Origin of the sequence: Veillonella parvula, assembly GCF_048309325.1 — a bacterium.
Classification (GTDB): domain Bacteria; phylum Bacillota; class Negativicutes; order Veillonellales; family Veillonellaceae; genus Veillonella; species Veillonella parvula_T.
Window position 1 is genome coordinate 406,201 of record NZ_DBFBTX010000005.1, and the last position, 57,671, is coordinate 463,871.

The window sequence follows — 57,671 nt, forward strand, 5'->3', positions numbered from 1 at the left end:
TAATGCCTGATATCGCTGAAGAGGTAGCTCGTATTTATAACTATGATAATATTGCTCCTACAATTCCTGTAGCCGTATTGTCCTCTGGTGGTATGACGCCTAAGAAAGCTCTTACGAAAGAGGTAACACATACGTTAGCTAAATTGGGTATGACTCAAATCATTACATTTAGCTTTATGCATAAAGATGGCCTTTCCAATATGATGCTTCCTGAAGGGGATAGCCGTTATACAGCCATTCCAATTTTGAATCCTATTTCCGAAGAATTCCCTTATATGCGTACTACATTGGTGCCAGCTGTTATCGAAGCTGCGAAACGCAATATTGCGCAACAAAATAAGGATCTTTGGTTGTTTGAAACAGCGAATGTATATGAACCAAAAGCATTGCCTTTGACAGAGGTACCTCATGAACGCCCTATGGCTTGTGGTATCTTGATGGGCAAAGCAAACCAAGCTGGCTGGAATCAAGCAGAACGCACTACAGATTTCTATGATGTAAAAGGTATCGTAGATGCGTTGTTGGCTGAACTAGGTGTTAAAGGCTATGAAATTAATCGTGGCACTGAACCTTACTTCCACCCTGGTGTAAGTGCTCAATACGTAGTTGATGGTAAAATGATTGCTCAATATGGTGAATTACATCCACAAGTGAGCAAAAACTTTGATTTACCAGGAAAAGTATACATGTTTGAAATCGATTTGGAAGCAGTATTATCCTTAACGATTCCAGCATTCCGCTATACATCTTTCAGTAAATTCCCAGGTACTAGCCGTGACCTTGCTATTGTGGCACCTGTGTCCGTATCTAGTGGTGAAATTTTATCTATCATTAAAGAGCATGGTGGCGAATATTTAGAAAGTGCATCTATCTTCGACGTTTACGAAGGTGAACATATCGAAGCTGGTTACCGCAGTCTTGCATACAACTTGCAATTCCGCTCTATGGAAGGCACGTTGAATGATGAAGATATTGATGGTAACATTCAAGCTATTATCGATGCATTAGCAGAAATTAACTGCAGATTACGTTAATCTCAAGCAGTATATTGAAAGGGTTTACCATATGGTAAACCCTTTTAGTACTATAGTTATACCTTTAGTTAGGTAGAAAGGATTATCCATGGAATTATTGGCTCCTGCCGGTACGATGGAAAACTTTATAGCCGCTTTAGAATCTGGGGCTGATGCTATTTATCTTGGTGGCAAAGGCTTTAATGCTCGTGCTCATGCAGCAAACTTTGGCATTGAAGAACTGGCTGAGGCTATTCGTTTGGCTCATATTTTGGATGTGTCCGTATATGTAACCGTAAATATCCTCATAGGTGATTCCGAATTAAAGGATCTCGAGGCGTATTTGAAGGACTTAGAGCGCATCGGTGTGGATGCTATTATCGTTCAAGATTTAGCAGTTGCTAAATTGGCACAACGAGTGGCTCCTAAACTTCACTTACATGGCAGTACGCAGATGACGGCGGCTACATTAGATGCTGTTCGTTTTTATGAAAGCCTCGGTTTTACCCGTGTTGTATTGGCTCGTGAATTGAGCCTTCCTGAAATTGAACATATTTGTAAAAACTGTACAGCTGAAATCGAAGTCTTTGTACATGGTGCCTTATGTGTGTGCTATTCTGGTCAATGCTTGATGAGTTCCTTTATCGGTGGTCGTAGTGGTAACCGTGGTGCCTGCGCACAACCTTGCCGTTTGCCTTATGAACTATTGAATTCTTCTGGTACTAGTTTGCTACCTAAACACGAAGCCTATTTATTAAGTCCAAAGGATCTTAACTATAGTGAGCATATGAATGAGCTCGTAGCTGCTGGTGTTACGTCCTTTAAGGTAGAAGGGCGTATGAAAAAGGTTTCCTATGTGCGTCAAGTCATTGGGACCTATCGTCATATTTTAGATACGGCTCATATGGATGCTGCTGATGCCGATGCATTGGCGTCTGGGTTTAATCGTGGCTTCTCTACAGATTACTTAACAGACCATGTAGGGAAATCTATGATGACTGTTGTAGCTCCAAATAATCAAGGCAAATTAATTGGTAAAGCAGAGGTCAAAAAGGGACAAGTTCATTTATTCCTAACAGAACCGATTGAAAAAGGATCACTTTTAAAGGTAATGCAAGATTCTGGTAGTATTACGTATTATCAAATTGATCAGAATTGGTCCTTAATGGATGAAAAGCATTTTGTAGGCAAACCTGATGAAGGGTTTGCAGCGGGACAAGTATTTTTAGCATCTACGCCAAAATCTCAAAAGCAACGAGGCTTACAAGATTTCAGTGCTAAATTAGAGGTACATGGTTATCTATCTATTAATACAGACCGAGAACAACCTTGCACAGACCTTACCTTTGTATTAAATGATGGTCGTACTGTGACAGTATCTAATGAGTTTGATCCTGTTTATGCTAATAACAAACCGACTACATTAGAGAAGATTACAGACCAAGTAGGTAGATTAGGCAATACATTGTTTATGCTTGGCTCTATGTCTATCCCTGAAGGTCCGTATATGTGGCCAGCTAGTGTGTTAAATGCATTGCGTCGCGATGCTGTTGAGGCATTAGAAAACTTGTTAATTACAGACCATGAAACAGCTTGGGCTGAGCTGGCTGTAGAGCCTCAAGATATGTCATCTATGGTTGCGAAGGCTAAGGTTCAATATTCTGAGCCTATGGTGAGTGCTCGCGTTGATGAACTAGAGGCTGTGAAAGCAGCTATTGAAGGGGGCGCTAAGAAGATTATCTTCGGTGGTGACCGTTTACAACGTAAGCCTTATGAACTTAGCATCTACGAGCAGGTAGCTAAGCTTTGCAAAGATCATAATGTACTTTGTGTATTTGCTACCCCTCGTGTCGTGAAAGATGATGAAGTAAAGGCGTATATGAATACGCTTAAGACTATGGTAGAGGCTAAACCGGATAGCATTTCTATTCACGTCCCACAAGCATTATTGTGGCTCCGTGATTTAGGGTATACCGGTGCTGTTGAAGCCGATACAGGTCTTAATATATTTAATGGCTCTGCACTACAAGTATGGCAAGACTTTAATATGAGTAGCATAGCGCCATCCTTAGAGTTAACCTTGACGCAACTCGTAAGCTTACAAAAATCTACTAATTTGCCATTAGAGGTTATGGTTCATGGCTATACGGAAATGATGATTTCTGAATACTGTGCCATCGCTAGCTTTGTAGGGACTGGTAAAAAGGAAAATTGCCCTATGCCGTGTGTAAAGGAAGATTACGCATTAAAGGACCGTAAAGGGGAAGTGTTCCCACTTCGTACGGATCCGTATTGCCGTATGCACATCATGAACAGTCATGAAATGGATATGCGCGCGTATGTGCCAGAGTTACATCGAAAAGGGCTACATATTTTGCGCATCGATGGACGTCATATGAATCCAAAGAGATTGCGTATTATCGTAGCAGATTATGTATCCATTCAAAATGGAACAAAAGAGGCTCCTCCTAAAAGTGTAGGCAAGGATGATACGCCTATTACAAGGGGCCACTATTTTAGAGGTATTTTATAAAAGAGGTAGTACATTGTTTAACGAAGATGTATTAGACTTTCACCATATAAAAGAACAATTACAACAATATTGTAGTTCTACCATTGCTAAAGAATTAGCCATGCACATCGAACCTATGACAGATGCAAAAGCCATTCAAGAGAACCTTGATGAAACGGCAGAAGCCATGCGTTCTTTGCAAACTGAGGTAGAACAACCGTTAGGCGGTACGCGAGATATTCGTGAGTCCTGTAAGAAGAGTCGTAAAGACTTTGTCCTTACTCGTGAAGCATTGTGGGATATTTATTTAACCATTGGTGCTTATAAACGCATGACAAAGTTCTTTAGAACGAAATATATGGAATATCCATTGCTATCCTTATGGGTACAGGATATGCCAAATACAGATCGCATTGAAAATCGCTTTAAACGCGTCTTTGATGAAAAAGGGGAATTGCTTGATACAGCATCTCCTAAGTTGGCGAGCCTAAGAAATACGATTATCAAAACTCGGGAAAAGATCAAAAATGATATTCAAGCTATCTTACACGACAAGGATAATCAGAAGTATTTCCAAGAAACGATCATTACACAGCGTAATAATCGCTATGTAATCCCTGTAAAACAGGAATATCGCCAATATTTTGATGGTCTTATTCACGACCGTTCTGCAACGGGTCAAACACTCTATATTGAACCGATGCGCTTGGTGAATCTAAATAATGAATTACAAGAGGCTTTGATTGGTGAAGAGCAAGAGGTATTGCGTATTTACCGTGAATTATCAGCCCTTGTAAAACAACATAGTAATGATTTGATGGATGCTTGTGAAAAGGTATCCCATATCGAATTTGTATATGGTAAGGCGAGCCTTGCTATTTCTTATAAGGGTGTACCGGCCATCTTGAGTACTGATAGAAATGTCAATCTCATGAGAGCTCGTCATCCATTAATCCCACCGAATGTGGTAGTGCCTACAAATATTCAATTAGGTACATCGTATCGTATTTTATTGATTACTGGTTCTAATACAGGTGGTAAAACAGTATCCCTTAAAACATTAGGGCTATTGAGTTTAATGAACCAATGTGGTTTATTTATTCCTGCTGATCACGGATCCATGTTGCCAATATTCCATAATGTCTTTGCCGATATTGGGGACGAGCAAAGTATTGAAGCTAGCTTAAGTACGTTCTCCGCTCATATGACACAAGTTATTTCTATCATTAAACATTGTGGTCCAAATGATTTGGTATTACTCGATGAGCTTGGATCTGGTACTGATCCAGAAGAAGGTAGTGCGCTTGCAGTATCTATCCTTGAGTTCTTCCGTAAAAAAGGCGCTCTCATGATGGTAAGTACCCATTATAATGAGCTTAAAAATTATGCATACCACACGGAAGGTATTGAAAATGGCCATGTAGAGTTTGATGAGCGTACATTAAAACCAACGTATCGACTCCATATCGGCGTAGCCGGTAGTAGCCATGCATTGAGTATTGCGGCTCGTTTAGGCTTACCAAAAGACATCGTAACACGTGCTGCAGAGTATAAATCTCAATTTGGTAGTCATGAAATGGAAGAGGTTCTTTCAGATTTGAATGAACAGCTTCGTAAAGCATCTGAACGGGAAAGAGCCTTAAAGAAAGAGCTAGATGAAACACGTCGTATGCGTGGTCAATTAGAGAAGGAAAAGAAACAGTTTAATGAAAAACGTAAACAAATCTTAGCCAAAGCTCAAGCTGATGCAGAATCTATGAAACGTAGTTTACGCGTTGAAGGAGAAGCGATTATCAAGCAATTGAAAGCGCAATTCTCTGAAACAAATAAAGATAAGCGTCAATCTGCCATCAATGCAGCTCGTAAGGGCATCTCTAATGTGCATGTGCCAGAAGCTCCAGTAGATGATGATCGTAAGTCCTTGACAGCAGATGCTATTAAGGTGGGCCAAGCTGTATATGTTACGTCATTGCGCTCATTAGGTACTGTATTGTCTATCAATGGTAATCGAGTGAATGTAGATATTAATGGATTAACAGCTACTGTAAAGGTTAGCGAATTACAATCTACTACACGTGAAGAAGGCAATAAGCTGGCTCGTGAACAAAAGGCATCCATGCCTAAGACACGAAAACGTATGGGGGGCTCTGCCGTACAACGCCAAAAAGAGGTTCGTACTGAAATCAATATTCTTGGACAAACGGTAGATGAAGCGACAGTTTCTGTTGGTAGATTTATTGACCAAGCTTTACTTGGTGGTGTTAATCAAGTGCGCATTATTCACGGTAAGGGGACTGGCGCATTACGAGAAGGTGTACATCAATATTTGCGTACCTTACCGCATGTAGCTCATTTTGAAACGGCAGGCTATGATGAAGGTGGTGCAGGAGCTACCAATGTAGTTCTGAAATAAAGCTACACAATAGTGATATAGTTATAGATAATACAGTAAATTATTATCGTATATCAAATTGGTTATGGGGTATAGCCATATACATATATAGAAATAGAAGAGGTAGTAAGTTCTTAGAACTTACTACCTTTTTACGTAAAAGAAAGGAGCGGAACACATGTTCCGCTCCTTTAGAGTATTAGATTAACGATCTTTTTTACTAGACTTTTTACTTTTCGATGAATTAGATTTCTGTTCAGTTGCATCATCTTTTGAGCCACTGTCATCTTTTACAGCTTCATCTTTTGACTTGTCTTTATCGTCTTTTTTGTCTGCTTTTTCGTCCTTAGCAGCGTCTTTTTTAGGCTGTGCTTTTACAGGATTATAATAACCTTCAGAAACAGCTGATTGAGCGCTAGCAGGAACGGAGAAGTCAGAAGCAGGGGTATTGGCAAGCGCATTTGCCATGAATTGGCCCCACATAATAGCAGGTGTGTCACCACCGGTCATGCCTCGTAATGTTTCCGAGCCATAGTCATCACCAATCCAAACGGCAGCTACTAAATCAGGCGTGTAACCAACGAACCAAGCATCCTTGGAATCATCTGTTGTACCAGTTTTGCCTGCTGCAGGACGACCGATTGCGGCATTACCGCCAGTACCGCCATTTATAACAGATTCTAGCATATTAGTCATGATGGCCGCATCTTTTTCATCAATAACACGTTTTTCTTGGATGGAGTTTTCTTCCACAACTTGACCATTGCGGTCTACAATTTTAACGATTGCCGTAGGTTGAACTTTGATACCACCATTAGCGAGTACACCATAAGCTTGAACCATTTCAAGAGGTGTTACACCATGAGTTAAACCACCAAGTGCAGTAGACAAGTTATTATCTTGATCAGTTAGAGTAGAGATACCCATTTCTTTAGCAAGTTTAATAATCTTAGACATGCCTACTTCATCAGCAATTTTTACGGCAGCTACGTTACGAGAATGTTGTAATGCATAGCGGTATGTAATGCTACCTACGAAGTCATTTTCATAGTTTTTAGGGCTCCAGTTACCAAATGTAACAGGGCTATCATCTACGATAGAACCAGGAGTTTTACCAGATTGAATAGCTGCCAAATATACAAATGGTTTCATAGCGGAACCTGGTTGACGTTCTGCTTGTGTAGCACGGTTAAATGCATCATCACCACGGCCACCAACCATAGCCATAATGTAACCATTATGAGGGTTCATAGCTACGATAGCACCTTGTGGTTGATGTAAACCATTGCTATCTGTGTAGTAGTTAGGCAAGTTTTGCATTGCTGCTACAGCTGCATTTTGTGCATCCATATCGAGAGTAGTATAAATTTTTAAACCATCTTTATAGATTGCATCGTCACCATATTTTTCAGAAACTTGTGCAATAACATAGTTAATGAAGTAAGACGCATTAGATTTTTCATGCGTTTGTTCTTGTTTTGCCACTAAGCCTAAATCTGCTTGACGCGCTTCATCAGCTTGCTCTTGTGTAATGTATCCGTATTTAACCATTTGGCCTAATACAACGGCTTGACGTTTTTTACTAGCTTCCAAATCATTGAATGGAGAGTAGTAGTTAGGACTTTGTGGTAAGCCCGCAATGAGCGCTGCTTGAGCAAGCGTTAATTGGCTAGCATCCTTACCAAAGTACACATGAGCTGCAGATTGTACACCGTATGCACCTTGACCAAAGTAAATTTGGTTCATGTACATTTCTAGGATTTCATCCTTAGTGTAGTGTTGTTCAATTTTTAGTGCTAGTAATGCTTCAGAAATTTTACGTTTAAATGTTCTGTCTTGAGACAAGAATGCATTACGCGCTAACTGTTGAGTGATAGTAGAACCACCTTCAGATACGCCACTATGAACAAGGTTAACCCATACAGCACGTAAGATACCAACTGGGTCGATACCGTGATGGGAGTAGAAGCGAGAGTCCTCAGTAGCAACAAAGGCATTTTGTAAATCCTTTGGTACATCTTTTAAAGGTACTGGTAATCGATTCTCTGTGGAATGAACCGTTGTGATGAGATTACCGTGCACATCGTAAATTTGAGACGATGCGGAAGGACGTACATTGGATACATCTGGTAGGTTAGACAGTGTGGCACTGATAAAACCACAGCCACCTCCGGCTACGATGAGTATAAGGAGAAGGGCACAAATCCAAAATAGACGCTTTGGACTTGTTTTCTTCGGTGTAGAGCCGCTACCGTTAGAACGGCGGCTGCTTCTCGCATTTGAGTTATTACTCATAGAGTCACCTCTTTTTTCTTTTGTTAGTAAATATAACGTAAATTCTATTACGCAGTTATAGATATTATATCATAAATGGCTTAAAACCAATACTATATATATAATTGTGAAAGTTTTTAGATAATGGTATACTAAAACAATAGTATTTCGAGGAGGATTATCATGGTTAGTGCTCAAGAACAAGTACGCCAAATTAAACACGGCGTAGCAGATTTAATTAATGAACAAGATCTTGTAAAGAAAATAGAAAAATCCATTAAGGAAAATAAACCGTTAGTTGTAAAACTAGGTTTGGACCCAACAGCGCCAGATATTCATTTGGGTCATACTGTACCACTTCGTAAATTACGTTTGTTCCAAGAATTTGGTCATCAAGTAGTGATTGTTATCGGTGGTTTCACTGCACGTATTGGTGATCCTACTGGTAAAAGCGCAACTCGTCCACCACTTACAAAAGAAGAAGTATTGAAAAATGCTGAAACTTATAAAACACAAATCTTCAAAGTGTTGGATCCTGAAAAAACTATCGTTCGCGACAACAGTGAATGGCTTGAATCCATGAATTTTGCTGATGTTCTACGTTTGGCAAGTTCTTACACTGTAGCGCGTATGATGGAACGTGATGATTTCAATAAACGCTTTAAAGAAGGTCGTGCTATTGGTGTTCATGAGTTTATGTATCCATTGATGCAAGGTCAAGATTCTGTAGCATTACATGCTGATGTTGAATTTGGTGGTACAGACCAAACTTTTAACTTGTTAATGGGCCGTCATTTACAAGAATTAGAAGGTCAAGAACCTCAAGTTGTTATCACAATGCCATTGCTTGAAGGCCTTGACGGTGTTCAAAAAATGAGTAAATCTTTAGGCAATTACATCGGTATCGACGAAGAACCTAAAGAAATGTACGGTAAAGCAATGTCTATTCCTGATGAATTGATGATGCGCTACTTCATGCTCGTTACAGATATGCCAATTGAAGAACAAGAGGACATGAAAAAACGTCTTGAAAGTGGTGAATTACATCCACGTGACGCTAAAATGCAATTAGCTCGTACCATTGTTCGTTTGTACCATGGTGAAGAGGCTGCTCTTGAGGCAGAAGAAGAATTCAAACGTGTATTCCAACAACGCGCATTACCTACAGATATTCCTGAATACGCTATGGATGCGCCAACAGAACCAATCTTTGTACCACAATTCTGTACAGATGCTGGTTTGACTGCCTCTAATGGTGAAGCACGTCGCTCCATTAAAGCTGGTGCTTTTAAAGTAAATGGAGAAAAATATACAGAAGAAAACCTTACCCTTGAAGAGGGCATGATCGTTCAAGTAGGTAAGCGTAAATTTATAAAAATTAAATTTAACTAATATAAAACTGTGATGGGGTAGAAACCTCATCACAGTTTTTTTGTCCATTTTCTTTATAAGATTTTCCTCTATTGTATCTATTAATAGTAACTCCAAAATTTAGGTACAAGTTAATGTATAATGAATATAAAAGATGAATATAAAAGATAAATATAAAAGATAAATATAAAATACTAATTTGATACATAAAAGATTTATATGGATATTGTATAAATTTTACTATAAAGTAAGAGGACTATATATGGACAAGAAACTATCTAATTTCCTAGAAAAACGAGAACATACTGTTCTTACCGACATTGATGTTATAACTGCGGCCGTAGCAGTACCATTACTAGAAATCGATGGGGAAGATCACGTAGTATTTACTGTACGCAGTAATAAGCTACGCCGTCAGCCTGGTGAAATTAGCTTTCCTGGTGGCCACTGTGAACCTAATGATAAAAGCAGTGCCCATGCTGCCATGCGTGAGTGCTCTGAAGAATTGGGCATAGATTTAGATCAAATTGAATTACTTGGTAATTTAGACTGTCTCGTATCTGCGATAGGTGTCAAATTATATGCTGTAGCCGTACGTTTACATACAAGTGATTTAAAACCAAATCCTGATGAAGTAGGAGAGGTATTCACCGTTCCATTACAATATCTATTAGACATGGAGCCAACTGTAGGTCATCTAGATATAGCTACAAGACCGTTAAAGGACTTTCCATTCCATTTATTAGAAGGCTACAACATTGACTGGAAAATTAGACAAAACTACTCCGTCTATTTCTATCCCTATGAACAATACACCATATGGGGACTAACGGGGCGAGTGCTGAAAAACTTTTTAGATATATATAGGGAGATTTATTTGCATAATAACCCTCATATAAATTGACAGATTTTAAATTAAGGTATACTATTTATGTGTAAAAGGTTTAATGTGTTGCACTAATTGACTAGGAGGTTCTCACATGAATCGCGAAACAGCATACGTACTTTGGTTTGATGAATTACAACGTGAAGATGTTAATTTAGTTGGTGGTAAATCTTCTTCCTTAGGGGAATTGACATCCTCCACTAATGTACCTGTACCTTACGGTTTTGCTACAACTGCTCATGGTTATCGTGAGTTTATGAAAGCAACAGGTTTGGAAGATAAAATCCGCGCTGAACTTGATGCGTTAGATGATGTAGAAAATTCTGCATTATTGCGTGAAGTATGTGCTAAAATTCGCCGCATGATTTGCGAAGAAGAAATGCCAAAAGAATTGGCAGATGCTATCCGTCATGCTTATGAAGAACTTGGTAAAAAAGTAAACGAAGAAAATCCATTCGTAGCAGTTCGTTCTAGTGCAACAGCAGAAGACTTGCCAGATGCAAGCTTTGCAGGCCAACAAGATACATATTTAAATGTACGTGGTGCTGACGTTATCATCGAGAAAGTAAAAGAATGCTATGCATCTACTTTCACAGATCGTGCAACATACTACCGTGTAAAACAAGGTTTCGATCATATGACAGTAGCATTGAGTGCTGCCGTTCAAATGATGGTATTCTCTAAAGCCGCTGGCGTAATGTTCACTGTTGACCTTGTAACAGGCAATGATAACAATATTCTTATTGAAGGCTCTTGGGGTCTTGGTGAATATGTTGTACAAGGTACGGTTACACCAGATAATTTCCGTGTGGATAAAGAAAAGATGGAAATTACGGACCGTATGATTAACGATAAACATGTTCGCCTTGTTCGTAAAGCCGATGGTGACTGTGTTGAAGAAGTGGTGCCAGCTGACGAAGCAAAACAACAAGTTATTACAGATGCTCAAGTTTTGGAACTTGCAGAATATGCAAAAGCAATTGAAAAGCATTATGGTTGCTACATGGATATGGAATGGGGCGTAGATGAACGCAATGACAAGATTTGGATCTTGCAAGCTCGTCCAGAAACAGTTTGGTCCCGCAAAGAAAAATCAGAAACGTCCGAAAAAGCTAGCACATTAGATGCAGGTAATCGTGATATTATTGTAAAAGGTTTGCCAGCATCCCCTGGTAATGCAGCAGGTAAAGCTCACGTTATCATCAATCCTGAGGATATCGATGAGTTCAAAGAAGGCGAAATTCTTGTTACAGCTATGACAGCTCCTGACTGGGTGCCAGCCATGAAAAAGGCAAAAGCAATTGTTACTGACGCTGGTGGTATGACTTGTCATGCGTCTATCGTTAGCCGTGAGCTTGGTATTCCTTGTATCGTAGGTACTAAGAGCCGTAGTCATGAAGCGACTACCTCTATTAAAGATGGTCAAATGATTACCGTTGATGCTACAAATGGTATCGTATATGATGGCGTATTAGAAGATATCGTTAAAAAGCCTGAAGCTCAAGTTTCTACAGGGGCAGCAGCTGAATATGTGCCTGTAACAGGCACTAAGATTTATATGAACTTAGGTGATCCTGATTTGGCCCAAAAATATGGTGTACTACCATGTGATGGCATCGGTCTCATGCGTGAAGAGTTCATTTGGACAACCTTTATTCATGAACATCCATTGCACCTTATCGAAACAGGGCGCAGTGACTTTGCTGTAAATACATTGGCGGAAGGTATGCGTAAAGTATGCCAAGCATTAGCCCCTCGCCAAGTAGTAGTTCGTTTGAGCGACTTTAAATCTAGTGAATACCGTGACCTTAAAGGTGGCGATAAATATGAACCGCATGAATCCAGTGCATTACTTGGCTGGCGTGGCGCATCTCGCTACTATGATCCTAAGTACACACCTGCTTTCAAATTAGAATTAGAAGCAATCAAAAAAGTGCGTAACGAATTTGGTTTCAAAAATCTACAAGTTATGATTCCATTCTGCCGTACTGTGGAAGAAGCTGAATTAGTAACTAACTTAATGGCTCAAGAAGGTCTTGCACGCAGCAAAGACTTTAAAGTATGGCTCATGGCTGAGATCCCATCCAATATTATCTTAGCTGATCAATTTAATAAATATGTAGATGGTTATTCTATCGGTTCTAACGATTTGACTATGCTTGTACTCGGTTGTGATCGCGATAACGAAACAGTTCAACATATCTATGATGAACGTAATTTAGCAGTTCGCAGAGCAATTCGTCACCTCATTGAGGTGGCCCATAAAGATGGTAAAACTGTATCTATCTGTGGCCAAGCGCCAAGCGTATATCCTGAACTTTGCGAATTCCTTGTGAAGAGTGGTATCGACTCTATTTCTGTTAACCCAGATGCAGTAGTTAATACTAAGAAAATGGTGGCTCAAATCGAACAACGAATTATGCTCGATGCTATGACTGGTCGTGGTCGTCAAGAATCTGACGAACTAATTTGGTAATAATATAGTTATGGTGAAAGAGGAGGCCTGTGGGTCTCCTCTTTTTCTGAATGGTAACTTAGGATATAATACAAACAGAGATGAAAGGGGGTTACCGTGTGAAACTGTCGAAACGACAAGAACAAATTGCTCAAATCGTTCGCGAAGAAGGTCCTGTAACAGGTAGTGCCATTGCTGAACATTTAGAGGTCACAAGATCTGCGTTGCGCTCAGATTTATCTGTATTGACCATGTTAGGTGTGTTAGATGCACGTCCAAACGTAGGCTATTACTATGTTGGACTTTCAAAGGAAACACAAACGGCTGAGCGATTAAAGTCATTTCTGGTAAGTGATGTATTATCTCAAGCAGTTGTGGTCAATGGGGATACGAGTTTGTATGATACAATTGTCACATTATTTACAGAGGATGTAGGTACTATATTAGTGTGTGATGGTTCATACCTAGTAGGTGTGGTATCTCGAAAAGATTTACTACGCGCCTCTATGGGACAAACAGATTCGCATACCATGCCTATATCTATGATTATGACCCCTGTAAGCAAGGTTATAGCGGTGGAGCCTACTGATACTTTGGTAGAGGCTGCACAGAAAATGATAGATTATGAAGTAGATTGTTTACCTGTCGTCGCTCGTGAGGATGTGGGTAACAAGAAGCGTTTAAAGGTTGTGGGCCGTGTATCAAAAACGACGGTAGCAAAAGTATTTTTAGAATGTAGCATACACTGAGGTTGATAGAATGGCAGAAAAAATTATTTATGCAATATCGGATTCTCTGGGGGAAACTGCTGAGGCTGTAGCGAGAGCTACGGCGAGTCAATATGATAAGGAGCAAATTGAAATTGTCCGTGTTCCCTATATTGATAGTGAAAGCCAAATTGATGAGGTCATAGACGACGCAAAACGTGGGAATCATGTTATTTGCCATACCATTGTGTCTGCGTCTTTACGTAAGTATTTGCATGAGAAGGTGGCTGAATATAATATTCCGGCTGTGGATATCATGGGGCCTGTTCTCGATGCAGTTGGTACTATCGCAACTACTAAACCTCGCATGACAGCAGGTATGGTTCATAAGCTCGACCAAGAGTATTTTAAAAAGGTTGAAGCTATTGAGTTTGCCGTGAAATATGACGATGGTAAAAATCCATCTGGTTTTGAAAAGGCCGACATAGTTATTATTGGTGTATCTAGAACTAGTAAGACACCATTGTCCATGTTCTTGGCGTACAAAAAGATTAAAGCCGCAAATTTGCCACTAGTTCCAGAGGTACCGTTGCCAGAGGAATTGTTCAAGATTCCGGCAAAAAAAATCGTGGGCCTTATTATAGATCCATACAAATTAAATAATATTCGTAGTGAACGTTTACGCGCTATCGGTCTTGAAGACGAAGCAAATTATGCATCTATTGAGCGTATTCAATCTGAATTGGATTATGCAAAGGCTATTATGCGTCGTTTGCACTGCCAAGTGTTAGATGTTTCTAATAAATCCATTGAAGAAACAGCTTCTCTTGTCATGCAATTGATTGATAAAAATCGCGCGTCGGAGGGTAAATGAATATACGTGAACAAATAGAGGAGAGGGAGGTTTTGTTTCTGTCTCCCTATGCTGCTAAAAGCCGCGATGCAATCCGTGATATAGAAGAAAAGCCTGATCCACTTAGAACCGCGTTTCAACGCGATCGGGATCGCATCATTCATAGTAAATGTTTTAGACGGTTAAAGCATAAGACACAGGTATATATTGCGCCAGGTGACCATTATCGGACACGCATGACTCATACCCTTGAGGTAGGTCAAATCGGTCGTACTGTGGCTCGTGCATTACGTTTAAATGAAGACCTTGTGGAAGCTATTGCCATGGGTCATGATGTGGGACATACACCATTTGGTCATGTAGGTGAATATGCATTGCGAGATATGGTGGGGCACTTTAATCATAATGAGCAAAGTTTACGCATGGTTGAGGTATTAGAAAGACATGGTGATCATCAAGGACTCAATTTAACCACCGCTGTTCGAGATGGCATCGTAGGTCACACAGGAGCTACAATTCCTGTGACCTTGGAAGGTCAAATTATTCGTATTGTAGACCGTATTGCGTATTTGTGCCATGATTTTGATGATGCACAGCGAGCAGGTATGTTGACGGCAGAGGCGTTGCCTTTTGAAGTGCGCGAACATTTTGGTATGACTCCATCCAGTATGATTACTGCAATGGTAGAGGATATGGTACGGGAATCCTTGGATAAGCCAGCTATATCTATGTCTGCTGATGTGGAAATGACGATGAATCTATTCCGTCAATTTATGTTTAAACATGTATATTTGGCACCAGCTTTAATTCCGGATCGCAAAAAGGCATCCCATGTGGTGAAAAATCTATTTACTCACTTCATGGAACACCCTGATGATATGGAAGGCTGTGAAACAGGTAAAGCGTTTTACTCTACACGTGATGTAGTTGATTATGTAGCAGGCTTAACAGATCAATATGCTATTAAGTTATTTAAGCAATATTATATTCCAAATATTACATTATAAATAACAAAAAAAGCAGTTAGTTCAAAATGAACTAACTGCTTTTTTGGGGCTCTAGAACCCCAAAGAGTACATGTACTTTTTATTTTACGCGCGTGTAACTTTATTAGAACGAAGGCAGCGAGTGCATACGTTTACTTTTTTTGTAGCACCGTCTACAACCGCCCGTACTCTTTGAATGTTCGGTTTCCAAGTTTTTCTTGTGCGAATGTGAGAATGACTCACGTTCATACCGCTAGATGTGGATTTACCACATACTTCGCAAAGGTTTGCCATAGTTTCCACCTCCAAGCTTAATCTATAACATAACAAAAGTATATTATCATAAAGAATAGCTTAAAGCAAGTATTTTTGTCGTACATATTGCTCTTTTTATGAAATATACTACAATATAAGGTATACTATATATCATATTCTAAGATATAAATGGACTTTTACACAAGGATATACAAAAATTGGATATATCTCATGTGTTTATCGTATATTTAAAGGAGTTCTTATGGATGAACGATTGACGACTATAAAGGGAATTGGTCCTGGTCGTGAGAAACAATTGCATAAATTGGGAATTACCAATGTTACATCCTTATTGACTTACTTTCCCAGAACCTATGAAGACCGGCGTACGATTTATAGAATTGGTGATTTAAAATCAGGTATGACAGGTGGTATCGTAGGTACTGTTATTGCTGTACAAGAGAAACGCCCTCGCCCTCGATTGTCTATTTTAGAGGTGGTCATTGCAGATGGCACAGGTCCTTTGAAGATTGTTTTGTTTAATCAAGGGTATAAAAAAAACTTTTACAAAAAAGGACAACGTATATATGCATATGGTAAGGCTGAGTTTCAATATGGTTCCATGCAAATGAATACACCGCAAATGGAAAACTTAGGAGACGGTGGTGAACCAGATCGAGGTATCGTTCCTATTTACGCGCTTGCTGATGGGGTATCTCAGTTTGTGGTTCGTTCAACTGTACGTAATTGGTTCGCAGCTAACCATGAATTACCAGAGATTTTACCTGTGGAGGTTCGTGATGATCATCATTATATGAGTCGCTATGATGCTTTTAAGATGATGCATTTCCCAGACTCCTCAGAGCTCTATGAAAAGGCTCGTTATCAATTGGCCTATGAAGAGTTGTTCGTCATGCAAGCTGGTTTAGCTTTGTTGCGAAATAAAGAACAATGCCACAGAGGGCCTAAAATGGGACCAAATGGGGAACTAATGGCTCAGTGTATAGAGAATTTACCGTTTTCCTTAACAGGTGATCAACAACGAGCATTAGAGGATATTCGTATCGATATGGAAGACGAACGACCTATGCAAAGGTTGTTGCAAGGTGATGTAGGCTCTGGTAAAACCGTTGTGGCTACCCTGAGTTTATTAAAAGCCATCGAAAATGGGTATCAGGGGGCAATTATGGCTCCTACGGAGATTTTAGCGGCTCAACATTATGAAGGGATACAAACTGTATGTGCTAATTTAGGTATTACTATAGAACTATTAACTGGATCCTCCACGAAAAAGGAAAAAGAACGCATCTATGAAGGCTTAGCTGATGGAACAATTCATATGATTATTGGAACCCATGCTCTTATTCAAGAGGGGGTTAATTTTCATAATCTAGGCCTTGTTATCGTCGATGAGCAACATCGCTTTGGCGTAGATCAACGGGCGAGATTGCAACAGAAGGGAACATATCCTCATGTACTTATCATGACGGCTACACCAATCCCTCGTACCATGACATTATCCGTATATGGAGATTTAGCAGTATCTTTAATTAAAGAAATGCCACCAGGGCGAAAACCTGTTAAAACATATGCTGTAGATAGTTCTTATAAAGAGAGATTACGCACTTTCTTTTGTAAGGAAATGGCAGAGGGGCGTCAGGTCTACGTGGTGTGCCCTCTTGTAGAAGAATCCGAAAAATTAGACTTGCAAGCCGCTGAGGAATTGTATCTAGAATTAAAAGAGTACTTTTATAAGGCCTATGAAGTGGGCCTCGTTCACGGTCGTATGAAGCCGAGTGAAAAAGATGAAGTGATGAATGCCTTCTATAGGGGTGAAATTTCATTACTTGTTTCTACAACAGTTATCGAAGTGGGGGTTAATGTGCCAAATGCGACCATTATGTGCGTTGAAGGGGCAGAGCGATTTGGTCTATCTCAGCTACATCAGCTGCGGGGCCGTGTAGGTCGTGGCGCTCATCAGTCCTATTGCATTCTTGTTAGTGATTCTAAAAATGATGTAAGTCAAGAGCGCTTAAAGTTGATGGAACAAATCCAGGATGGATTTGAGCTTGCAGAGCAAGATTTATTGCTTCGCGGATCTGGTCAATTATTTGGATTAGCTCAATCGGGGCTGCCAGATTTACGCGTTGCTAATATTATCAAAGATATTGAAATTTTAGTAGAGGCTCGCAAAGATGTACTAGATTTTGCAAATCAATTCGGAATAGAAAAATTAGAATCTATCATGAAAGAAGAATTAGAAAAAAGATTTGGTGAAAAATTTCTAAGAATATTGTATAATTAAGAGGTAGGATTAATAAGTATATAAGCATCGATAATATTAGATTTTATCTGGCTTTTTCCTTGTCTATATGTCCTTCATACCGTATAATAGAACAAACAATTTATTTCATTTTTCATCTATGGAGGTTAATATGCCAATTATTCATGTAGAGCTCGTCGAAGGGCGTACAAAAGAACAAAAGAAACAATTAGGTGAAGCAATTACAAAGGCTGCGGTTGATATCGTAAATGTTCCTGCTGATGCAGTAAAAGTTATCTTCGTAGATATGAAAAAAGACGATTATATGGAAGGCGGCATTTTGCGGTCTGAACGCTAAGGCTACGACTGACCGCCTAGTCCATAGGGACTAGGCGGGTCGTAGTTTTGTTTTATTATACGGAAAGGAAAGAAATATGAGAGACGATAAATTCGGTATGCGTGGACTAACTTTTGATGATGTATTATTAATACCAGCAGCTTCTGATATACTGCCTAATCAAGTAGAGTTAAAAACTCAATTAACTCGTGACATTACATTAAATATTCCTATGATTAGTTCTGGGATGGATACGGTTACTGAATCACGGATGGCGATTGCTATGGCTCGTGAAGGAGGTCTTGGCGTTATCCACAAAAATATGTCTATTGAAGAGCAAGCTCATGAAGTTGACAAGGTAAAACGCTCTGAACACGGTGTTATCGTTGATCCTATTTTCTTAAGCCCTCAAAATTTACTATCCGATGCAGCAGAACTTATGGAAAAATATAAAATTTCTGGTGTACCTATCACAGAACATGGTAAACTAGTAGGGATCATTACAAATCGCGATATGCGTTTTGAAACTGATTTAAGCCGACAAATTGGGGAATGTATGACAAAAGATTCCCTAGTTACTGCACCGGAAGGTACATCTCTTGAAGCGGCGAAAGCTATCTTAAGCGAACATCGTATTGAAAAATTACCTCTTGTAGATGGCGACGGTAACTTAAAAGGCTTAATTACGATTAAAGATATTGAAAAAGCGACTAAATATCCAAATGCAGCAAAGGATGGTAGTGGCCGATTATTAGTTGGTGCTGCAGTAGGTGTTTCTCAAGATTTGTATGATAGACTTGATGCGCTTGTATCTGCTAAAGCTGACGTAATTATTGTTGATACTGCCCATGGGCATTCTGCAGGTGTTCTTCGTACGTTGAAGGACATTAAACAAGCGTATCCTCACATTCCTGTAATTGCAGGTAATGTGGCAACTGCAGCAGGCACTGAGGCTCTTATCGAAGCTGGAGCTGATGCAGTTAAGGTTGGTATAGGACCTGGGTCTATTTGTACAACTCGTGTCATTGCTGGCATTGGGGTACCTCAAATCACAGCAGTCTATGAGTCTGCTCAAGTGGGGCGTCGCTATGGAGTTCCTATCATTGCTGATGGGGGGATTAAATATTCTGGAGATATTGCTAAAGCTATTGCGGCTGGTGCTAATGTAGTTATGATGGGTAATATTTTAGCGGGTACTGATGAAAGCCCTGGAGAAACAGTGATTTATCAAGGCCGTTCTTATAAAGTATATCGAGGCATGGGTAGTCTAGGGGCTATGAAACTCGGTAGTAAAGATCGATATTTCCAAACAGAAGCTAAGAAATTAGTTCCTGAAGGTATAGAAGGTCGTGTACCATATAAAGGTATGTTGGCCGATACAATTTTCCAAATGGTTGGTGGTTTGCGTGCAAGTATGGGGTATTGTGGATGTCATAACATCCAAGAAATGATTGAAAACACTCAATTCATTCAAATTACAGCGGCTGGTTTGAAAGAAAGTCATCCGCATGATGTAAGCATTACCGTTGAAGCACCAAATTATAGTGGTTGATAATGGAGTATTACATTGAATAAACGTATTTCTGTTTTATCTGTGCCTATCGATTGCGTCACAATGGATGAGGCAGTCCAACGTATTTTGCAATTAACTGAACAGCCGGGGCTACATTTAGTAGCAACGGCTAATGCAGAAATGGTTATGTTGGCTAATGAAAATCCTACATTGCACTCCATATTGAATAATGCTAGTCTCGTCGTTCCCGATGGGGCTGGCATTTTGTGGGCTGCAGAGCGTCAAGGAGAACATGTGCCTGAACGCGTAACAGGTGTAGACGTAACTATGGAATTGTTTAAAGTTGCGGCGACTCATCAAATTCCTGTATACTGCTTGGGGGCGGCACCTGGTGTTGCTCAACGAGCGATTGATAATGTATCTGCTCAGGTAGGTGTATTAAATATAGCAGGAATTCATGACGGATTCTTTGATAGTGCAGAGGAACAAGAAATCATTAAATCTATAGCTGAATCTAAGGCAAAATTAGTATTTGTTGCCTTAGGTGTGCCAAAGCAAGAACAATGGATTGCAGAAAAGTTGAGTCACCTCAATGGCGTAGTTGCCATCGGAATTGGTGGTTCCTTTGATGTCTTGGCAGGTAATATTCCTCGGGCCCCAGAATGGATGCAACAAAATCGACTTGAATGGTTGTATCGATTATATTTAGAACCTCAACGGATTGGCCGCATGTTGGCTATTCCAAAGTTTATGTGGACCGTTATTAGAAATAAATAGAGGAGTGTTGAATCGTGCCTACAGGACCAATAATTAAGGAAGGGTTTCCTCTGATAGGAGCTATGCTCATTATCACTGTGGTGTTAGGATATTTAGGACATTATGTAATTGCGATTATTTCATTTATTCTGGCATTATTTTTCGTCAATTTCTTTAGAAATCCTAAACGTGTAATCCCTCAAGATCCAGATTTGATTTTATCCCCAGCGGACGGTAAAATCATGGATATTTCTGATGTATACGAAGATATTTACTTACATAAAGAGTGTAAAAAAGTAACTATTTTCTTATCTGTTTTTGACGTACATGCTAATCGTGCGCCTATTGATGGTAAAATTACGTACCGTCACTATACGATGGGTAGTTTCCTACCAGCATTCAAAGATGATGTAGGTTTTGAAAATGAACGTCATACTATTTGTATTGAAAATGATCGTACTTCCGTATTAGTAACGCAAATTGCGGGCCTTTTAGCAAGACGTATCGTATCTTGGACAGACCTAGATAGTGTACTTGAACGTGGTCAGTTGTACGGGATGATTAAGTTCGGTTCCTGTACTGAGCTCTATATGGATAAGGATGTAGAGTTGTTCGTGGAAAAAGGTCAACATATTACAGGTGGTGATACTGTTATCGGGAGGTTACGACATGAATAAATCTATTATTCCAAATTTATTTACTAGTGCAAACTTAGCATTTGGTGTTCTTGGTATTACATTGTCTGCTACTAATAATACATTCTGCGCAGCCATATGTATATTATTGTCTTTAGTAGCAGATGGGTTAGATGGGCGTGTAGCAAGAGCTTTAGGAGTTGCAGGACCAATGGGCCGGGAACTTGATTCTCTGTCTGATGTAGTGGGATTTGGTGTAGCGCCTGCCTATATGCTTTATATGAAAGAATTATATGGTTTAGGATGGATTGCATATGTGCCACTATTAGCTTTTGCAGTGCTTGGTGCATTTCGTTTAGCGCGATTTAATATTAAAACTGACGAAGTTCATGGCTATTTTGAAGGTTTACCAATTCCAGCCGCTGGATGTTTAGCAGCGACCTACGTATTGTGTGGCGTATCGGTACCTCAATTTGTGTTGGTAGTTTGTATGATTGGTATAGGTCTCCTTATGGTTAGTGAAGTTAAATATCCCGATTTTAAAGGTAAAAGTGAGATTTATATCAATAAGCTTTCTATTGTACTCACAGCCATATTTGTTGTAGCTTGTCTCGTGTATGATTGGCATACATGGGCCGTTATGATTTTTGCTGGCTATGTAATGTTTGGGCTTATTAACGGGGCTTTAAATATAGTGCGTAAATAGATGTGTGGAGGAGAATAGTATGAATTACCTACTGGATCTATTACTGATTCCTATGCAGGTAATAATCGTAATTTATACGGTTTATTATTTTATACTCGCTGTCGTAGGTATGTGGCGATCGCGAGTACATAAAAATTATACCCCTAAAAATTCCTTTGCCATCGTTGTATGCGCTCATAATGAGGAAGCTGTTGTTGGTGAGTTAGTTAAAAACTTACGTGGCCTAGATTATCCAGATGATCTGTACGATATTTTTGTAGTTGCCGATAACTGTACAGATAAGACTGCGGAAGTAGCAAGTGCTGCTGGCGCTAATGTACATGTACGTGAAAATAAACAAGAAATAGGTAAAGGTTATGCCATGGGGTGGATGTTTGATCGGGTAGAACAAATGGATCGGAAATATGATGCATTTCTGATTTTTGATGCCGATAATTTAGTACATCCTCAATTTATGTTAGAAATGAATGATCATCTTGAAAAAGGTGAGTCTGTAATTCAAGGTTACTTGAACTCTAAAAATCCAACTGACTCTTGGGTTGCAGGTACGTTCTCCATCGCCTTTTGGATGGTTAACCATATGTGGCATTTAGCAAAATATCGTCTTGGTTTATCTACGGCCTTAGGTGGTACAGGCATGTGTATTCGTACATCTATTATTCGCGAATACGGTTGGGATTGCAATAGCTTAACCGAAGATATGGAATTTTCCATGAAGCTATTAACTCATGGTATCCGTACTTGTTGGGGGCATGATGCTATCGTATACGATGAAAAGGTTACAACTATGATGGCTTCTTGCAGACAACGTTTACGGTGGGCTCAGGGGCAATTTGACTGTGCGGGTCGATATATTCCTAAATTATTTGCTATTGGTATCAAAACAGGGAATATTATGATTTTGGATGGTATCTTCCAAGTGAGTCAACCTTATTTCTTGTTGTTAACAACTATATATTTGGTACTGTCTTACATCAATGCGTATACTCCAATCTATACAAATATTTTGTATCAAATTATGCCTATGTCTGTGTGGACAATTATAGGTGTGGGGCAATACTTATTCCCGTTAATCGTATTATTGAAAATCAAGGTACCACCAAAGATTTGGTTCTATTATTTACTATATCCATTATTCGTATATTCTTGGATTCCAGTAAATATCCTAGGTTGGTTCCGCCGTCATAATAAGGTATGGTCTCATACAGTCCATACGAGAGCCGTGGGATTAGATGATGTTAAATTAACACGTATGGGCAATATGAATAAGAATGAAAAATAGAATCTATAGGAGTGACTATGCATATTTTAATGTGTAATGACGATGGTATTTTAGCAGATGGTTTACGTCATCTTGCATCGTATTTAAGTCAATATTATAGAATTACCGTTGTAGCACCTGCTAATGAGCAAAGTGCTAAATCCCATGCATTGACGACCGAGGTTCCATTGAAACTAGATGCTTACAATGGCGAGGATGAAAATCCTCGCCTTTATGCTCTAACGGGAACGCCGTCCGATTGCATGAAGTTCGGTCTTAGTTATTTATTGACTGATGATATGCCAGATCTTGTAATTTCTGGCATTAATCACGGGTTTAATTTAGGCTCTGATGTATTGTATTCTGGCACTGTTTCGGCAGCTATGGAAAGTTGTTTCTATGGTATTCCTGGTTTAGCATTATCTGTTGAGAGATATTCTGTTGAACGGGGAAATGAAATACATCCATTTATACATGAATTGATTGAGAAAATTTATGTGGCGGGTCAGTTTAGTGGTTTGCTAAATGTGAACTTTCCATTACGTGGTGCATGTGATTGGGACCATTTTAAAATGGTGAGCCAAGGTTTACAAACCTATAGTAATATTATCGAAGCTCGCATCAATTCAAGAGGACAGGATTATTATTGGTTAGCTGGCGAGCTAGACTATGGTGCTGAAAGTGTTCCTACCGATGTAGAATTTGCCCGTAAAGGCTATATTACAGGTGTCGCACTTACATGGAAACAACAATGTGATACAGATATGAAAACGGTTCAAAATATTTTAGATGAAATATAAAAAATATGTTGACATTGCTTAGGGATGTCTGTATAATAACAAATGTTCCGATACGCCGGAGTGGCGGAATGGCAGACGCACTTGACTCAAAATCAAGCGGGTAACACCGTGTGGGTTCAAGTCCCACCTCCGGCACCAACATTAGGCGGTAAGACTTTTGTCTTACCGCCTATTTTTATATTTATGAATTTATATACCATAATATACATTATTAATTTCATGAGGTGACAGTATGGATCAAGGTGTAATTGATTATATTACAAATATCTTTGATATTCCTAAACTTACTCAACAGGTTAGCGCTGTACAGATGCCATTGCCATTATCTCGCTTGGCAGAAATACCATTAGATGGATCTGTAAATCAGTGTCAAGGATTTTGTTATAATTCTAAAAAAGACGTTTTTGTTTTAGCTTGTATTAATTCTGATAATACAAAGCAAATCATTTATGAAATTAACCCTAAAACCTTTACTGTTGTTGCGAAATATGAGTATAGTCATAAAAGTTTATTAGGTCATATGAATACCTTAACTTATAATTCTGTCAATAATCGTTACTATACAACAAATGCTGTTGTAGATGGATATAACCTTACTCCTATTGAAGCGGATAGCATGATTGTTGAAGCGCCTATTAAACTAAAAGAGAAAGTTTTTAATTTTGCATATGATAAAGTACGCGATGAATATGTATCAATTGTGCCTTTAACAAACTCTGAACGGACAATTAATTATTACGACTCTAATTTTAATCGTATTCGTTCTTATAAAATTAATGCTAATCATACAAACTTAAATAATAACGGTGCTTACGCATCTAATGGAAATACTTTATTTACAACTTTGACAACCTTTGTATATGTCGATGAAGAGGGAGTTGTTAAAAATATTAGCCCTTATGCTTCTGGAATGGAAGTAGAAGACATGGATTGTCGAAATGGTCAAATGTATATGGCGGTTAATCGTAAAGGTAAAGTTGAAATTTATAGTTTGTCTAGCTCACCATTTTCGGTAAATGTCTAGATATTACTTATGTTTTTATCACCTTTATGAGTGTATAATAATAGTGTTAGGGTATTTTAGGAGCTATTATGAAATTAGGGAATGATATTATAGAAATTGACCGCATCCGTCAAGCTATAGAGAAATCAAGCTCATTTCAAGAGCGTGTTTATACGATTCATGAGATTGAATATTGTAAAAGCCGGAATAAAGGCTGTTATGAATCTTTTGCTGGAATATATACTGCAAAAGAGGCTTTCATTAAAGCTTTGGGAACAGGGATGCGTTATGGATCATGGCAAGATATAGAAATTTACCATGATGAGTGGGGAGCACCCTTAATTCGCTTACAAGATACTTTCAAAGATATTTACGAAACATCAGGCTATACTGATATTCATGTGTCTATTAGTCATTGCAAGGATTATGCAATGAGTACAGTCATACTTGAAGGAGCATAAGATGAATATTTTAACAACTGAAGATGCTCGATTTATAGATCAAGAGGTTCCTAAGCAATTAGGAGTTTCTTTAGAAATCCTCATGGAAAATGCTGGGCGTGGTATCGTAGATGCCTTATGGGGAGAATACGATTTGTTTTCCCTGAATAATGGTCGTTCCATAAATAGTTTTGTTTTATTCATATGTGGTACGGGTAATAATGGGGCAGATGGCCTTGTAGCGGCTCGTCATTTGATGGAGCAAGGTGTATCAGTACAAATTGCACTAGTAGGAGATACAAACAAGTGTAGTAATCTTTTTGCAGTGCAACTAGAGCGCTGTGAAGCTATGGGTTGTATCATCAATATGTATGATGAATTCAATGATTGGTCCAATGTAGCTATCGCTGTGGAAGGTATCCTGGGAACAGGTTTAACTGGAAAATTAAGAGACTTGACCATCGATATATTGCATGATATTGATACTATGCGTAGTCAGTATAATTTTGATTTGTGGGCTATTGATGTACCTGCGGGTTTGGATGCTACTACTGGTCAAGTAGCGGAAGGCACACTGACCTATGATTATACTGTTACTTTTGGGGCAATCAAACAAGGTTTGTTATTATATCCAGGAAAGGTTATAGGAGGAACCTCAGTGGTTGCTCCATTGGGTGCTCCTTGGCAGCAGGTACTGGGTGAACGTGTTAGAACAATAACCATTGATTTTGATTTAGCAGAAAAAATTATCAACTATCGTACACCAATGGCGCATAAAGGCGTTAATGGAAATACTTTAATTATTGGTGGTTCAAATGATATGATAGGAGCCCCTATTTTAGCTGCTGAAGCTGCAGTTCATAGCGGTGCTGGTAAGGTAACATTGGCCGTGCCTCAAATAATCAAGCAGGTTGTACAAAGTCGTGTCATACCTGAGGTGATGGTTACTTCTACAGAGAATAATAAAGAACTTTTTGATTGTCGCCAAGTTGTTGCTATGGGACCGGGGTTAGGTCGCACCCATGAAAATTGTGATTTAGTAGATCATATTTTAGATGCTTACGAAGGAGCATTAGTACTAGATGCTGATGCTTTGTATACATTGGGACATGTTGGTTGTATTGATAAAGATATTTTGCGAGATGGTGATATTGAGTCTGCATATGCAGTAGAAAGAGAACTTCCATATTGTGTCATGACACCTCATTTAGGTGAATTTAGTAGACTTATTGATTTACCTATTAAATGGATTGAGCGTCATTATATTACGTTGGCTAGAGAATTTGCTAAGGCTCATCAAGTTATTCTTGTACTAAAAGGAATTCCTTCAATTGTGGCATTACCTGATGGCACAGTGTATGTAAATACTATCGGTAATGCGGGCATGGGGACTGGCGGTATGGGCGATGTGCTGACTGGTGTAATTGCTGGTTTTATAAGTCAGGGTTATTCACTACAAGATAGTGCTGTTCTAGGTGTATATGTACATAGTCGTAGTGCAGATATTCTGAATGAAACAAAGAGTTGGGGTTATACTCCGAGTGATGTCAGTGCTTCTTTAGGCTGTGTTATTAGTGAATTATTGGGAGATTATGAATGACAAATATAATACAACGCTTTATAGCTTTCTTGCTAGTATTATGTATTCCTATCTTCGCCATTGCAGGATGCACAAATAATGATGTAGCAAACGCAGCAAATCAAGTAACTACTAATGCTAATGGGGCTTACTCTATCGATACTAAAACGACTGTCCCTGAAGGTAAGCTAGATGTATATATGCTAGATATTGGTCAGGGGGATGCTATATTACTTAAGGTAGGCGATGAGTATAGCATGATCGATACTGGTGACATAGAACATCGTGAAAATATTGTAGCTCAACTTAAAACTATGGGTGTAACAAAGTTAAAAAATATTATTATCACGCATCCTCATGCTGATCATATGGGTGGTTTTTATGCTATTGCAAAGGCTATGCCTATTGAACATGTATATGATGATGGTATTGCTGTTGATAATAATATGTACAAAACCTATGAAAAATGGATTGAGAAAAATAAAATTCAACGAACTACTTTGAGAAGTGGAGATGTAGTTGATTTTGGACATGGTGCTGTCTTTGTAGTATATGCTCCTTGGGTTGAACCTTTGACTGATAAAAAAGGAGAGACAGATCTTAATAATAATTCTATTGTAGGTAAATTAATCTTCGGTAAATTTTCTATGCTCTTTACGGGTGATGCTGAATTACAAGAAGAGAAAAAACTTATAAAAGAGCAGAATTCTAGATTGTTTTCTCGTATTCTTAAGGTAGGTCATCACGGTTCTCGTACAAGTAGCTCTGAAGATTTTTTGAAATCTATTAAGCCTGAAAGTGCATTAATTTCAAATGGCATGTATAATAAGTATGGTCATCCTCACGATGTGACATTACGTCGTTTACAGGAAAATAATATTGCTATTTACCGTACAGATACGATGGGTCGTATTCATATTAGTACGGATGGGAATGAATGGCAAATTACAACTGAACGTTAGTTTTGATTACTTATACAAAAAATAATTTTATGAAACTGTTTTTTGTGTATTCTGAATAAGGTCTTTATATAGTAATATGTGTAATCGGCATACTAATCTTCATGTTTGTATGAAATAATCTATTTATAATCTAACATTAGTTTATGGATAGATTGGAACGATGAGATTTTGATAGATAAAAATATCATCGACTCATCTCTATGGTTTGGACACTATGTATGTCAGTTAGATTGGAGTGAATGTATTGCGTAAACTATTTTTTATGTGCCTTGCAGTCTTGATGGCAATACCTTTATTATTGACGCAAGCAAAGGCAGCTAATTTAGAAGATGCTCGATGGGTGACTAGAACAGATGCACCTGTACCGTATGTTCGTATTGTTATGGACTTATCGGCACCTATAAAGGCGTCTGCATCAATTAGCAAAGATGGGAAAACTACGACTGTTACTTTAAAAAATACAAAGCTAAAGACGGCTAAAGAGAACATTTCTATGGACTCGGCTATTGCTAGCTCTGCCAAACTTTCACAAGATGGCAGAGATGTTAAAGTAACAATCAAGACACCTTCATCTATTGATACTAGTGATGTAAAGGTTTTTTCCTTGAAAAAAGATACGGTTAATAAGAAACCGTATCGTATCGTTGTTGATGTTCAGAAAAAAGGTGTTGCAGCTAAGCCCGCTTACTATGGTAAAAAGCCATCTCAATCTGCGCATCCAGCAAAAAATGTATCTACAGAATCTGGTAAATACTCTACTAGTGGCGGTTTATCTGGTAAAACAATTACTATTGACCCAGGACATGGTGGTAGTGATTCAGGTGCTATTGGACCTCACGGTGTACAAGAGAAAAACATTACACTACCGATTTCTATGTATTTGAAAAAATCTTTAGAAAATCGTGGTGCTAAAGTGCTTATGACTCGTACTACTGATGTAGATGTATATGGCCCTAATGCAAGTGGTGTTGATGAATTGGGGGCTCGTGTTAACGTGGCTAACCGTAGCAATTCTGATGCTCTTGTAAGCGTTCATATCAACGCATTTAATAATCCTAGCGTTGGTGGTATTGCAACATATTACTATAGCAAAACCGGTAACGATGCTCGATTAGCGCAAAAGGTACAATCTCAAATTGCTAACACACCTGGTTTCAATGGTGATCGTGGCATTCAAGAAGGTAACTTATACGTGTTGAGACATTCTAATATGCCTGCAATTCTTGTAGAGCTTGGTTTTATTTCTAACCCTAATGAGGAACGTGTGCTACAATCTCCTCAAACTCAAGAAGACTTTGCTAACCGCATTGCAAATGGTATTGCTAATTACTTTGGAGGTTAATCGATGAAATTACGTAAACAAGTTCTATCGATTCTCTGTGTAGGTATGCTGGCATTTGTAGTGGGTTGTACACATGAACAAGCTCCTACAACAGGTAAAAGTGAACCTGCGCAAGAGACGAAAGTCAATAAGGATGCAGAAACAAGTAAAGTATCTCAAGAAAAAGTTAAGATGGCCTTCTTTGTTCCTACAGAGGATGGTTCTGGGGTAAAACAAACTACCGTTGAGATAGAGGCGAATAAAGTTACGCCTAAAGCAGCTCTTTTAGCGATGTTAAATGCCGATAGAGCACAAAAATATCCAGTGTTCTCTAAGGATATTGAAATTACATCTGTTACTGTAAAAGATGGCATTGCTTCTGTTGAAGTAAATGATGCATTCATAAAGGGTAATGGAGGAGATTTAACTGTTAAGTTACAAATGGCTGCCATTGTAAATACGTTGACATCCTTTGATAATATTAATGGTGTTCTATTCGTCAATAATGGTAAAAAGGTTCCAACTGTAGGCTCCTTTGATACTAAAGAACCTGTTAAGAGAATGACGAATCTAATTAAAAAATAATTCTTTTAGGAACATTTATAGCAGATAGTTGATATATCAACTATCTGCTATTTTTGTTGTCTTTTATATATGTTACAATACAATAAGTAATAATAGGAAACTAGGTGATCAGATGCAATTAAAAGATGTTGGGGAATTTAATTTCATTCGTCAAATTCAAAATAACACGATTTACAACCCTAATACCGTAGTGTACGGTATTGGTGATGATTGCGCTATTTATAAAACTGAACAAAATACAGAGCAATTGATAAGCACTGACACGATGGTAGAAGGTATTCATTTTAGCTTTCACTATATGAAGCCCTATGATGTAGGGTATCGTCTTATGACGGCTAATTTGAGTGATGTTGCGGCTATGGGTGGCATTCCTAGACAAATTGTATTATCTCTTGCTGTACCAGACCATATTGATACAGAAATTCTTGATGAAATTTATAGGGGAATTAAAGATCAATGTATGCGGTATCAACTCAATATATTGGGTGGAGATACGGTACGTACGGAAGGCCCCATGGTTTGGACCGTAACAATTATCGGAGAGGTTCCTAAAGGTACTGCGGTTATGCGAAGTGGTGCGAAAGTAGGAGACGTTGTTGGTCTTACAAACTATGTAGGCTATGCAGCTACAGGTTTAGGTGCGTTATCATATAATTTAGTAGGCTATGATATGACCAAAGTGGGGCATCAACGTCCTGAACCACAGATTGAATTGGGGCAAAAATTGCGACGACTTGGTATCCATAGTATGAATGATATTAGCGATGGACTAGGTAGTGAATTGAATGAAATCGCTGTAGCTAGTAATGTTTCTATTGTATTTGAAGAACAAGCAATCCCTTTACACGAGGAGACTTACGAATTAGCTAAGCATTTACAAACTAATCCAGTAGATTATGCTTTGTATGGTGGAGAAGACTTTCAGTTAGTCTTTACAGCGCCAAAATCACTACTTTCGGAATTGGAAAAACTAGCAGGCATTACGTTGATTGGAGAAGTTTTATCTGGCCCTCCTCGGGTTCAAATGGTAACATCCGATAAAACGATTAAGGCCATAGAAGCGAAAGGATATAATCATTTTCATGAAGGATAAGGTTCAGGTCCAATTAGAGACTCATACAGTAGAAGATACACAACAATTTGGCCAACTATTAGGCGAATGGATTAAACGTAATGGGGATTCTCTTTGTATAGCCTTAATTGGTGACTTGGGGACAGGAAAAACACATTTGTCGCAAGGCATTGCAAAGGGCTTTGGGGTTACTGAAGAAATTACAAGTCCCACCTTTGCTATCATGAATACCTATGATGTGAATAGAACTCATTTATATCATTTTGACGTATATCGCTTGGAAGATGTTAGTGAACTGGAAAATATTGGCTTCTATGAATATACAGAAGAATGCGTATCCATTGTAGAATGGGCCGATAAATTCCCTCATGAATTACCTGATGAAACGTTATGGATTTATTTAACGCGCATTGACGATACAAGCCGTTCCATTACATTAGCTAGTGATTACCTTACAGCGGATGATTTAGTAGAAATAGGAGGCCCATATGTGGTTGGGAATTGAGACGAGCTCACTCGTGTCGAGTGTGGCTTTAATGGATGAAAGTTGCCTAATTGGGGAATTGACCATTCAAGCTGGATTGACTCATTCTGAGCAGTTGGTACCTCATATTGATATGCTATTACGAGCCTCTCAAGTTGAAAAAAGTGAATTAAAAGGTATTATGGTCAGCATTGGGCCTGGTTCTTTTACGGGTTTACGGATCGGTATGGGGACAGCTAAAGCTATGGCTTATGCCTTACAAATTCCTTTATATGGCGTAATGACCATGGACAGTTTAGCTCGTAATGTAGTTTATACGGACCGCACGATTTGTACCGTTATTGATGCTCAAAAAAAACATGTCTATGCAAGTATCTACAAATATGATGGTAATGAATTAGTCTGCAAAGAGGAGCCTTTTGTCATTGCTGCTAATGATTTATTAGATCGACTCCGAGCATCTGAAGAACATGTAGTATTTCTTGGGGATGGCGTCAAGCGAATAGAGAAGCTACTCGATGAAAGTGATACAAATTTAACGATTTTAGATATATCGCAACGTATTCCAAAAGCTAGTTCTCTATTACTGGCTGGCCGTAGATTGGTAGTCTCTGAAGAGAGTTCTGACCCTATGGATATGGTTCCTTATTATATTCGACGCTCAGAAGCAGAAGTGTTATGGGAAGAACGCCATAAAAATAATCCTGAAATGTTGAACCAAAATCCTACAGTTGTAGTTACTGAGGCAGCAGGAGCAGAATAATGGAGATTCGTTTAGCTACCATAGATGATGCTCAAGCTATTTATGCTATTGAGCAGCAGTCTTTTTCTGTTCCTTGGAGTTTAGAATCTGTTTTTGGTGAGTTAGAAGGGGCATCAAATAAATTATATATGGTAATTTGTGAGGAGAACCAAATTGTTGGATACGCAGGTGTTTGGCTCGTATACGATGAAGGTCAAATTACGAATATCGCCATTATTCCTTCCGCACGAGGTAAGGGATACGGATCAAAACTTACAAAACAATTAATAGATGAATGTCTTACGAGAGGTATGAAAGAAATTTTCTTAGAGGTGCGCATATCTAATCTTGCAGCATTGGCTATGTATAGAAATTTAGGATTTTCTGTAAAAGGAATTCGTAAAGATTATTATTCAGAGCCTACGGAAGATGCTTATATTATGTCTCTCGTTTCAGAGGAAATAGAATGAGTATATACACATTAGCCTTGGAAAGTAGCTGTGACGAAACCTCTGCTTCTGTCCTTAAGGACGGGCGTACTGTTTTGTCTAATGTTATTTCAAGCCAAGTGCCAATACATAGAAAATTTGGTGGCGTTGTACCTGAAATTGCATCACGTCATCACATAGAACAAGTAATACCCGTTATAGACCAAGCATTACGTGATGCAAATGTGACTTTACAAGATATCGATCATATTGGTGTAACGTATGGTCCCGGTCTTGTAGGGGCCTTATTAGTTGGTGTAGCTGCTGCAAAAGGTTTATCTTTTGCTACAGGTATTCCCTTGGTGCCAGTCCACCACATGGAAGGTCATATTTTTGCTAATTTTTTAGCAAATCCTGAATTAGAACCACCATTTCTGAGTCTTGTTGTATCTGGCGGACATACCATGTTAGTACATGTAAAAGGCTATGAAGAATTTGATATACTTGGTCAAACCCGAGACGATGCGGCAGGTGAAGCCTTTGATAAAATTGCTCGGGTTATGGGATTCCCTTATCCAGGTGGACCTCATATTGATGCGCTTGCTACCGAAGGGAATCCAGAGGCTATTGAATTTCCAAAGGCTTTAAGTGAACCTGGTAATTTTGAATTTAGCTTTAGTGGATTAAAATCCGCTGTTCTGAACTATTTAAATAGCAAGCAACAAAAGAATGAGTCTATCAATCAAGCTGATGTGGCCGCATCATTCCAAAAGGCCATCGTTGATGTATTAGTAGAAAAGACGAAAGATGCAGCACATACATTAGGTGAAAGTCGAATTACTATTGCTGGCGGTGTATCAGCTAATAAAGGCTTACAAAAAGCGTTAGAAGCTATGTGCGAAAAAGAAGGTTTTACTTATTACAAACCGCATAAAATTTTGTCTACTGACAATGCGGCCATGATCGGTTGTCGAGCTTATTATATGGCACAAGCTGGAAAATTTGCCGATTTAACACTAAATGCTAAGCCCAGTGTTGAAATTGGTTACGTATCTTGGAAAGAGGATTAATTGTGGATATTGGTCAAGATATTTTAAATAGAACACCATTAGGACCATTACAAATCTCATTACTTGAGCATATTAGTAAACTCATATCCTTTGGCGAGTCGTTAACTCGTCAAAGGATACAGATTTTTACACCTCTATTAGAGACAGGAAAAAGTGAGAGTCCACAACAATGTGCGGATATGCTATGCATAGAACGCAGTGATCAAGGGATTATTACACGTCAATTAAAAGGCAGTCATACGTGGCATGCTATGATGAAAGATGGACAGCCACTTATCGGGTTAGATGATAAGCAACGTCAACATGTTTTTCCTATTGTAGACAATGGAGGTCGTATTATTGGGGGGATATCTTTTACATTGTCATCATCTATTAAGATAGAACAATACGAGCAAGAATATGTTCTGTCTGATACGATGCAACGTCTTATGCTGACAGCTACAGATGAACAAATACTGTCTTACGAACCAATGTCCTATTTTGATGGTTTAATTATTTTTGATGACACTTATAAAATACTGTATGCTAACGATGCAGCTATGAAGTTAGTAGATGTATTAGGCTTTGATCGTCGCTTGGTAGGTTCATCAATTCTTAGCAGTACCTTAAAGATGTCCGCTATACAACAAGTATTATCAGATAGAAGTATACTTACAAATGAAGAAATCTATCAAGATATGGTAATTCGTCAACATATGATTCCTATTGCTATGGGGCGTAATGAAACGCGTTGCTTCTTGGTGCTTCATGATTGTACGCGTGAAAGTAAACAGCAACAAGAATTATTAGTAAAAAATTCCATTATTAAAGAGATTCATCACCGTGTAAAAAACAACTTACAAACTGTAGCAGGTTTATTGCGGATGGAAGCGAGACGCTCCAGTTTGCCAGAAGTGAAGCAAGCACTGCAAGAAGGGATTAACCGTATTGAAAGTATGGCTCTTGTTCACGATATAGTGTCCCATTACGATGAGGACTATATTGGTATACGATCGATCTATGATGAATTATGTCGATTGTTGCGTATGAGTATGGTGCGACAAGACCAAGAGGTTACTTTTTCTTACAGTGGCGAAGACATATTAATCTCCTCTCATATGGCAAGTTATGTATCTCTCATAATCAATGAATTGATTAGTAATAGTTTAGAACATGGTTTAGATGGTAGAAATGGTCAAATTCATCTGACTGCAACGGATATAAACGGGAGTATCGAACTAGCTTTTTCGGATAATGGTAAAGGATTGCCTAGCAATTTTTCTTTCACATCTAATAAACGTTTAGGTCTAACTATTATTAATAATTTAGTTACCCACGAATTGAAGGGTAGTTTATCCATAGAAAATACTGGTACAGGTGTATTGGTGACGATACATATGAAGAAGGAGGCATAAATGCGCGTTTTAATCGTGGATGATGAATCTCTAATACGTATGGATTTACGAGATATTATTGAGTCTTGTGGTCATGAAGTCGTTGCAGAAGGTACAAATGGTGTTGAAGCTTTAGAACTTTGTAAAAAACATAAGCCAGATATTATATTGATGGATGTTAAAATGCCAGAATTAGATGGTATTGAGGCGGCACGTCAAATTGGCTTTCACCATGAAGCACCTGTAGTATTATTAACAAGTTATAGCCAGCAAGATTTAATCGATAAGGCTCGAGATTCTGGTGTATATGGCTATTTAATTAAACCAGTACGGGAGGAACAGTTAGTTCCTTCCTTAGAGATGGCTTTAGGTCGCTATAAAAGTGATGCTCAGTTGCGCGAAAAGATGGCTGAGCTAGAACAGTCATTAGAAGATCGTAAAATCATTCAAATGGGAACTGGTATATTAATGGAACTATATTCTATATCTGAAGCGGAAGCGTATAATCGCATTCGCACCTTAAGTATGAATAAACAAATATCTATTATAGAAACATGTAATCTCATCATTAAACAGTCTAATAAGTCAAATAATATCTAAAAAGTCAAAAAATCAAAATTAGTACTTGCAATTATTTTAACTTCGGTTATAATAATACTTGTAATTAGCACTCGATGAGCTAGAGTGCTAATAAATTATGGAGATTAACTAGTAAAAAGGAGTGACATTATATGTTAAAACCATTAGCTGACCGCGTTCTTATCCGTCTAGAAGCAAAAGAAGAAAAAACTAAAAGTGGTATCTTCCTTCCTGATACAGCAAAAGAAAAACCTCAAGAAGGTGTAGTTGTAGCTGTAGGTGCTGGTAAAGTATATGACAATGGTCAACGTGTAGCTCCAGAAGTTAAAGTTGGCGACACTGTTATGTTCGCAAAATATGCTGGTAGCGAATTAGAAATTGATGGTGCTACTCATTTGATTATTAGCGAACGCGATATTTTAGCAGTATTATAATCGCTAATTTATAGTCTACATGACTATAAAAACTGATGATACATTCTATATTGCCTAAGGGTACATATATTTCGTTACATTGGATAGTGTTACTATTTAGGAGGTAATACATATGGCAAAAGAAATCTTGTTTAATGAAGAAGCTCGTCGTGCTTTAGGTCGTGGCGTAGATCAATTAGCAAATGCTGTAAAAGTTACATTAGGTCCAAAAGGTCGTAATGTTGTGTTGGATAAAAAATTCGGTTCCCCAACAATTACAAATGATGGTGTAACTATTGCTCGCGATATCGAACTTCCAGACCCATTTGAAAACATGGGTGCTCAGTTGGTAAAAGAAGTTGCTACTAAAACTAACGACGTAGCAGGTGATGGTACTACTACTGCCACAGTATTGGCACAAGCTATGATTCAAGAAGGCATGCGCAATGTAGCAGCTGGTGCTAACCCAATGATTTTGAAAAAAGGTATTGAAACAGCAGTAAAAACTTTAGTTGAAGAAATCAAAAAACGCTCTATTAAAGTTTCTGGTAAAGCTGAAATTGCTCAAGTTGCAAGTGTATCTGCTGCTGACGAAGAAATCGGTGGTTTGATTGCTGAAGCTATGGAAAAGGTTGGTAATGATGGTGTTATTACTGTTGAAGAATCCAAAGGTTTGCAAACTGCATTAAATGTAGTAGAAGGTATGCAATTTGATCGTGGTTACATTTCCCCTTACATGGTAACTGACCCTGATCGTATGGAAGCTGTTATGGATAACCCATATATCTTGATTACTGATCGTAAAATCAGTGCTATCGCAGATATGTTGCCAACACTTGAAAAAGTAGTAAAAGTAGGCAAAGAACTTCTTATTATCGCTGAAGATGTAGAAGGGGAAGCGTTGGCTACATTAGTAGTAAACCGTTTGCGTGGTACATTCAAAGCTGTAGCTGTTAAAGCTCCTGGCTTCGGTGATCGTCGTAAAGCTATGCTTGAAGATATTGCTATCTTAACTGGCGGTACGGTAATCACTGAAGATATGGGCCGTAAGCTTGATTCTGTAGAACTTGAAGATCTTGGTACAGCTCGTCAAGTTCGCATCACTAAAGATGAAACTACAATCATTGATGGCGCAGGTGATAAAGATGTAATTACTAAACGCGTTAACCAAATCCGTGCACAAGTTGAAGAAACTACTTCTGATTTCGACCGTGAAAAATTACAAGAACGTCTAGCTAAATTGTCCGGTGGTGTTGCAGTTATCGAAGTAGGTGCTGCTACAGAAGTTGAAATGAAAGATAAGAAACTTCGCATTGAAGACGCATTGAACGCAACCCGTGCAGCTGTCGAAGAAGGTATCGTAGCTGGTGGTGGTACTACATTCATCGATATCATCCCTGCATTGAATACATTGAAAGCTACTGGTGATGTTCAAACTGGTATTAACCTTGTAAAACGCGCTGTAGAAGAACCACTTCGTCAAATTGCATACAACGCTGGTCTCGAAGGTTCTGTAGTAGTAGAAAAAGTTAAAAATACTGAAGCTGGTGTAGGTTTCAATGCCTTGACTGAAGAATACATCGATATGGTTAAAGCTGGTATTGTTGACCCTGCAAAAGTTACTCGTTCTGCCCTTCAAAATGCCGCATCTATCGCATCTCTTGTATTAACTACTGAAACAATCGTAGCTGATAAGGTAGATGAAAATGCAGCAGTTCCTGCAATGCCTCCAATGGGTGGTATGGGCGGTATGATGTAATCAGCTGCTTAGAATTAATTTTATAAGAAATATAATAATCCTAATGAATTGTGAATTACATTTTTTCATATTCATTAGGATTATTTTTTACTGATAAATTAATCTATTGTAAGGGTGTAATATTTTAAATTTCAAATTTCAAAAAAACTATGATTGTATTTAAGCTGACTATATTATATTGATTACATCGATAAAATTGATTTTGTATACAATGTATGATATAATTCTATAGAATTTAATAGTGAGTCTTATTGACATAGTTATTCTCTAATAGTATAATTAATGTATCGAATTTATTCGATTTGCTATATTTGAATTGAAAGAAGGATCACTATGTTGAACTTTATTTTTAAAAGTAAACCTAATTATGTAAACTTTGGCTTATTGATTTATCGCCTTGCATTGGGCATTTCCATGTTTTATCATGGTTATTTAAAATGGCTTAGCGGAGCTGAAGGGCTCTACAAAGTAGGGACTATGTTAGCACCTTTAGGTGTATCCGGTGGTTATGAGATGCTAGGCACTATGGCAGCACTTGCAGAAATGATTGGTGGTATTCTCATTGCAGTAGGATTATTTACACGTATTGGTGCTATTCTAGTTGTAGGTACTTTAGCAACTGCGACTATTGTGAGTTTGAATGGTAGTTTCTTTAGCTGGGACTACCCATCTCAATTAGGCTTTGGTGCACTTATGTTATTCTTTGCTGGTGCTGGTCGCTTTAGTTTAGATAAAGCTTTATTTAAATAATTAGGAAATTAGAATAAAAGACTCATCGGCTGATGAGTCTTTTATTTATGTAGAAAGGTTATCATGAACAAAAAAACAGTTCCATTCACGTCAGAACAATTAGAAAATATTATTGCTCAGTATCCAACTCCATTCCATATTTATGATGAAGAAGGAATTATTGAGAATATGAAATCTTTCATCAATGCATTCTCTTGGAATAAAGGGTTTAAACAATATTTTGCTGTAAAAGCGACTCCGAATCCATATATCATACGTTTATTACAAAAACTTGGAGTTGGTGCAGATTGCTCTTCCTTAGCGGAACTCATTTTATGTGAAAAGGTGGGTATTACTGGACATGATATTATGTTCACATCTAATGACACACCATATGTGGAGTATAAAAAAGCACTTGAAATGGGTGCAATCATCAATCTTGATGATATTACGCATATAGAATATTTAGAAAAAAATCACGGCTCTCTGCCAGATACATTCTGCGTGCGTTATAATCCGGGTTCTTTAAAAGAAGGAGGCAATACAATTATTGGCCTTCCTGAAGAAGCTAAATATGGTATGACACGCGAACAAATATTTGAAGCGTACAAACAATTACAAGCTAAAGGTGTAAAACACTTTGGTATTCATACAATGGTTGTTTCTAACGAACTTGATATTGACGGTTTAGTTGGTACAGCAGAGCTTTGCTTCAATCTTGCTGTAGATATTAAAAAAGAACTTGGTATAACTGTTGAATTTATTGATTTAGGTGGAGGTGTAGGTGTAGCTTATAAACCAGAACAAACACCAGTAGACTTCCGCGCATTAAGCAAGGGTGTAGAAGAAGCGTATAATAGGATTTTAGTAGCTAATGGACTTATTGATGTAGCATTGGCTTATGAATGTGGGCGTATGGTAACAGGTCCATTTGGTTACCTTGTTTCTACTGCTATTCATAAAAAAGATATTTATCGTCATTACATCGGTTTAGATGCTTGTATGGCAAATCTTATGCGTCCGGCATTGTATGGCTCTTATCATCATATTACCGTAATGGGGAAAGAAAATGCTCCCAAGGATCATGTATATGATGTAACAGGCTCCTTATGTGAAAATAATGATAAATTTGCTATTCAACGAGAGCTGCCAAAAATTGATATTGGAGATCGTGTCATCATTCACGATGCTGGTGCACATGGACATTCTATGGGTTTCAATTATAATGGTAAATTACGTTCTGCAGAGTTATTGCTACATAAAGATGGCTCTGTTACACAAATTCGTCGTGCTGAAACATACGATGATTTATTTGGAACTCTTGATTTTTCAAACCTATAATTTAATATTGAGAATCGAATAGGATGAGAATTAATATTAATAAAAACCTATCAATATATGTAATACTTGATATTCTTTTAATTCCTGTATATTTTAGTAGGAATATCTTGCTATCATTTAGATAAGAATGTATAATGAGTGTAGATTGTTATGCACATACTTGCTAAGTTGGCGAGAATTACGGCGGTATTCACGTTAGTGCGTACCGCCTTTTTATATGTGTCAGTATATACGTTTTATATATAACGAATGTATGTTTCTTATGGTTACATACAAATAAAAGGAGTGAACATTTTGGCTGAATTACTTCAGATAAAAGATTTAAAGGTATCTGTTGAAGAGAAACAAATCTTGAAAGGTATTGATTTAACAATTAATAAAGGTGAAATTCATGTTGTGATGGGGACAAATGGTGCTGGTAAATCTACACTTGCTAATGCAATCATGGGTAACTCTACATATACAGTAGATAGTGGTTCTATCATTTTTGATGGTAAGGATATTACGGAAGATGCAGTAAACGATCGTGCAAAAGCGGGTATTTTTATGTCCTTCCAAAATCCAATTTCTATTCCTGGTATTACTGTAGAAAACTTCATTCGTACAGCTAAATCCACAATTACTGGTGAAAATGTACGTGCATTATCTTTCAAAAAAGAATTGAAAGAAAAAATGGATGAATTGTCCTTTGATTTATCTTATGCGCAACGTTATGTAAATGAAGGCTTCTCTGGTGGTGAACGCAAGAAGAATGAAATTCTTCAAATGTCCATTTTGAATCCTAAATTGGCTATTCTTGATGAAACTGATTCTGGCCTTGACGTAGATGCGGTTCGTATCGTATCTGAAGGTGTACAACGTTTCCATAACGAAGAAAATGCTGTATTAATCATTACTCATCATAACCAAATCTTGCAAAAACTAAAACCAGACTATGTTCATGTGTTGATCAATGGCAAGATTGTTAAAACTGGTGATGCTTCTCTTGTACGTGAAATCGAAGAAAAAGGTTATGACGCATACAAAGCATTAGCATAGGAGGCATAATGGAAGAAAGAAAGAAAACCCAAGTCGCGGATATGGACCGTGGCGTCTATGATATAAAGAACGAATTTGAATATTCTTATATCTCTGACGCCGGTTTAACAGAAGATATTATCCGCGAAATTTGGTCTAATAAAAATGAACCAGAATGGATGCTCGATTTCCGTTTAAAATCTTTGGAAATCTATAATCGTATGGGCATTCCAAATTGGATTCCTGATATCTCGGGCTTGGATATGGCAAATATTCATACGTATGTTAAGCCTAAAGTAGATATGAAAGAAAACTGGGATGAAGTTCCAGAAGAAATTAAAAGTACTTTTGACCGCTTAGGTATTCCAGAAGCGGAAAAAACATCTCTAGCTGGTGTTGGTGCTCAATATGATTCTGAGGTTGTTTACCACAGTATTCAAGAAGATCTTGTTAAGCAAGGTGTTATCTATACTGATATCGAAACAGCTCTTCATGAGCATGAAGAAATCGTAAAAAAATACTGGATGACATTAATTCCGCCTACAGACCATAAATGGGCTGCCCTTCATGGTGCCGTTTGGTCTGGTGGTTCCTTCGTATACGTTCCAGCAGGTGTACAAGTAGAGATTCCATTGCAATCCTACTTCCGTTTAAATGCACCAGGTGCTGGTCAGTTTGAACATACGATGATCATTGTAGAAGAAGGAGCTAAATTGCACTTTATCGAAGGCTGTTCCGCTCCTAAATACGATGTATCTAACCTTCATGCAGGTGCCGTTGAATTGTTCGTAAAGGATAATGCTACATTGCGTTATTCTACAATTGAAAACTGGTCCAAAAATATGTATAACCTTAACACAAAACGTTGTGTTGTAGGTAAAGGTGGTACTATTGAGTGGGTATCTGGTTCCTTCGGTTCTAAGGTATCTTGCTTGTATCCAATGAGTATCCTTAACGGGGAAGGTGCACATGCTGAATTCACAGGTGTAACATTTGCTGGTGAGGGCCAATTCCTTGATACTGGTTGTAAGGTAGTTCATAATGCTCCTTACACAACAAGTAATGTAAACTCTAAATCTATTTCCAAATCCGGTGGTGCTGCTATCTACCGTGGCCTTTTGAAAATTGGTCCTAAAGCAGAACATTCCAAAGCGACTGTATCTTGTGAATCATTGATGCTTGATGCAGAGTCTCAATCTGATACAATTCCAGCTATTATCGTAGAAAACGATAATGTGGATTTAGGTCATGAAGCTAAAATCGGTCGTATTTCCGACGAAGCGATTTTCTATCTTATGACACGTGGTATTAGTGAAGAAGAAGCTCGTGCAATGCTCGTTCGTGGTTTCGTTGAGCCAATCTCCAAAGAATTACCACTTGAGTATGCTGTAGAAATGAACAATCTAATTAATCTCGAATTAGAAGGTTCTATCGGTTAAGGAGGAATTATGAGCGAATTACTATTTAATGAACTCCCTAGACCGACATTCAGATGGTTACGTGTTAACCATACTGTAAGCTCTCTAGCTGGAGAGGATACATCTGTACAATCCATCGCTGTAGAAGCGAATCAAAATATACTTTCACCGTTGCCTACAGGAACAGCACTGTTAGATGCTAAATATGAAGGTGCTAATAAGGATGCTGTTCAAGCGTTGGTAGATAATGCAGAAGGTTATGCTATCAATGTTCCGGCTAAGGCAAAGGAAGTTGTAGGCATCCGCATTGATGCTAATGCTCGTGTGGCAAATCGTTTTCAATTTATCGTTGGTGAAGGTGCTGAACTAGAAGTACAATTCTATGTAACTGGTTCTGGCGATGCATTGACAAATGTTAGCTATTTAAACGAGTATGATGTTAAAGAAGCTGGTAAGGTTGTGGTAAAAAAGGTAAATCTTTTGCCTGAACATGTACAACATATCGAGCATAGATACACTAAATTAGAAGATAAAGCAGATGTAGAATACATCAATATTGAAATTGGTGGTAGTGAAAACATCTTGAATTACTATCATGATTTAGTAGGCCAAGAATCTCGTATGGTTCATGACATTGCTTATCTTGGTAATAAAGAGCAAAAATTTGATATTTCTATGGTTATGAGTCATGGTGGTAAAAAATCATTTAGTGATATTCATACCTTAGGTGCTCTAAGCGGTAATTCAAAAAAATCCTTCCGTGGCACTCTTGATTTCCTTCGTGGTGCGACTGCTTCTGAAGGGGCGGAAGAAGATACTTGCTTATTGTTAGATCCAACTGTAAAATCTATTTCTTTACCACTTTTATTGTGTAAAGAAGATAATGTAGTTGGTAATCATGCAGCAAGTGCAGGCCAAATTGATCATAATAAATTGTTCTATATCATGAGCCGTGGCTTTAGTGAGGTAGAAGCAAAACATATCATTGTTGAATCTATGATTCGACCTATTATTGATCGCATTGGTGATGAAACGATTGAAGAAGCGGCTTTAGTAGCTGTACGTAATAAAATATAAAGAGGCGTTTTTATGAGACCAATTGCAGAAGCATATAAAGACTTTCCTATATTACATAAAGAGCATAATGGGCACCGTGTTATCTATTTAGATAGTGGTGCTACTGCACAAATTCCACAGTCCGTAATTGACCGTGTTGTGGAACATATGACACAACGTAATGGTAACCCACATCGTGGTTCTCATATTTTAGCCATTGAAGCATCTGAAGACTATGAAAATGCACGAGATCGCGTAGTTGAATTTATCAATGCTCGCGAACGCGAAGAGGTTATATTTACACGTAATAGTACGGAGTCAATGAACTTGATTGCACACAGCTATGGCCTTCATAATGTGAAAAAAGGTGACAAGATTGTCATTACTGTTGCTGAACATCATGCAAATCTTGTAACATGGCAATACGTAGCAGAGCAAACAGGGGCAACCTTAGAATACATGTATCTTGATGAACATGGGCACTTAAAAGCTGGTGAAATCAATAAAATTGATGAAAAGACTAAAATTGTTGCTTTTGCTCATGTTAGTAACGTGCTTGGTATGGAATTCCCTGTAAAAGAATTAACTGAGAAGGCTCACTCTGTAGGTGCTATTGTTGTTCTAGACGGTGCTCAATCTACACCTCATAAAAAAATTGACGTTCAAGCATTAGATTGCGATTTCTTCGTATTTTCTGGTCATAAAATGTGTGCATCTCAAGGGATTGGTGTACTATACGGTAAACGTGAATTATTAGAAGCTATGCCTCCATTCCTATTGGGTGGAGATATGATTGAGTATGTAAAAGAACAAACTGCTACATTCAATGAGCTTCCATATAAGTTTGAGGCCGGTACTCCAAATGCTGATGGTGCCGTTTCCTTGCATGCAGCTATTGATTATTTGGAATCTTTTGGCATGGATGCTATAGAAGCATATGAAGAGGAGTTAGTAGCTTATATTCTTCCAAAGATTGTTGAATTGCCACATGTTCATGTTATTGGTTCTCAAAACCCTAAGGAAAAACATGGCGTAATTGCGTTCACTGTAGATGATGTACATCCTCATGATGTAGCTACAATTTTGGATTCTAAGGGCATCTGCGTTCGTTCTGGTCATCATTGTGCACAACCATTAGGTGCGTTCTACAATGTATCTGCATCCACTCGTTTAAGTATGTACTTATACACTCGCAAGGAAGATTTAGACGCGTTCCTTGAAGTATTGAAGACTGTTCGTTCAGTAATGGGTTTTAAAGATTAGGAGAATTGCCACAATGGAAATGGATCAATTATATACGGAACTTATTTTGGAACATAACCAAGATAAACGTAATAAGCATGAATTAGCTGAATTTACAAATTCTGAACATGGCCATAACCCTAGTTGTGGTGATGATTTAACATTACAACTCAATGTAGTAGATGGTATCATTAAAGATGCTGCATATACAGGTTCTGGCTGTGCTATTAGCCAAGCATCTGCATCTATGATGATTGATATTATTAAGGGAAAATCCGTTGAGGAAGCGCTTCGTTTGGTTGAAATTTTCTTAGGTATGATTAAAAAAGAGATTACCGATGAAAATGAGTTAGAAGAATTAGAAGATGCTATGGCTCTACAAAATATTTCTAACATGCCAGCACGTGTAAAATGTGCAGTTCTTGCATGGCATACATTGAAAGAGGCTTTAAAGAAATAATATGAAGAAAACGATATTATTTGATTTAGATGGAACCTTAACTGACTCTCAAGAAGGTATTCTTAAAAGCATTAAATTTGCATTGGAACATTTCGGTTATACTGTACCTGATGAAGAAACATTACAATTGTTCTTAGGACCACCATTGGTAGATGCTTTCCAAGAACATTGTGGTTTGACCTTTGAGCAAGCGGAAGAAACATACTTTAAATTCCGTGAACGTTATGGTACCATCGGTAAATTTGAAAATAAAGTATATCCGAATATTGTAGACTTATTGGCTAAATGCAAAACTGAACAATATACTATAGCTGTAGCTACTGCAAAACCAGAACATTATGCTAAAGATATTCTTGATCACTTTGAATTGACACCATACTTTGATGTTATTGTTGGTGCTAATTACGAAGCGGGATTGTTACACAAAAAAGAAATTCTTGAAAAAGCTCTCACGCTATGTGGTAACCCATTAACTGATGAAAATGGTCGTCGATTGACATTCATGGTTGGAGATCGTAAGTACGATGTAGAAGCAGCTAATGAACTTGGCTGTATCTCCATTGGCGTTACCTATGGTTATGGTACGGAATCTGAGTTAAAGGAAGCGGATGCCGAATATATCTGTGACGATGTTGATGAAATTGCTGATGTTCTCAATCTTGAAGAAATGATGGTTCGTAGATAAGCTATATAAATAGAATTACATATCAACCCAAATAAAAAGCTAGAGGAAATCCTCTAGCTTTTTTGCATCTTCATTTTATGTTATTTTTTTAGGCCACTTTTTTTAGCTAATGTTTTGATAACCTTAGCACTTTGTTTTTTCAACTTGCCCCCTGTTTGTTTGAGTTGGATACGTGTACGAGAAACACGACCAAGTGTAGTAATCTTAGTTTTGCGACGTGGCTTCATATCACGTTCGTTACCAAAGTCGCCACGTTGCACACTTGTTGCCTTTACTTTTTCAGCTCTAAAAGATTTACGTAAGGCTTTCATAATTAATGTAAGTGGTAATGTTTGCTCGAAGGAATACAAATCAACTGCTACATAACCAAGTGCAGGATATGTGTGCAATGTAAAGTGAAAACCTGGTGCGACAGAAAGGAGGGCGATTTCCTCGTCCATAACTTGACAACTGATTTCATCTACATCAAGTTCAGCTAAGTCAAATGCGGTTGCTACACTTTCCTGTACAGCTGTAGCGGATGAAATTGCGTCTTCATCGCAGGAATATAAATCAATTAACAGTTCTTGTCCTAATGCTTCTGCCATAACAACACCTTCCTTCAGAAAATAATATCTCATTTATTATACATAGATTTAAGGATTAAGTCCAATTATATGAGAATACATTAAAAGTCAAACGTTATTTTTATAAAATTTGACTTTTATATTGACTAAGGTCAAAAAGTCAAATATAATAGAGTTATGCTAAAGAACAAATAGTCAAAACTATAGTAAATAAACTTTAAAGGGGTGTTTTTTATGAGTATGATAGCTGATAAAATAGAAAAATTTATATTAGACCGTATGCGTGAAGAACAAGAAAAGCTAATTTTAAAGCGTAATGAATTGGCTGATGAATTAGATTGTGCGCCATCCCAAATTAGTTACGTATTAAGTACGCGTTTTTCTAATGAGCGCGGTTTCGATGTTGAGTCAAGACGTGGCTTGGGTGGATATATTCGAATCAAAAAAATTAACCCAGAAAGTTCAGATTCTTTACCTGCTGTTACAACTTATCGGATTTATGAAGGTCCAAATACGGTAGAACGATTAATTGATATGCGAGATGTAGATCAATCATTATTTCAATTATTACAATCTGAAAAGATTACCCGTCGTGAAGCTCAATTGATGCATAATTCTTTTGCTACATTAATTGAAAATGTAGACGTAGAAGAACGTAATGATGCTGTTCGTCAATTATATGCATCAATGGTGGACACTTTGCGGAAGGAGTGATGATTTGTGTTATGTGATCATTGCCATAAAAATGAAGCTACTATCCATATGACTAATATCATAAATAATCAAAAGACTGAGCAACATCTTTGCAGTACTTGTGCCACCGAGTTACAACAAGCTGGGAAATTATCTCCTTATAGTTCTTTTATGAATGATATGTGGGATAATAACTTTTTTACTAATGATTTTTTTAAGAATATGGTGTATCCAGATAATTTATTAAAAGCTCATCAATCTAAGAGATGCCCTCAGTGTGGTATTACTTATGATGAATTCAATCGGGTAGGTAAGTTTGGCTGTGGTCAATGTTATGAGACTTTTAATAGTGAAATAAATCCATTATTAGAACGAATACAAGGTAGTTCTGAGTATGAAGGGACTATACCTAGTCGTGGTACTAATGTATTTAAAGCAAAGTATGAAGTAAAGCAATTGCGCCGCCAATTAGATACAGCTATTCAAGCTGAAAACTTTGAAGAAGCCGCAATTTTGAGAGACAAAATTAAAAATCTAGAAGTTATCATTGATGGTGATAACGAATAGGAGGTTCTTATGTTAGATACTATATTGGACTCTCCGCTAAGTCAGTGGCTGTGTCAGGATACAGAGGCGACAGACCACATTGTAATTTCAAGCCGTATACGATTGGCGAGAAATTTTGATGATATATTATTTACGAATCGTGAAGATACAGTTTCCTTAGAAAAAGTGAATATAATCTCTCGAGGCCTATTGCCAATATTAAAAAAGGCTGATGAGCACCAATATACAAATATTAGCCTTGAGCAATTAAGTCAACGTGAACGTGCTGTCTTAGTTGAAAAGCATTTAATGAGTCCTGCTTTAGAGGAACAATTACCGTATCGTAATTTGATCGTATCTGATGATGCTTCTATCGCAATTATGGTAAATGAAGAAGATCATTTACGTATTCAATCTATGGCTCCAGGACTTAAATTGCAACAAGCTTATAATCATGCGGTTCAAATTGATAAAGCTATTGAAGCAAAATACCCTTATGCCTTTGATGAGCGATTTGGTTATTTAACTGCTTGCCCCACTAATGTGGGTACAGGTTTACGAGCCTCTGTTATGTTACATTTACCCGCATTGACGTTATCTGGTCGTATTACGAGACTCATTCGTAACATAATACAATTAGGTTACTCTGTACGAGGGTTGTATGGGGAAGGTTCCGAAGCTTTAGGTTGTATTTACCAGATTTCTAATCAACGAACGATGGGGATTAGTGAAGAAGCAACTATTGAGCAATTGATTAAAATCGTAGAAGGAATTATTGCAGAAGAACGAAAGTCTCGGCAATCTTTATTACACAACGATAAAGAAGGTTTGGAAGATATACTTTGGCGATCCTATGGAATTTTACAATATGCACGACGTGTAAGCGGTAAAGAGGCACTTAGTAAGCTTAGCGACATTCAATTAGGTGTAGATTTAGAAATATTACCATTCTGGGGTAAAGATACTTTTAATGAGCTTGTTGCTATAACTAGACCAAACTTCCTTTCTAAATACTTAGGTAGTGAAAATTTGACAGATACCGATCGCGACAGCTATCGTGCAAAGGTGATACGTCAAAAACTTTCAAATTAATATAAGTACATAAATAATTAATGTATGATTATTTATTTTGTATAGATTGATTTATATAATTTTCTTAGTTTACTGTTAAGAGATTTGTAAAAAATAGTAAATATTAATACTAGATAGCATAATAGATTAATAGAGTTTAATATTATTTTTGATATTCCAATGGTTATTTCACCATTGTTTATATATATTTGAAAAGAAATAATTACAATTTACATAGATAGATGAGGTGATATTATGATGCAACGGTTTACAGACGATGCACAGCGTGTTCTTTCGTTAGCTCAAGAGGCTGCATTGGAGTTAGGACATGACTATGTCGGTACTGAACACGTACTCATCGGCCTTACAAAGGTTAAAAATGGTGTAGCAGCTAAAGCTTTAGAAGAGCTTGGCCTTGTTACAGAAGATATTTTTGAAGCTGTAGAAGAACATGTAGGACGTGGTAATAAAAAAGCAACGTCAATATATATGACACCTCGTGTTAAACATGTACTTGAGCTTGCCATTCAAGTAGCAAATCAAATGAATCACAATTACGTTGGTACTGAGCATATTCTATTGGGCCTACTTAGCGATGGTAGCGGTGTTGCAGTTGCTATTTTACGAGCTATGAATATACGTAGTAATGATGTAGTAGAAGCAATTCGTAGTATTCTTGGCTCGAATAAAGGTAGCAACAATGGTGGTCAAGAGGGAATAAATAGCAATAATGATTTAGGTGAGCTGTCAGATTTTGCAACTGATCTTAATGAGTCTGCTAAACAAGGTAAGATTGATCCTGTTATTGGCCGCGATACGGAGATTCAACGAGTCATTCAAATTCTCAGCCGTAGAACTAAAAATAATCCTGTTCTTATTGGCGAACCAGGTGTAGGTAAAACAGCTATTGCCGAAGGCTTGGCACAGCGTATTGTGACTGGTAATGTACCGGAGATTTTACGTAATAAACGCATTATTTCTCTTAGTATTGGTTCTATGTTAGCGGGTGCCAAGTACCGTGGTGAATTTGAAGAACGGTTGAAAAAAGCCATTGATGAAGTACAACAACATGATGATATGATTATCTTTATAGATGAAATTCATACATTGGTTGGGGCAGGTGCTACTGAAGGCGCTATGGATGCAGCTAATATCTTAAAGCCTGCTTTGGCACGAGGTGAATTCCAAGTTATCGGTGCCACAACACTTGATGAATATAAGAAACATATAGAAAAAGATGCTGCTTTAGAGCGTCGTTTTCAACCCGTTCAAGTAGGAGAGCCTAACGAAGAGGATGCTCTTGAAATTTTAAAGGGATTAAGAGATCGGTATGAAGCTTTCCATAAGGCTAAGATTACAGATGAGGCATTAACAGCAGCTGTATCTTTATCTAGCCGATATATTACAGATCGATTCTTGCCTGATAAGGCTATCGATGTAGTCGATGAAGCTGCATCTAAGGTTCGTATGAAAGTATTTTCTGCAGCACCTGATGTTAAAGCATTAGAGGATCGCCTTAATACAGTTAAGAAAGAAAAAGAAGCTGCTGTTACGTCTCAAGATTTTGAAAAGGCTGCAGAGCTTCGCGATGAAGAACAATCACTATTAAAAGAAATTGGTGATAAAAAATCTATCGCTAAAGAAAAAAGCGATCAAAAATTAATAGTAACAGAGGAAGACATAGCTGCTGTAGTAGCGCAATGGACAGGCATTCCAGTGGCTAAAATTGCAGAAGAAGAGTCTGCAACCTTACTACATTTGGAAGAAGAACTTCATAAACGCGTAGTAGGTCAAGATGAGGCTGTTACTGCTGTAGCTAAAGCTGTACGCCGTGCAAGGGCTGGATTAAAAGACCCAAAACGGCCTATTGGTTCATTCTTGTTCCTTGGGCCAACTGGTGTAGGGAAAACTGAGCTAGCAAGAGCGCTTGCATCCTCCTTGTTCGGCGATGAATCTGCTATGATTCGACTTGATATGTCTGAATATATGGAAAAACATACTGTGTCTCGCTTAGTCGGTGCCCCTCCAGGTTATGTAGGTTATGAAGAAGGTGGCCAATTAACAGATGCGGTACGTCGTAAACCATATAGCGTTATTCTCCTCGATGAAGTAGAGAAAGCACATGCAGATTTCTTTAATATCTTGTTACAAGTTCTTGATGATGGTCGTCTTACTGATAGCCAAGGTAGAACTGTTGATTTCAGAAATACAGTTATTATCATGACAAGTAACTTAGGTGCTAAAGCTTTACATAAGAACTTGCCAGAACTTGGTTTCTTAGCAGCTAAAAAGTCTGATTCTAATGTAGATGAAAATAAAGGAACTGATTTTAAAGCGGCTAAGAAATCGGTAATGGATGCGGTGAAACGTCATTTTAGACCTGAGTTTTTAAACCGTATCGATGAAATGATTGTATTCCATCCATTAACAGAAGAGGACTTAAAAGAAATTGTAACTATCTTGATGAGTGATGTTACAAAACGCCTTGAAGAGCGTGATTTACAATTAGAAATCTCTCCTGAGGCTATGCAATTACTTGTTAAGGAGGGCTCTGATTTCACAATGGGGGCTCGACCATTAAAACGTGCTATTCAACGTTTAATTGAGGATCCAGTGTCGGATCTTATTTTGAAAGGAGATGCAAAAGAAGGTAAAATTATTAAAGCAGATGCAAAGGATAACAATCTTGTTGTATCAATATGATAAAAATACAAATTATACAGTTGATGACTACCTTTCATATAAAAAATATAAGTTAAATGGTATACTATAGAATGATGATAGTTAACCATGTAGTAAAATTATGCATAAAAGGTCATGAATGGTTATCATTCATGACCTTTCTTTTTAAATGTATTGAGGTGTTATGGCAAAAGCAAAATCTGTATTCTTTTGTCAAAATTGTGGGGCTGAATCCTCTAAGTGGATGGGCCGTTGTCCACAATGTGGAGAATGGAATACATTAGTTGAAGAAATCATTAAAGAAACTAAACATAGTCGAATACCTTCTCGAGGTCTTGGAAATCAAACGGCGAAGCCTACCGCCTTGCCAGATATCGAAATTTCTTCTATTGCACGCGTATCTACAACCTTTGGTGAAATTGACCGTGTATTAGGTGGGGGCATAGTGCCTGGTGCTCTAATGCTTTTAGGTGGTGATCCTGGTATTGGTAAATCTACTCTGTTGCTACAAGTATCCCAGAAGGTAGCCGATACAGTAGGAGCAGTTCTTTATGCATCTGGTGAAGAGTCTCAGTTACAACTTAAACTTCGAGCAGAACGACTGCATATCAATAGTGAACGGTTACAAGTTATTGCAGATACTGATCTAGATCATATATTGGAGCAAGCTGAAGCAATGAGTCCTTCCTTACTAGTCATTGACTCTATACAAACTATGTATACTGGAGATATAGATGCTGCGCCAGGCAGTGTTAGTCAAGTTCGTGAATGCACATCTCGCCTACTTCGCTTCTGTAAAGAACGAAATATACCTACTGTAATCATTGGTCATGTAACAAAGGAAGGCAATATTGCAGGGCCTCGTATGTTAGAGCATATGGTAGATGTAGTGCTTTACTTTGAAGGGGAGCGTTCTTATCAATTCCGCATATTACGGTCCATTAAAAACCGTTTTGGTTCTACATCAGAAACAGGCATTTTTGCCATGGTAGAGGAAGGGTTACAGGAATTGTCCAATCCGTCTGCTTCGCTTTTAGCCGAGCGTTCCGATGAAGAAAGTGGCAGTGCTGTTATGATTTACCTCGAAGGGGTTCGGCCCATCTTAGTAGAGGTACAAAGCTTGGTCGTTACTACGGCCTTTGGTATGCCTAGACGTACGGCGATTGGTTATGATCTTAACCGATTAATTGTATTATTAGCAGTCTTAGAAAAACGCTGTGGCTTTACATTAGGTAATAAAGATGTGTATGTAAATGTCATCGGTGGTCTCAAGGTAAATGAACCTGCTTGTGATTTATCTATGGCGGTTGCCATTGTGTCAAATCTGAAAAATCGAATCGTTCCAACAGATATGGTAATTTTAGGTGAAGTAGGCTTAACTGGTAATGTTCGCAGTATTCCTCGCATTGAACAGCGTATAAATGAAGCCAAGAAATTAGGTTTTAAAAAGTTTATTATTCCTGAAGGCAACTATAAACAAATCAAGGATAATGATAGTTCTATCAAAATTAAAGGTGTCAAATCTATACAAGAGGCGATGCAACTCGTATTTTCATAATTAGGAGGTGATTTCATGATTTATCGGATTTTACGCTATGTAATAGCCATTTTAGTAGGTACAGCAGCCTACGTGGGAATGGATAGCTTAGCACCTATTATTGATCCATATTTGGTTTCGCAATTTGAATCTTTTGGGGACATGTCATTAACAATTGCACGTATTGCAGTATTAATCGTAGGTACTCTATTAGGCCTTGTTATTGGTTATCTGATTTCATCATTTATTCTGAAACAAGGTTTAGTAATTGCTAAAAGATTAGAGCGTATTCTTACTCATATTCCAAATCAAGAATTGATTGCAGGCACCATCGGTTTATTATTCGGCCTTATTATTGCAAATCTAATTGGCGTTGCATTCAATCAAGTACCTATTATAGGACCTTATATTCCTATAATTTTGAGTGCTATTTTTGGATATAGTGGACTTAAAATCATGGCTCGTAAAGGCCCCGAAATGTACAATAATTACGTACAACAATGGGGAGGAGATAGCACTAAAAAAACAAGTCGTTTTAAAATGTTTTCAACTCATAAATTAGATAAATCCTCTAGTACGCCAAAATTACTAGATACTTCAGTTATCATTGACGGTCGTATCAAAGAACTATGTGCTACGGGCTTCATTGAAGGCCCTCTTATGGTGCCACTATTTGTATTAAATGAGTTACAGGTAATTTCTGATTCTGCGGATGCTACGAAACGCAACCGTGGCCGACGTGGCCTTGATATTTTGAAGGATATGCAAGATGCCAATAAGGTAGCTATAGAAGTTGTTGAAGATGATTATGATGATCTTGTAGAGGTTGATTCAAAACTTATGCGACTTGCTTTAGATAAGCAATGGAAATTGATGACTAATGACTTTAACTTGAATAAGGTGGCTCGTGTACAAGGTATTGAAGTGCTTAACCTCAATGAATTGGCAAATGTATTAAAACCTGCTCTAATCGCTGGAGAATGGATTCGCGTTCAAATCATGAAAGAAGGTAAGGAAGTACACCAAGGTGTGGCTTATCTCGACGATGGCACGATGATTGTCGTAGAGGATGGTAAACCTTATGTTGGTCAAAATGTAGAGGTTATGGTTACATCCATATTACAAACGAGTGCAGGACGGATGATTTTTGCTCGTGTAGATGGAGGACAAAATGGGCAAGGCAATTAGTTGTATTGTTCTCGCTGCAGGTGCTGGTCGCCGTATGGGATACAAAGAAAATAAGATATTTATTCCTTTAGGGGGACATTCTATTATTCAACGTACCATACAAAATGTAGAAAAGATTGAAGGTTTAAAAGAAATTATTCTTGTTGTAGCTGAAGGCGAACAAGAATATATGTATAACCATATTCAAGGGTTGGATTTACATATTCCTGTAAAGATAGTGCTTGGTGGAAGAGAACGTCAAGATTCTGTGGCATATGGGCTCAAAGCTGTATCAGAAGATAGTAATATTGTGCTAGTTCATGATGGAGCGCGTCCATTAGCATCAACTAAACTGTTTGATTCTGTTGTTAGGGCCGCAATAGAATATGGAGCTGCTACTGTAGGTGTCCCTGCTACGGATACGATTAAACGGGTTAATACAGAGCATACCGTAATAGAAACCTTGAAACGCAGTGAGTTATATCAAATTCAAACACCACAAGGCTTTCAAAAAGAACTATTTAAAGCGGCCCATCAAAAGGCTTATGATGAAAAATATTTAGGCACTGATGATGTGTCCCTCGTCGAGTATTTAGGTAAGCCTGTACATATAGTAAGTGGAGACTATTGTAATATTAAGGTGACCACACCTAATGATATTGCTGTAGCAAAACGATATTTAGGAATTGAGGATAAGTGTATGCGCGTTGGATTTGGTTATGATATTCATCAATTAAAAGCAGGTCGTCCTTGTATCTTAGGTGGTGTTCATATCGAATCTGACCTTGGTCCTGATGGTCACTCCGATGCAGATGTTCTCATTCATGCCTTGATGGATGCCATGTTGGGAGCTGCAGGTTTACGGGATATTGGATACTATTTTCCACCTGAAGACGACCAGTATAAAGGGATTTCTAGCATGCTTTTACTAGAAAAAGTAAATTTCTTATTGAAAGAACGTGGGTTACAAGCCTATAATATTGATATTATGGTTATTTCTGAGACACCTAAATTAAAACCTCACATCGATATGATGAAGGCTAATTTACAGTCTATATTAGAGATACCATTAGATCGCATTAGTATTAAAGCGACAACAAATGAAATGCTAGGGGCTATTGGGCGCCGTGAAGGCATTGCTGCACAAGCTGTCGTTTCTGTATATGAAGGAGAGATTTAATCATGAGTTCCATGAAAGTTCGTTTTGCTCCAAGCCCTACGGGTCCATTCCATATTGGTGGTGCTCGTTCTGCTTTATTTAACTGGTTATTAGCACGTAAGGAAAAAGGCACATTTGTATTGCGCATTGAAGATACAGATTTAGCTCGTTCTACACGTGAAAGTGAAGAGAATATTAAAGCTTCCTTACAATGGCTTGGCATGAACTGGGATGAAGGCATTGATGTAGGTGGTAATAATGGTCCTTACCGTCAAACAGAACGTCTTGATTTATATAAAGAAGTAACACAACGTTTATTGGATGAAGGTAAAGCTTATGAGTGTTATTGCACACCTGAAGAGTTAGATGCGGTGCGTCAAGATCAAATGGATCGTGGGGAAACACCAAAATACAACGGTCATTGTGAACACTTAGATGAAGAGACAAAGGCTAAATATATTGCTGAAGGTCGTAAACCTACAATTCGTTTGCGTGTACCGTTGAATAAAACATACGCTTTTGATGATATGGTACGTGGGCATGTATCCTTTGAATCTAATGGCGTTGGTGATTTTGTAATTGTAAAATCTGATGGCATTCCTGTATATAACTTTGCTGTAGTAATGGACGATCATATGATGGGGATTACTCACGTTATTCGTGCAGAGGAACATCTATCCAATACACCTCGTCAAATGGCTATCTATGAAGCTCTTGGTTGGAAGGTCCCTAAGTTTGGTCATATTTCCTTGATTCTTGGTAAAGACTACAAGAAAATGTCTAAACGTCATGGTGCTACCTCTGTTGAACAATACAAACAATTAGGGTACTTGCCAGAAGCACTTGTAAACTTCTTGGCACTTCTTGGTTGGGCTCCTGAAGGTGAAGAAGAATTCTTCACACAAGATGAATTAATTCAGGCTTTCTCTATGGATCGGGTAGCGAAAAATCCTGCTGTGTTTGATATTGATAAATTGAACCATATAAATTTCCACTACATGAAGAATTTGAGCGATGAAGAATTATTCCACCTTTGTTTGCCGCATTTGAAAGAGGTTGGTTTAGCTCCAGATAGCTTGAATCAAGTTGATATTGATTGGTTGACATTATTATGCTCTACATTCCGTGATCATATTAGCTATGGTGCTCAAATCAAAGATCATGTAGGCTTGTTTATGGGCGAAACAGTATTCCTTGAAGAGGGGCATGAAGAGGAGTTGCGTGCTGTATTGAATGAAGAAACAGCTCCAACAGTTCTCGGCGCTTTCCGGAATGCATTGGCTGAACTTGATGAAATTACACCTGAAGTTGTAAAAGCAACAATCAAGGCCGTAATGAAAGAAACCTCTTTAAAAGGTAAATTCGTATTTATGCCAATCCGTGTAGCTTTAACAGGTCAAATGCATGGTCCGGATTTGAATAATATTGTCACATTACTTGGTAAAGAAAAGTGCTTACATCGTTTAGATAATGTAGGTGCATTAACAAAATAAATATGATCAATTAATCAAAGGAGTTCACGTAACAAGTGTTATGTGAACTCCTTTTGTATGTGTTGTTAATATTCTATAGAAATGCTATAATAATCGGCGTATTAAATTTTGATTTATTATGAAAGCGAGTGTTTTTATGAGTGTTATTCGTTCTATTAATCACTTATTCAATAGTTATCTATCCTGGATAGTACTATTGATGGCTGTTTTAGCATATATGCTACCTGCAGTATTTTCTTGGATGACTCCATATATTGCTTACATGCTACAGTTTGTTATGTTTGCGATGGGGTTAACATTAACGGCTCAAGTCTTTATTGATGTATTTAAGCAACCAATGAAGGTTATTCTCGTATCCGTAATCCAATTCTTATGGATGCCATTGGCAGGTTTCTTAGTAGCCTTAGCATTTAATTTTCCTCCAGAAGTTGGGATTGGTTTTATCTTGTTGGGTGCATGTCCTGGTGGTACTGCTTCTAATGTAATGACCTTCCTTGCAAATGGTAATGTTCCCTTATCCGTATCAGCAACAACTGTATCCACATTATTGGCACCTATTTTAACGCCTTTATTTGTCGTATTATATGCAGGTGCAACATCTTCTATTGAAATTCAATTTATGCCAATGTTTATATCCATTGTAAAAATCGTGTTAGTACCAATTATTTTGGGGATTGTATTGAATTACTTTATTGGCGCAAAAATTGAACCTGTAAAATCTGTATGTCCAACCATTGCAGCTATCGCGGTATTGCTTATCTTGGCAGCTGTAACTGCAGTTAACCAAAAGCAAATTGCCGAAACTGGTTTCATTATTTTTGTAGCGTGTTTAGTACAAAATTTGAGTGGTTATGTTGTGACATACTTTATATGTAAAGCTCTCAGTATTGATGTGTCTTCTCGTCGTGCTATGCAAATTGAAGTGGCTATGCAAAATTCTGCATTATCCGTATCTTTAGCACTAAAACACTTTACACCACAAGCTGCGGTAGCAGGTGCAGTATTCTCCATCATTCATAACTTT

At 37.9% G+C, this 57,671-nt stretch carries 52 protein-coding genes and 1 tRNA gene (2 of these 53 only partly in view); 50 read left to right on the forward strand and 3 right to left on the reverse strand.

From position 1 onward, the window contains the following. From pheT to ACMKPP_RS06725, 3 genes are all read left to right on the forward strand, one after another. Nucleotides 1-1,034 carry the 3' portion of a phenylalanine--tRNA ligase subunit beta gene (pheT, locus tag ACMKPP_RS06715; protein WP_316603624.1) on the forward strand. Its footprint begins 1,411 nt before the window's first position, so the window shows 1,034 of its 2,445 coding nt (coding positions 1,412-2,445); the start codon falls outside the window, past its left edge; it ends in the stop codon at nucleotides 1,032-1,034. Between the two features lie 88 nt (nucleotides 1,035-1,122). Beyond that, on the forward strand, nucleotides 1,123-3,546 hold the full coding sequence (locus ACMKPP_RS06720) for a U32 family peptidase (RefSeq protein WP_279007594.1): 2,424 nt from the start codon (nucleotides 1,123-1,125) through the stop codon (nucleotides 3,544-3,546). A 13-nt stretch (nucleotides 3,547-3,559) separates the two neighbouring features. Then, complete coding sequence (locus ACMKPP_RS06725; protein WP_279007595.1) at nucleotides 3,560-5,938, forward strand: endonuclease MutS2; 2,379 nt, start codon at nucleotides 3,560-3,562, stop codon at nucleotides 5,936-5,938. Nucleotides 5,939-6,121: 183 nt separating this feature from the next. Here ACMKPP_RS06725 and ACMKPP_RS06730 read toward each other — a convergent pair whose 3' ends face one another. Further along, the gene (locus tag ACMKPP_RS06730; RefSeq protein ID WP_279007597.1) at nucleotides 6,122-8,212 is read right to left on the reverse strand and encodes a transglycosylase domain-containing protein; all 2,091 of its coding nucleotides are present in this window, start codon (nucleotides 8,210-8,212) and stop codon (nucleotides 6,122-6,124) included. Between the two features lie 162 nt (nucleotides 8,213-8,374). Between ACMKPP_RS06730 and tyrS the strand changes: the two genes are divergently transcribed. From tyrS to ACMKPP_RS06760, 6 genes are all read left to right on the forward strand, one after another. Next, nucleotides 8,375-9,583 carry a tyrosine--tRNA ligase gene (gene tyrS / locus ACMKPP_RS06735; RefSeq protein WP_418369522.1) on the forward strand — a complete coding sequence of 403 codons (1,209 nt, stop codon included), beginning with the start codon at nucleotides 8,375-8,377 and terminating at the stop codon, nucleotides 9,581-9,583. 241 nt (nucleotides 9,584-9,824) lie between these two features. Then, the gene (locus tag ACMKPP_RS06740) at nucleotides 9,825-10,466 is read left to right on the forward strand and encodes an NUDIX hydrolase (protein WP_105093869.1); all 642 of its coding nucleotides are present in this window, start codon (nucleotides 9,825-9,827) and stop codon (nucleotides 10,464-10,466) included. A gap of 76 nt (nucleotides 10,467-10,542) precedes the next feature. Next, nucleotides 10,543-12,924 (forward strand): phosphoenolpyruvate synthase, encoded by a 2,382-nt coding sequence (gene ppsA / locus ACMKPP_RS06745; protein WP_279007602.1) that lies wholly within the window; start codon nucleotides 10,543-10,545, stop codon nucleotides 12,922-12,924. Between the two features lie 98 nt (nucleotides 12,925-13,022). Beyond that, nucleotides 13,023-13,652 (forward strand): helix-turn-helix transcriptional regulator, encoded by a 630-nt coding sequence (locus ACMKPP_RS06750; RefSeq protein WP_004696095.1) that lies wholly within the window; start codon nucleotides 13,023-13,025, stop codon nucleotides 13,650-13,652. 10 nt (nucleotides 13,653-13,662) lie between these two features. Then, nucleotides 13,663-14,484, forward strand: coding sequence for a pyruvate, water dikinase regulatory protein (locus ACMKPP_RS06755; protein WP_008601139.1), 822 nt, complete (start codon nucleotides 13,663-13,665; stop codon nucleotides 14,482-14,484). Continuing rightward, a complete protein-coding gene (locus ACMKPP_RS06760) occupies nucleotides 14,481-15,470 on the forward strand; it encodes a deoxyguanosinetriphosphate triphosphohydrolase (RefSeq protein ID WP_077708491.1) in 990 nt (329 codons plus the stop codon). The genes ACMKPP_RS06755 and ACMKPP_RS06760 overlap by 4 nt, the downstream gene beginning before the upstream one ends. Before the next feature lie 84 nt (nucleotides 15,471-15,554). On the opposite strand, the gene rpmB is transcribed toward ACMKPP_RS06760, so the two are convergent. After that, nucleotides 15,555-15,743 carry a 50S ribosomal protein L28 gene (rpmB, locus tag ACMKPP_RS06765; protein ID WP_008601135.1) on the reverse strand — a complete coding sequence of 63 codons (189 nt, stop codon included), beginning with the start codon at nucleotides 15,741-15,743 and terminating at the stop codon, nucleotides 15,555-15,557. 223 nt (nucleotides 15,744-15,966) lie between these two features. On the opposite strand from rpmB, the gene recG reads away from it, so the two are divergent. The 32 genes from recG (at nucleotide 15,967) to ACMKPP_RS06925 (ending at nucleotide 45,733) form a co-directional block, all read left to right on the forward strand. Further along, nucleotides 15,967-18,009, forward strand: a complete 2,043-nt coding sequence (recG, locus tag ACMKPP_RS06770) for an ATP-dependent DNA helicase RecG (RefSeq protein ID WP_077708490.1) — start codon at nucleotides 15,967-15,969, stop codon at nucleotides 18,007-18,009. Between the two features lie 130 nt (nucleotides 18,010-18,139). Further along, entirely contained in the window at nucleotides 18,140-18,325 is a 186-nt protein-coding gene (locus ACMKPP_RS06775) for a 4-oxalocrotonate tautomerase (RefSeq protein WP_004696087.1), read from the forward strand. Nucleotides 18,326-18,401: 76 nt separating this feature from the next. Next, the gene (guaB, locus tag ACMKPP_RS06780) at nucleotides 18,402-19,856 is read left to right on the forward strand and encodes an IMP dehydrogenase (protein WP_004696085.1); all 1,455 of its coding nucleotides are present in this window, start codon (nucleotides 18,402-18,404) and stop codon (nucleotides 19,854-19,856) included. 15 nt (nucleotides 19,857-19,871) lie between these two features. Then, nucleotides 19,872-20,594, forward strand: coding sequence for a WecB/TagA/CpsF family glycosyltransferase (locus tag ACMKPP_RS06785; RefSeq protein ID WP_077708489.1), 723 nt, complete (start codon nucleotides 19,872-19,874; stop codon nucleotides 20,592-20,594). 14 nt (nucleotides 20,595-20,608) lie between these two features. Next, nucleotides 20,609-21,250: a phosphatidylserine decarboxylase family protein gene (locus ACMKPP_RS06790; RefSeq protein ID WP_004696080.1), complete on the forward strand. Its 642-nt coding sequence runs from the start codon at nucleotides 20,609-20,611 to the stop codon at nucleotides 21,248-21,250. Then, on the forward strand, nucleotides 21,243-21,914 hold the full coding sequence (gene pssA / locus ACMKPP_RS06795) for a CDP-diacylglycerol--serine O-phosphatidyltransferase (RefSeq protein WP_077708488.1): 672 nt from the start codon (nucleotides 21,243-21,245) through the stop codon (nucleotides 21,912-21,914). Before ACMKPP_RS06790 ends, pssA begins: the two co-directional genes overlap by 8 nt. Before the next feature lie 19 nt (nucleotides 21,915-21,933). Continuing rightward, complete coding sequence (locus ACMKPP_RS06800; RefSeq protein WP_287529076.1) at nucleotides 21,934-23,196, forward strand: glycosyltransferase family 2 protein; 1,263 nt, start codon at nucleotides 21,934-21,936, stop codon at nucleotides 23,194-23,196. Between the two features lie 17 nt (nucleotides 23,197-23,213). Continuing rightward, nucleotides 23,214-23,975 (forward strand): 5'/3'-nucleotidase SurE, encoded by a 762-nt coding sequence (gene surE, locus ACMKPP_RS06805; protein WP_287529075.1) that lies wholly within the window; start codon nucleotides 23,214-23,216, stop codon nucleotides 23,973-23,975. Nucleotides 23,976-24,029: 54 nt separating this feature from the next. Then, nucleotides 24,030-24,113 (forward strand) — tRNA-Leu (locus tag ACMKPP_RS06810). Nucleotides 24,114-24,207: 94 nt separating this feature from the next. Beyond that, nucleotides 24,208-24,999 carry a hypothetical protein gene (locus ACMKPP_RS06815; RefSeq protein WP_418369523.1) on the forward strand — a complete coding sequence of 264 codons (792 nt, stop codon included), beginning with the start codon at nucleotides 24,208-24,210 and terminating at the stop codon, nucleotides 24,997-24,999. 68 nt (nucleotides 25,000-25,067) lie between these two features. Next, the gene (gene acpS, locus ACMKPP_RS06820) at nucleotides 25,068-25,439 is read left to right on the forward strand and encodes a holo-ACP synthase (RefSeq protein ID WP_287529072.1); all 372 of its coding nucleotides are present in this window, start codon (nucleotides 25,068-25,070) and stop codon (nucleotides 25,437-25,439) included. Between the two features lies 1 nt (nucleotide 25,440). Then, nucleotides 25,441-27,018: an NAD(P)H-hydrate dehydratase gene (locus tag ACMKPP_RS06825; RefSeq protein WP_418369524.1), complete on the forward strand. Its 1,578-nt coding sequence runs from the start codon at nucleotides 25,441-25,443 to the stop codon at nucleotides 27,016-27,018. Then, on the forward strand, nucleotides 27,015-27,959 hold the full coding sequence (locus ACMKPP_RS06830; RefSeq protein ID WP_302942619.1) for a ComEC/Rec2 family competence protein: 945 nt from the start codon (nucleotides 27,015-27,017) through the stop codon (nucleotides 27,957-27,959). The genes ACMKPP_RS06825 and ACMKPP_RS06830 overlap by 4 nt, the downstream gene beginning before the upstream one ends. Nucleotides 27,960-28,203: 244 nt before the next feature. Beyond that, nucleotides 28,204-29,301 carry an N-acetylmuramoyl-L-alanine amidase family protein gene (locus ACMKPP_RS06835; protein ID WP_120054837.1) on the forward strand — a complete coding sequence of 366 codons (1,098 nt, stop codon included), beginning with the start codon at nucleotides 28,204-28,206 and terminating at the stop codon, nucleotides 29,299-29,301. Between the two features lie 3 nt (nucleotides 29,302-29,304). Then, nucleotides 29,305-29,865, forward strand: coding sequence for a GerMN domain-containing protein (locus tag ACMKPP_RS06840; RefSeq protein WP_314985027.1), 561 nt, complete (start codon nucleotides 29,305-29,307; stop codon nucleotides 29,863-29,865). A gap of 112 nt (nucleotides 29,866-29,977) precedes the next feature. Continuing rightward, complete coding sequence (gene thiL, locus ACMKPP_RS06845; RefSeq protein ID WP_418369525.1) at nucleotides 29,978-30,958, forward strand: thiamine-phosphate kinase; 981 nt, start codon at nucleotides 29,978-29,980, stop codon at nucleotides 30,956-30,958. Then, nucleotides 30,948-31,442: a tRNA (adenosine(37)-N6)-threonylcarbamoyltransferase complex ATPase subunit type 1 TsaE gene (gene tsaE / locus ACMKPP_RS06850; protein ID WP_418369526.1), complete on the forward strand. Its 495-nt coding sequence runs from the start codon at nucleotides 30,948-30,950 to the stop codon at nucleotides 31,440-31,442. The genes thiL and tsaE overlap by 11 nt, the downstream gene beginning before the upstream one ends. Beyond that, nucleotides 31,426-32,184 (forward strand): tRNA (adenosine(37)-N6)-threonylcarbamoyltransferase complex dimerization subunit type 1 TsaB, encoded by a 759-nt coding sequence (tsaB, locus tag ACMKPP_RS06855; RefSeq protein ID WP_302942628.1) that lies wholly within the window; start codon nucleotides 31,426-31,428, stop codon nucleotides 32,182-32,184. Before tsaE ends, tsaB begins: the two co-directional genes overlap by 17 nt. Continuing rightward, on the forward strand, nucleotides 32,184-32,633 hold the full coding sequence (gene rimI / locus ACMKPP_RS06860) for a ribosomal protein S18-alanine N-acetyltransferase (protein WP_418369527.1): 450 nt from the start codon (nucleotides 32,184-32,186) through the stop codon (nucleotides 32,631-32,633). Before tsaB ends, rimI begins: the two co-directional genes overlap by 1 nt. Beyond that, nucleotides 32,630-33,661, forward strand: a complete 1,032-nt coding sequence (gene tsaD, locus ACMKPP_RS06865) for a tRNA (adenosine(37)-N6)-threonylcarbamoyltransferase complex transferase subunit TsaD (protein WP_302942631.1) — start codon at nucleotides 32,630-32,632, stop codon at nucleotides 33,659-33,661. The genes rimI and tsaD overlap by 4 nt, the downstream gene beginning before the upstream one ends. Nucleotides 33,662-33,663: 2 nt before the next feature. Beyond that, nucleotides 33,664-35,055, forward strand: coding sequence for a sensor histidine kinase (locus ACMKPP_RS06870; protein WP_295815239.1), 1,392 nt, complete (start codon nucleotides 33,664-33,666; stop codon nucleotides 35,053-35,055). Then, nucleotides 35,056-35,634: an ANTAR domain-containing response regulator gene (locus ACMKPP_RS06875; RefSeq protein WP_120054829.1), complete on the forward strand. Its 579-nt coding sequence runs from the start codon at nucleotides 35,056-35,058 to the stop codon at nucleotides 35,632-35,634. A 131-nt stretch (nucleotides 35,635-35,765) separates the two neighbouring features. Then, nucleotides 35,766-36,047, forward strand: a complete 282-nt coding sequence (gene groES, locus ACMKPP_RS06880; protein WP_004696047.1) for a co-chaperone GroES — start codon at nucleotides 35,766-35,768, stop codon at nucleotides 36,045-36,047. 112 nt (nucleotides 36,048-36,159) lie between these two features. After that, nucleotides 36,160-37,785: a chaperonin GroEL gene (groL, locus tag ACMKPP_RS06885; RefSeq protein WP_077708474.1), complete on the forward strand. Its 1,626-nt coding sequence runs from the start codon at nucleotides 36,160-36,162 to the stop codon at nucleotides 37,783-37,785. A gap of 333 nt (nucleotides 37,786-38,118) precedes the next feature. Then, a complete protein-coding gene (locus ACMKPP_RS06890; RefSeq protein WP_004696040.1) occupies nucleotides 38,119-38,535 on the forward strand; it encodes a DoxX family protein in 417 nt (138 codons plus the stop codon). A 63-nt stretch (nucleotides 38,536-38,598) separates the two neighbouring features. Then, a complete protein-coding gene (locus tag ACMKPP_RS06895; protein WP_418369528.1) occupies nucleotides 38,599-39,855 on the forward strand; it encodes a diaminopimelate decarboxylase family protein in 1,257 nt (418 codons plus the stop codon). A gap of 294 nt (nucleotides 39,856-40,149) precedes the next feature. Next, complete coding sequence (gene sufC, locus ACMKPP_RS06900) at nucleotides 40,150-40,893, forward strand: Fe-S cluster assembly ATPase SufC (RefSeq protein ID WP_004696035.1); 744 nt, start codon at nucleotides 40,150-40,152, stop codon at nucleotides 40,891-40,893. An 8-nt stretch (nucleotides 40,894-40,901) separates the two neighbouring features. Then, nucleotides 40,902-42,311 carry a Fe-S cluster assembly protein SufB gene (sufB, locus tag ACMKPP_RS06905; RefSeq protein ID WP_295815252.1) on the forward strand — a complete coding sequence of 470 codons (1,410 nt, stop codon included), beginning with the start codon at nucleotides 40,902-40,904 and terminating at the stop codon, nucleotides 42,309-42,311. Between the two features lie 9 nt (nucleotides 42,312-42,320). After that, nucleotides 42,321-43,367, forward strand: a complete 1,047-nt coding sequence (locus tag ACMKPP_RS06910) for a SufB/SufD family protein (protein ID WP_302498064.1) — start codon at nucleotides 42,321-42,323, stop codon at nucleotides 43,365-43,367. A 12-nt stretch (nucleotides 43,368-43,379) separates the two neighbouring features. Continuing rightward, a complete protein-coding gene (locus tag ACMKPP_RS06915) occupies nucleotides 43,380-44,609 on the forward strand; it encodes a SufS family cysteine desulfurase (RefSeq protein WP_418369529.1) in 1,230 nt (409 codons plus the stop codon). Between the two features lie 13 nt (nucleotides 44,610-44,622). Continuing rightward, nucleotides 44,623-45,048 (forward strand): Fe-S cluster assembly sulfur transfer protein SufU, encoded by a 426-nt coding sequence (gene sufU, locus ACMKPP_RS06920; RefSeq protein WP_295815258.1) that lies wholly within the window; start codon nucleotides 44,623-44,625, stop codon nucleotides 45,046-45,048. A gap of 1 nt (nucleotide 45,049) precedes the next feature. Continuing rightward, nucleotides 45,050-45,733, forward strand: coding sequence for an HAD hydrolase-like protein (locus tag ACMKPP_RS06925; protein ID WP_004696982.1), 684 nt, complete (start codon nucleotides 45,050-45,052; stop codon nucleotides 45,731-45,733). 80 nt (nucleotides 45,734-45,813) lie between these two features. Here ACMKPP_RS06925 and ACMKPP_RS06930 read toward each other — a convergent pair whose 3' ends face one another. Beyond that, the gene (locus tag ACMKPP_RS06930) at nucleotides 45,814-46,320 is read right to left on the reverse strand and encodes an S-adenosylmethionine decarboxylase family protein (RefSeq protein WP_004696023.1); all 507 of its coding nucleotides are present in this window, start codon (nucleotides 46,318-46,320) and stop codon (nucleotides 45,814-45,816) included. 213 nt (nucleotides 46,321-46,533) lie between these two features. Here ACMKPP_RS06930 and ACMKPP_RS06935 point away from each other — a divergent pair, with 213 nt between their 5' ends. From ACMKPP_RS06935 to ACMKPP_RS06975, 9 genes are all read left to right on the forward strand, one after another. Beyond that, nucleotides 46,534-47,013 carry a CtsR family transcriptional regulator gene (locus ACMKPP_RS06935; RefSeq protein WP_004696020.1) on the forward strand — a complete coding sequence of 160 codons (480 nt, stop codon included), beginning with the start codon at nucleotides 46,534-46,536 and terminating at the stop codon, nucleotides 47,011-47,013. Between the two features lie 6 nt (nucleotides 47,014-47,019). Then, nucleotides 47,020-47,559 carry a UvrB/UvrC motif-containing protein gene (locus ACMKPP_RS06940; protein WP_077708473.1) on the forward strand — a complete coding sequence of 180 codons (540 nt, stop codon included), beginning with the start codon at nucleotides 47,020-47,022 and terminating at the stop codon, nucleotides 47,557-47,559. A gap of 9 nt (nucleotides 47,560-47,568) precedes the next feature. Next, nucleotides 47,569-48,630, forward strand: coding sequence for a protein arginine kinase (locus ACMKPP_RS06945; RefSeq protein WP_120054827.1), 1,062 nt, complete (start codon nucleotides 47,569-47,571; stop codon nucleotides 48,628-48,630). A gap of 234 nt (nucleotides 48,631-48,864) precedes the next feature. Beyond that, entirely contained in the window at nucleotides 48,865-51,312 is a 2,448-nt protein-coding gene (locus tag ACMKPP_RS06950; protein WP_120054826.1) for an ATP-dependent Clp protease ATP-binding subunit, read from the forward strand. 163 nt (nucleotides 51,313-51,475) lie between these two features. Then, nucleotides 51,476-52,849 carry a DNA repair protein RadA gene (gene radA / locus ACMKPP_RS06955; protein ID WP_120054825.1) on the forward strand — a complete coding sequence of 458 codons (1,374 nt, stop codon included), beginning with the start codon at nucleotides 51,476-51,478 and terminating at the stop codon, nucleotides 52,847-52,849. A 15-nt stretch (nucleotides 52,850-52,864) separates the two neighbouring features. Next, complete coding sequence (locus ACMKPP_RS06960; RefSeq protein ID WP_004696009.1) at nucleotides 52,865-54,016, forward strand: PIN/TRAM domain-containing protein; 1,152 nt, start codon at nucleotides 52,865-52,867, stop codon at nucleotides 54,014-54,016. Next, nucleotides 54,000-55,175 carry a 2-C-methyl-D-erythritol 4-phosphate cytidylyltransferase gene (gene ispD, locus ACMKPP_RS06965; RefSeq protein ID WP_120054824.1) on the forward strand — a complete coding sequence of 392 codons (1,176 nt, stop codon included), beginning with the start codon at nucleotides 54,000-54,002 and terminating at the stop codon, nucleotides 55,173-55,175. The genes ACMKPP_RS06960 and ispD overlap by 17 nt, the downstream gene beginning before the upstream one ends. 2 nt (nucleotides 55,176-55,177) lie before the next feature. Beyond that, a complete protein-coding gene (gene gltX / locus ACMKPP_RS06970; protein ID WP_008601075.1) occupies nucleotides 55,178-56,647 on the forward strand; it encodes a glutamate--tRNA ligase in 1,470 nt (489 codons plus the stop codon). Nucleotides 56,648-56,783: 136 nt separating this feature from the next. Further along, nucleotides 56,784-57,671, forward strand: partial view of a bile acid:sodium symporter family protein gene (locus tag ACMKPP_RS06975; RefSeq protein WP_230949586.1) — the 5' portion only. 66 nt of this gene lie beyond the right edge of the window; the window shows 888 of its 954 coding nt (coding positions 1-888); the start codon lies at nucleotides 56,784-56,786; its stop codon lies beyond the right edge, outside the window.

What these genes read in the sequence shown, in the direction of transcription:
- ACMKPP_RS06720 (WP_279007594.1), top strand. Translation starts at nt 1,123, where the DNA reads ATGGAATTATTGGCTCCTGCCGGTACGATGGAAAACTTTATAGCCGCT.
- ACMKPP_RS06730 (WP_279007597.1), bottom strand. Translation starts at nt 8,212, where the DNA reads ATGAGTAATAACTCAAATGCGAGAAGCAGCCGCCGTTCTAACGGTAGC.
- tyrS (WP_418369522.1), top strand. Translation starts at nt 8,375, where the DNA reads ATGGTTAGTGCTCAAGAACAAGTACGCCAAATTAAACACGGCGTAGCA.
- ACMKPP_RS06740 (WP_105093869.1), top strand. Translation starts at nt 9,825, where the DNA reads ATGGACAAGAAACTATCTAATTTCCTAGAAAAACGAGAACATACTGTT.
- ppsA (WP_279007602.1), top strand. Translation starts at nt 10,543, where the DNA reads ATGAATCGCGAAACAGCATACGTACTTTGGTTTGATGAATTACAACGT.
- ACMKPP_RS06755 (WP_008601139.1), top strand. Translation starts at nt 13,663, where the DNA reads ATGGCAGAAAAAATTATTTATGCAATATCGGATTCTCTGGGGGAAACT.
- ACMKPP_RS06760 (WP_077708491.1), top strand. Translation starts at nt 14,481, where the DNA reads ATGAATATACGTGAACAAATAGAGGAGAGGGAGGTTTTGTTTCTGTCT.
- rpmB (WP_008601135.1), bottom strand. Translation starts at nt 15,743, where the DNA reads ATGGCAAACCTTTGCGAAGTATGTGGTAAATCCACATCTAGCGGTATG.
- recG (WP_077708490.1), top strand. Translation starts at nt 15,967, where the DNA reads ATGGATGAACGATTGACGACTATAAAGGGAATTGGTCCTGGTCGTGAG.
- ACMKPP_RS06775 (WP_004696087.1), top strand. Translation starts at nt 18,140, where the DNA reads ATGCCAATTATTCATGTAGAGCTCGTCGAAGGGCGTACAAAAGAACAA.
- guaB (WP_004696085.1), top strand. Translation starts at nt 18,402, where the DNA reads ATGAGAGACGATAAATTCGGTATGCGTGGACTAACTTTTGATGATGTA.
- pssA (WP_077708488.1), top strand. Translation starts at nt 21,243, where the DNA reads ATGAATAAATCTATTATTCCAAATTTATTTACTAGTGCAAACTTAGCA.
- ACMKPP_RS06800 (WP_287529076.1), top strand. Translation starts at nt 21,934, where the DNA reads ATGAATTACCTACTGGATCTATTACTGATTCCTATGCAGGTAATAATC.
- surE (WP_287529075.1), top strand. Translation starts at nt 23,214, where the DNA reads ATGCATATTTTAATGTGTAATGACGATGGTATTTTAGCAGATGGTTTA.
- ACMKPP_RS06815 (WP_418369523.1), top strand. Translation starts at nt 24,208, where the DNA reads ATGGATCAAGGTGTAATTGATTATATTACAAATATCTTTGATATTCCT.
- acpS (WP_287529072.1), top strand. Translation starts at nt 25,068, where the DNA reads ATGAAATTAGGGAATGATATTATAGAAATTGACCGCATCCGTCAAGCT.
- ACMKPP_RS06825 (WP_418369524.1), top strand. Translation starts at nt 25,441, where the DNA reads ATGAATATTTTAACAACTGAAGATGCTCGATTTATAGATCAAGAGGTT.
- ACMKPP_RS06830 (WP_302942619.1), top strand. Translation starts at nt 27,015, where the DNA reads ATGACAAATATAATACAACGCTTTATAGCTTTCTTGCTAGTATTATGT.
- ACMKPP_RS06840 (WP_314985027.1), top strand. Translation starts at nt 29,305, where the DNA reads ATGAAATTACGTAAACAAGTTCTATCGATTCTCTGTGTAGGTATGCTG.
- thiL (WP_418369525.1), top strand. Translation starts at nt 29,978, where the DNA reads ATGCAATTAAAAGATGTTGGGGAATTTAATTTCATTCGTCAAATTCAA.
- tsaE (WP_418369526.1), top strand. Translation starts at nt 30,948, where the DNA reads ATGAAGGATAAGGTTCAGGTCCAATTAGAGACTCATACAGTAGAAGAT.
- tsaB (WP_302942628.1), top strand. Translation starts at nt 31,426, where the DNA reads ATGTGGTTGGGAATTGAGACGAGCTCACTCGTGTCGAGTGTGGCTTTA.
- rimI (WP_418369527.1), top strand. Translation starts at nt 32,184, where the DNA reads ATGGAGATTCGTTTAGCTACCATAGATGATGCTCAAGCTATTTATGCT.
- tsaD (WP_302942631.1), top strand. Translation starts at nt 32,630, where the DNA reads ATGAGTATATACACATTAGCCTTGGAAAGTAGCTGTGACGAAACCTCT.
- ACMKPP_RS06875 (WP_120054829.1), top strand. Translation starts at nt 35,056, where the DNA reads ATGCGCGTTTTAATCGTGGATGATGAATCTCTAATACGTATGGATTTA.
- groES (WP_004696047.1), top strand. Translation starts at nt 35,766, where the DNA reads ATGTTAAAACCATTAGCTGACCGCGTTCTTATCCGTCTAGAAGCAAAA.
- groL (WP_077708474.1), top strand. Translation starts at nt 36,160, where the DNA reads ATGGCAAAAGAAATCTTGTTTAATGAAGAAGCTCGTCGTGCTTTAGGT.
- ACMKPP_RS06890 (WP_004696040.1), top strand. Translation starts at nt 38,119, where the DNA reads ATGTTGAACTTTATTTTTAAAAGTAAACCTAATTATGTAAACTTTGGC.
- ACMKPP_RS06895 (WP_418369528.1), top strand. Translation starts at nt 38,599, where the DNA reads ATGAACAAAAAAACAGTTCCATTCACGTCAGAACAATTAGAAAATATT.
- sufB (WP_295815252.1), top strand. Translation starts at nt 40,902, where the DNA reads ATGGAAGAAAGAAAGAAAACCCAAGTCGCGGATATGGACCGTGGCGTC.
- ACMKPP_RS06910 (WP_302498064.1), top strand. Translation starts at nt 42,321, where the DNA reads ATGAGCGAATTACTATTTAATGAACTCCCTAGACCGACATTCAGATGG.
- ACMKPP_RS06915 (WP_418369529.1), top strand. Translation starts at nt 43,380, where the DNA reads ATGAGACCAATTGCAGAAGCATATAAAGACTTTCCTATATTACATAAA.
- sufU (WP_295815258.1), top strand. Translation starts at nt 44,623, where the DNA reads ATGGAAATGGATCAATTATATACGGAACTTATTTTGGAACATAACCAA.
- ACMKPP_RS06925 (WP_004696982.1), top strand. Translation starts at nt 45,050, where the DNA reads ATGAAGAAAACGATATTATTTGATTTAGATGGAACCTTAACTGACTCT.
- ACMKPP_RS06930 (WP_004696023.1), bottom strand. Translation starts at nt 46,320, where the DNA reads ATGGCAGAAGCATTAGGACAAGAACTGTTAATTGATTTATATTCCTGC.
- ACMKPP_RS06935 (WP_004696020.1), top strand. Translation starts at nt 46,534, where the DNA reads ATGAGTATGATAGCTGATAAAATAGAAAAATTTATATTAGACCGTATG.
- ACMKPP_RS06945 (WP_120054827.1), top strand. Translation starts at nt 47,569, where the DNA reads ATGTTAGATACTATATTGGACTCTCCGCTAAGTCAGTGGCTGTGTCAG.
- ACMKPP_RS06950 (WP_120054826.1), top strand. Translation starts at nt 48,865, where the DNA reads ATGATGCAACGGTTTACAGACGATGCACAGCGTGTTCTTTCGTTAGCT.
- radA (WP_120054825.1), top strand. Translation starts at nt 51,476, where the DNA reads ATGGCAAAAGCAAAATCTGTATTCTTTTGTCAAAATTGTGGGGCTGAA.
- ACMKPP_RS06960 (WP_004696009.1), top strand. Translation starts at nt 52,865, where the DNA reads ATGATTTATCGGATTTTACGCTATGTAATAGCCATTTTAGTAGGTACA.
- ispD (WP_120054824.1), top strand. Translation starts at nt 54,000, where the DNA reads ATGGGCAAGGCAATTAGTTGTATTGTTCTCGCTGCAGGTGCTGGTCGC.
- gltX (WP_008601075.1), top strand. Translation starts at nt 55,178, where the DNA reads ATGAGTTCCATGAAAGTTCGTTTTGCTCCAAGCCCTACGGGTCCATTC.